46 protein-coding genes and 11 tRNA genes (1 of these 57 running past the window's edge) are annotated in these 57,671 nt (G+C 42.1%); 29 read left to right on the plus strand and 28 right to left on the minus strand.

The features are described 5' to 3' along the window. The 8 genes from rsxC to N475_RS19245 form a co-directional block, all read right to left on the minus strand. Window positions 1-2,046 (minus strand): electron transport complex subunit RsxC (gene rsxC / locus N475_RS19210; RefSeq protein WP_063365808.1); only part of this gene is annotated, 2,046 nt, incomplete at its 3' end. Between the two features lie 9 nt (window positions 2,047-2,055). After that, window positions 2,056-2,610, minus strand: a complete 555-nt coding sequence (rsxB, locus tag N475_RS19215; RefSeq protein WP_063359747.1) for an electron transport complex subunit RsxB — start codon at window positions 2,608-2,610, stop codon at window positions 2,056-2,058. Between the two features lies 1 nt (window position 2,611). Further along, entirely contained in the window at window positions 2,612-3,193 is a 582-nt protein-coding gene (rsxA, locus tag N475_RS19220; protein ID WP_063359746.1) for an electron transport complex subunit RsxA, read from the minus strand. A 184-nt stretch (window positions 3,194-3,377) separates the two neighbouring features. Further along, window positions 3,378-5,321, minus strand: a complete 1,944-nt coding sequence (locus tag N475_RS19225; protein ID WP_063359745.1) for an EAL domain-containing protein — start codon at window positions 5,319-5,321, stop codon at window positions 3,378-3,380. Window positions 5,322-5,570: 249 nt separating this feature from the next. Beyond that, window positions 5,571-5,647: transfer RNA gene (locus N475_RS19230), tRNA-Asn, on the minus strand. Window positions 5,648-5,670: 23 nt separating this feature from the next. Beyond that, window positions 5,671-5,747: transfer RNA gene (locus N475_RS19235), tRNA-Asn, on the minus strand. A gap of 18 nt (window positions 5,748-5,765) precedes the next feature. After that, window positions 5,766-5,842: transfer RNA gene (locus tag N475_RS19240), tRNA-Asn, on the minus strand. Window positions 5,843-5,864: 22 nt separating this feature from the next. Continuing rightward, window positions 5,865-5,941, minus strand: a tRNA-Asn gene (locus tag N475_RS19245). A gap of 1,093 nt (window positions 5,942-7,034) precedes the next feature. Here N475_RS19245 and N475_RS19250 point away from each other — a divergent pair. From N475_RS19250 to N475_RS19260, 3 genes are all read left to right on the plus strand, one after another. Then, a complete protein-coding gene (locus N475_RS19250; protein WP_063365809.1) occupies window positions 7,035-8,414 on the plus strand; it encodes an MATE family efflux transporter in 1,380 nt (459 codons plus the stop codon). After that, window positions 8,411-10,426 (plus strand): excinuclease ABC subunit UvrB, encoded by a 2,016-nt coding sequence (gene uvrB, locus N475_RS19255; RefSeq protein WP_063359743.1) that lies wholly within the window; start codon window positions 8,411-8,413, stop codon window positions 10,424-10,426. The genes N475_RS19250 and uvrB overlap by 4 nt, the downstream gene beginning before the upstream one ends. Window positions 10,427-10,695: 269 nt before the next feature. Continuing rightward, window positions 10,696-12,837, plus strand: coding sequence for an ATP-binding protein (locus N475_RS19260; protein WP_081232469.1), 2,142 nt, complete (start codon window positions 10,696-10,698; stop codon window positions 12,835-12,837). On the opposite strand, the gene N475_RS19265 is transcribed toward N475_RS19260, so the two are convergent. Both N475_RS19265 and N475_RS19270 read right to left on the minus strand, forming a co-directional pair. Continuing rightward, on the minus strand, window positions 12,821-13,417 hold the full coding sequence (locus N475_RS19265; RefSeq protein ID WP_063359741.1) for a porin family protein: 597 nt from the start codon (window positions 13,415-13,417) through the stop codon (window positions 12,821-12,823). The genes N475_RS19260 and N475_RS19265 overlap by 17 nt on opposite strands. Before the next feature lie 113 nt (window positions 13,418-13,530). After that, the gene (locus N475_RS19270) at window positions 13,531-14,382 is read right to left on the minus strand and encodes a LysR family transcriptional regulator (RefSeq protein ID WP_063359740.1); all 852 of its coding nucleotides are present in this window, start codon (window positions 14,380-14,382) and stop codon (window positions 13,531-13,533) included. A 97-nt stretch (window positions 14,383-14,479) separates the two neighbouring features. Here N475_RS19270 and N475_RS19275 point away from each other — a divergent pair, with 97 nt between their 5' ends. Beyond that, a complete protein-coding gene (locus N475_RS19275; protein WP_063359739.1) occupies window positions 14,480-15,133 on the plus strand; it encodes a glutathione S-transferase family protein in 654 nt (217 codons plus the stop codon). 73 nt (window positions 15,134-15,206) lie between these two features. Further along, a complete protein-coding gene (locus N475_RS19280; protein WP_063359738.1) occupies window positions 15,207-15,677 on the plus strand; it encodes a hypothetical protein in 471 nt (156 codons plus the stop codon). Between the two features lie 65 nt (window positions 15,678-15,742). On the opposite strand, the gene N475_RS19285 is transcribed toward N475_RS19280, so the two are convergent. The 4 genes from N475_RS19285 to N475_RS19300 form a co-directional block, all read right to left on the minus strand. After that, the gene (locus N475_RS19285; protein ID WP_063359737.1) at window positions 15,743-16,126 is read right to left on the minus strand and encodes a hypothetical protein; all 384 of its coding nucleotides are present in this window, start codon (window positions 16,124-16,126) and stop codon (window positions 15,743-15,745) included. A gap of 161 nt (window positions 16,127-16,287) precedes the next feature. After that, complete coding sequence (locus N475_RS19290; protein WP_063365811.1) at window positions 16,288-17,055, minus strand: ElyC/SanA/YdcF family protein; 768 nt, start codon at window positions 17,053-17,055, stop codon at window positions 16,288-16,290. 48 nt (window positions 17,056-17,103) lie between these two features. Further along, window positions 17,104-17,991: a LysR substrate-binding domain-containing protein gene (locus N475_RS19295; protein WP_063359753.1), complete on the minus strand. Its 888-nt coding sequence runs from the start codon at window positions 17,989-17,991 to the stop codon at window positions 17,104-17,106. Between the two features lie 769 nt (window positions 17,992-18,760). Next, window positions 18,761-21,127: an EAL domain-containing protein gene (locus tag N475_RS19300; RefSeq protein ID WP_063359752.1), complete on the minus strand. Its 2,367-nt coding sequence runs from the start codon at window positions 21,125-21,127 to the stop codon at window positions 18,761-18,763. Window positions 21,128-21,456: 329 nt separating this feature from the next. Here N475_RS19300 and pyrC point away from each other — a divergent pair, with 329 nt between their 5' ends. The 3 genes from pyrC (at window position 21,457) to radD (ending at window position 25,423) form a co-directional block, all read left to right on the plus strand. After that, entirely contained in the window at window positions 21,457-22,497 is a 1,041-nt protein-coding gene (pyrC, locus tag N475_RS19305; protein ID WP_063359751.1) for a dihydroorotase, read from the plus strand. 508 nt (window positions 22,498-23,005) lie between these two features. After that, on the plus strand, window positions 23,006-23,311 hold the full coding sequence (locus N475_RS19310; RefSeq protein ID WP_063359735.1) for an H-NS histone family protein: 306 nt from the start codon (window positions 23,006-23,008) through the stop codon (window positions 23,309-23,311). A gap of 372 nt (window positions 23,312-23,683) precedes the next feature. After that, the gene (gene radD / locus N475_RS19315) at window positions 23,684-25,423 is read left to right on the plus strand and encodes a DNA repair helicase RadD (protein ID WP_081216134.1); all 1,740 of its coding nucleotides are present in this window, start codon (window positions 23,684-23,686) and stop codon (window positions 25,421-25,423) included. A gap of 51 nt (window positions 25,424-25,474) precedes the next feature. On the opposite strand, the gene N475_RS19320 is transcribed toward radD, so the two are convergent. Continuing rightward, window positions 25,475-25,801, minus strand: a complete 327-nt coding sequence (locus N475_RS19320) for a ribonuclease E inhibitor RraB (RefSeq protein WP_063359733.1) — start codon at window positions 25,799-25,801, stop codon at window positions 25,475-25,477. A gap of 170 nt (window positions 25,802-25,971) precedes the next feature. Here N475_RS19320 and N475_RS19325 point away from each other — a divergent pair, with 170 nt between their 5' ends. Genes N475_RS19325 through N475_RS19340 form a run of 4 tightly spaced genes read left to right on the plus strand, consistent with a single transcriptional unit; the run spans window position 25,972 to window position 33,152 of the window. Beyond that, window positions 25,972-27,693 carry an autotransporter assembly complex protein TamA gene (locus N475_RS19325; protein WP_162269612.1) on the plus strand — a complete coding sequence of 574 codons (1,722 nt, stop codon included), beginning with the start codon at window positions 25,972-25,974 and terminating at the stop codon, window positions 27,691-27,693. Between the two features lie 14 nt (window positions 27,694-27,707). Then, window positions 27,708-31,445 (plus strand): translocation/assembly module TamB domain-containing protein, encoded by a 3,738-nt coding sequence (locus tag N475_RS19330; RefSeq protein WP_155732605.1) that lies wholly within the window; start codon window positions 27,708-27,710, stop codon window positions 31,443-31,445. Beyond that, window positions 31,445-32,284: a transporter substrate-binding domain-containing protein gene (locus N475_RS19335; protein ID WP_063359731.1), complete on the plus strand. Its 840-nt coding sequence runs from the start codon at window positions 31,445-31,447 to the stop codon at window positions 32,282-32,284. Before N475_RS19330 ends, N475_RS19335 begins: the two co-directional genes overlap by 1 nt. Beyond that, on the plus strand, window positions 32,271-33,152 hold the full coding sequence (locus N475_RS19340) for a peptidylprolyl isomerase (protein ID WP_063359730.1): 882 nt from the start codon (window positions 32,271-32,273) through the stop codon (window positions 33,150-33,152). Before N475_RS19335 ends, N475_RS19340 begins: the two co-directional genes overlap by 14 nt. 40 nt (window positions 33,153-33,192) lie before the next feature. Here N475_RS19340 and queF read toward each other — a convergent pair whose 3' ends face one another. Continuing rightward, window positions 33,193-34,038, minus strand: coding sequence for an NADPH-dependent 7-cyano-7-deazaguanine reductase QueF (gene queF / locus N475_RS19345; protein ID WP_063359729.1), 846 nt, complete (start codon window positions 34,036-34,038; stop codon window positions 33,193-33,195). Window positions 34,039-34,099: 61 nt separating this feature from the next. Between queF and syd the strand changes: the two genes are divergently transcribed. Beyond that, a complete protein-coding gene (gene syd / locus N475_RS19350) occupies window positions 34,100-34,642 on the plus strand; it encodes a SecY-interacting protein (protein ID WP_227008446.1) in 543 nt (180 codons plus the stop codon). On the opposite strand, the gene N475_RS19355 is transcribed toward syd, so the two are convergent. The 3 genes from N475_RS19355 to N475_RS19365 form a co-directional block, all read right to left on the minus strand. Then, window positions 34,643-35,416 carry a Zn-ribbon-containing protein gene (locus N475_RS19355; protein ID WP_063359728.1) on the minus strand — a complete coding sequence of 258 codons (774 nt, stop codon included), beginning with the start codon at window positions 35,414-35,416 and terminating at the stop codon, window positions 34,643-34,645. Window position 35,417: 1 nt separating this feature from the next. Continuing rightward, the gene (locus N475_RS19360) at window positions 35,418-35,681 is read right to left on the minus strand and encodes a hypothetical protein (RefSeq protein WP_063359727.1); all 264 of its coding nucleotides are present in this window, start codon (window positions 35,679-35,681) and stop codon (window positions 35,418-35,420) included. Window positions 35,682-35,787: 106 nt separating this feature from the next. Further along, on the minus strand, window positions 35,788-36,015 hold the full coding sequence (locus tag N475_RS19365; RefSeq protein WP_063359726.1) for a DUF2789 domain-containing protein: 228 nt from the start codon (window positions 36,013-36,015) through the stop codon (window positions 35,788-35,790). 138 nt (window positions 36,016-36,153) lie between these two features. Between N475_RS19365 and N475_RS19370 the strand changes: the two genes are divergently transcribed. Continuing rightward, window positions 36,154-36,819 (plus strand): GNAT family N-acetyltransferase, encoded by a 666-nt coding sequence (locus tag N475_RS19370; protein WP_063359725.1) that lies wholly within the window; start codon window positions 36,154-36,156, stop codon window positions 36,817-36,819. Between the two features lie 1,079 nt (window positions 36,820-37,898). On the opposite strand, the gene N475_RS19380 is transcribed toward N475_RS19370, so the two are convergent. Then, window positions 37,899-38,204, minus strand: a complete 306-nt coding sequence (locus N475_RS19380; protein ID WP_063359276.1) for a DUF3301 domain-containing protein — start codon at window positions 38,202-38,204, stop codon at window positions 37,899-37,901. Next, window positions 38,205-39,227 carry a DUF3549 family protein gene (locus N475_RS19385; protein ID WP_063359300.1) on the minus strand — a complete coding sequence of 341 codons (1,023 nt, stop codon included), beginning with the start codon at window positions 39,225-39,227 and terminating at the stop codon, window positions 38,205-38,207. A 153-nt stretch (window positions 39,228-39,380) separates the two neighbouring features. Between N475_RS19385 and N475_RS19390 the strand changes: the two genes are divergently transcribed. Genes N475_RS19390 through N475_RS19400 form a run of 3 tightly spaced genes read left to right on the plus strand, consistent with a single transcriptional unit; the run spans window position 39,381 to window position 40,881 of the window. Further along, window positions 39,381-39,701 (plus strand): YqcC family protein, encoded by a 321-nt coding sequence (locus N475_RS19390; RefSeq protein WP_063359277.1) that lies wholly within the window; start codon window positions 39,381-39,383, stop codon window positions 39,699-39,701. A gap of 2 nt (window positions 39,702-39,703) precedes the next feature. Then, entirely contained in the window at window positions 39,704-40,438 is a 735-nt protein-coding gene (truC, locus tag N475_RS19395; protein ID WP_063359278.1) for a tRNA pseudouridine(65) synthase TruC, read from the plus strand. Continuing rightward, window positions 40,438-40,881 carry a flavodoxin domain-containing protein gene (locus N475_RS19400; RefSeq protein WP_063359279.1) on the plus strand — a complete coding sequence of 148 codons (444 nt, stop codon included), beginning with the start codon at window positions 40,438-40,440 and terminating at the stop codon, window positions 40,879-40,881. The genes truC and N475_RS19400 overlap by 1 nt, the downstream gene beginning before the upstream one ends. Before the next feature lie 68 nt (window positions 40,882-40,949). Here the strand turns inward: N475_RS19400 and N475_RS19405 are convergent, their stop codons facing one another. Next, the gene (locus N475_RS19405) at window positions 40,950-42,515 is read right to left on the minus strand and encodes a lytic transglycosylase (RefSeq protein WP_063359280.1); all 1,566 of its coding nucleotides are present in this window, start codon (window positions 42,513-42,515) and stop codon (window positions 40,950-40,952) included. Between the two features lie 204 nt (window positions 42,516-42,719). Further along, on the minus strand, window positions 42,720-43,487 hold the full coding sequence (gene gloB / locus N475_RS19410) for a hydroxyacylglutathione hydrolase (RefSeq protein ID WP_063365814.1): 768 nt from the start codon (window positions 43,485-43,487) through the stop codon (window positions 42,720-42,722). A 52-nt stretch (window positions 43,488-43,539) separates the two neighbouring features. Between gloB and N475_RS19415 the strand changes: the two genes are divergently transcribed. Next, entirely contained in the window at window positions 43,540-44,286 is a 747-nt protein-coding gene (locus tag N475_RS19415) for a class I SAM-dependent methyltransferase (protein ID WP_063359282.1), read from the plus strand. Between the two features lie 4 nt (window positions 44,287-44,290). Here N475_RS19415 and rnhA read toward each other — a convergent pair whose 3' ends face one another. Then, window positions 44,291-44,761, minus strand: a complete 471-nt coding sequence (gene rnhA, locus N475_RS19420; RefSeq protein WP_063359283.1) for a ribonuclease HI — start codon at window positions 44,759-44,761, stop codon at window positions 44,291-44,293. 149 nt (window positions 44,762-44,910) lie between these two features. After that, window positions 44,911-46,926: a winged helix-turn-helix domain-containing protein gene (locus N475_RS19425; RefSeq protein ID WP_162269613.1), complete on the minus strand. Its 2,016-nt coding sequence runs from the start codon at window positions 46,924-46,926 to the stop codon at window positions 44,911-44,913. Between the two features lie 362 nt (window positions 46,927-47,288). On the opposite strand from N475_RS19425, the gene N475_RS19430 reads away from it, so the two are divergent. Next, the gene (locus N475_RS19430) at window positions 47,289-48,344 is read left to right on the plus strand and encodes a metallophosphoesterase (RefSeq protein ID WP_063365816.1); all 1,056 of its coding nucleotides are present in this window, start codon (window positions 47,289-47,291) and stop codon (window positions 48,342-48,344) included. A 110-nt stretch (window positions 48,345-48,454) separates the two neighbouring features. Here N475_RS19430 and N475_RS19435 read toward each other — a convergent pair whose 3' ends face one another. Beyond that, entirely contained in the window at window positions 48,455-50,980 is a 2,526-nt protein-coding gene (locus N475_RS19435) for a PKD domain-containing protein (RefSeq protein WP_063359286.1), read from the minus strand. 213 nt (window positions 50,981-51,193) lie between these two features. On the opposite strand from N475_RS19435, the gene N475_RS19440 reads away from it, so the two are divergent. The 10 genes from N475_RS19440 to N475_RS19485 all read left to right on the plus strand — a co-directional run bounded on the left by N475_RS19440 (window position 51,194) and on the right by N475_RS19485 (window position 54,965). Further along, window positions 51,194-51,757: a hypothetical protein gene (locus N475_RS19440; RefSeq protein WP_063359287.1), complete on the plus strand. Its 564-nt coding sequence runs from the start codon at window positions 51,194-51,196 to the stop codon at window positions 51,755-51,757. Window positions 51,758-51,909: 152 nt separating this feature from the next. Further along, the gene (gene dnaQ / locus N475_RS19445; RefSeq protein WP_063359288.1) at window positions 51,910-52,620 is read left to right on the plus strand and encodes a DNA polymerase III subunit epsilon; all 711 of its coding nucleotides are present in this window, start codon (window positions 51,910-51,912) and stop codon (window positions 52,618-52,620) included. A 14-nt stretch (window positions 52,621-52,634) separates the two neighbouring features. Next, a complete protein-coding gene (locus tag N475_RS19450; protein WP_063359289.1) occupies window positions 52,635-54,011 on the plus strand; it encodes a TIGR03503 family protein in 1,377 nt (458 codons plus the stop codon). Window positions 54,012-54,238: 227 nt separating this feature from the next. Further along, window positions 54,239-54,315: transfer RNA gene (locus N475_RS19455), tRNA-Asp, on the plus strand. Window positions 54,316-54,341: 26 nt separating this feature from the next. Then, window positions 54,342-54,418, plus strand: a tRNA-Asp gene (locus tag N475_RS19460). Between the two features lie 28 nt (window positions 54,419-54,446). Beyond that, a tRNA-Asp gene (locus tag N475_RS19465) sits at window positions 54,447-54,523 on the plus strand. 29 nt (window positions 54,524-54,552) lie between these two features. Continuing rightward, a tRNA-Asp gene (locus tag N475_RS19470) sits at window positions 54,553-54,629 on the plus strand. A gap of 49 nt (window positions 54,630-54,678) precedes the next feature. Next, window positions 54,679-54,755: transfer RNA gene (locus N475_RS19475), tRNA-Asp, on the plus strand. A 24-nt stretch (window positions 54,756-54,779) separates the two neighbouring features. Further along, window positions 54,780-54,856 (plus strand) — tRNA-Asp (locus tag N475_RS19480). 32 nt (window positions 54,857-54,888) lie between these two features. After that, window positions 54,889-54,965: transfer RNA gene (locus tag N475_RS19485), tRNA-Asp, on the plus strand. 210 nt (window positions 54,966-55,175) lie between these two features. Here N475_RS19485 and N475_RS19490 read toward each other — a convergent pair. Both N475_RS19490 and N475_RS19495 read right to left on the minus strand, forming a co-directional pair. Continuing rightward, window positions 55,176-56,909, minus strand: coding sequence for a HEAT repeat domain-containing protein (locus N475_RS19490; protein WP_063365817.1), 1,734 nt, complete (start codon window positions 56,907-56,909; stop codon window positions 55,176-55,178). A gap of 11 nt (window positions 56,910-56,920) precedes the next feature. Beyond that, window positions 56,921-57,671, minus strand: the final stretch of a protein-coding gene (locus N475_RS19495; RefSeq protein WP_063359291.1) for a hypothetical protein. The gene runs 1,184 nt beyond the window's last position; only the last 751 of its 1,935 coding nucleotides appear in the window; its start codon lies off the right edge, out of view; the stop codon is at window positions 56,921-56,923.

Raw genomic sequence — 57,671 nt, forward strand, 5'->3', positions numbered from 1 at the left:
GGCAGCTTTGCGTGGATCTTCAGGTTCGGCATCCTTATTTTCTACTAACTCATCAGCAGGTGGCTGCATTTCTTCAGCGGCTTTAGCAGCCTTCTTTGCTTTAGCTCGGGCAATGGCGGCGGCTACGGCAGCTTTGCGTGGATCGTCTGGCTTAGCCGAATTGTCGTCAGCCACTTCGTCTATTTGTGGCTGTGTATTTTCAACGTTGTTCGCTTCTTTTTTCGCTTTAGCCCGCGCTATTGCAGCTGCGACTGCAGCTTTTTTGGGGTCCTTGAGCTCAGTTGAGTTATTACTTTCTTCAGCTGCTTTGGCTGCCTTTTTAGCTTTGGCGCGTGCTATCGCCGCAGCGACTGCATCTTTTGGCGCCTCACTTGTCGATTGAGACTTTTCCTCTTTGTATTTTCTTGCCTGTTCTTTACGTTTTGCACGTTCTGCAGCAACGGCACTGTTATCGGGTTCTAGTGCTGACGTATCACCTTCTACTTTTTTAGCTTTTGCTCGTTCTATTGCAGCTTGCACAGCTGACTGCTCTGGGCGTTTTTTCTTAACTCTTTCAAGCGCTTCAGATACTTTTGCTTTGTCTTTTGCTGGCGCGCTGCGAGCTGGTTTTTTATGACGATTTTGTCTTTCTTCTTGTTCACGCTCTAAACGTACTTTGCGTGCTTCAAAGCGCTCTTTTGCACGTTCCGCTTTTACTTTCTCGAGTTTCTGCTCGCGGATCTCAGCTTTGGCGACACGGTAATATTGTACAAGAGGTATTTCGCTCGGGCATACATAAGAGCATGCGCCACACTCTATACAATCGAAAAGGTTGTACTCTTCAAGTTTGTCGTGTTCTTTGCCTTTAGCAAACCACTGAAGTTGCTGTGGTAATAGTGTCTGCGGACAAGCATCGGCACAGGCAGAACAGCGGATACAAGCCTGCTCTTGGCCTGCTACAGCCAACTCCTTGTTATCTGGCGCCAATATGCAATTGGTGGTTTTCACCACTGGGATCCTCACCGTGGGTAGGGTAAAGCCCATCATAGGCCCACCCATGATCACACGTTGATCTTCCACGGGTGAAAATCCTTGGCTATTTAATAAGTGCTTTATTTCTGAGCCTAGTAATGCCCAAACATTCTGCGGCTTATGTATGGTATTTCCAGTGACAGTAACGACGCGCTGTATGAGTGGCTTCCCTTTATATACCGCTTCATTGACAGCGAACAGAGTACCTACATTTTGAACAAGTACACCAACATCTGCAGGGATACCACCGCTAGGTACTTCTTTTGAAGTTAAGACTTTAATCAGCTGCTTTTCGCCACCTGAAGGGTACTTTGTTGGGATCGCGCGAATAAGAATTTTATCATTGTGGCTTGCCGCTGCACGCATTGCTTCAATGGCTTGAGGTTTATTGTCTTCGATGCCAACAAGCGTATATTGAGGAGACAAAATCGTCATCATAACCTCAATACCAGCAATGATCTCAATTGCATGTTCACGCATTAGCATATCGTCGGCAGTGATATATGGTTCACATTCCACACCATTGACAACTAAAAACTCAATTTGCTTGGCACTATCTGCTTTTACATACGTCGGAAAGCCTGCACCACCCATACCTGCAATACCGGCATGGTGAAGAATATCAATAAGCGCTTTGTTATCTAAGTCTGCAATTGAATCTCTTGCTGTGAGTTCACACCAGCGCTCCTCGCCATCAGGAGTCAGTATAATACTCAATTCCGGCATCGCTGAAGGGTGTGCCGATGGCATTGGTTTGATGTCTGTGATTGTGCCAGAAGTTGGGGCATGTATCGGTAGTGACCAATTCGTGCCAGGACGAGTTAAAACTTGTCCTTTTAACACATGTTCACCTTTATTCACCAATAACTGACCATTCGCACCAATATGCTGTTTTAATGGCAGTACCAAGTATTCAGGGAGTGGTAAAACGCCTATTCCAGTTTTATTTGAAACGAACTTTTGCTCAGGTGGATGGATCCCGCCAGGAAATTGCCACAGTTTTCCGTTTTCTATTTGTTCAAGTAATGTTTCCACTTAAACCTCTCAGTCAAGTTGTTTCACTGGAATAGCATTTATTTGCCACTTCCAAGATTGTTTTGTTTCGGCGACTGGGATCATATCTATACAGTCTACAGGGCAGGGCTCAACACACAGGTCACACCCTGTACATTCATCTGCAATAACGGTGTGCATTTGACGCGTTGCACCAACAATGGCGTCCACAGGGCAAGCTTGAATGCATTTTGTACAGCCAATGCACTCATCTTCTCGAATATAAGCAACTTTTTTTACCGGATCCGCTTCTTCTCCACCAGCTAGGGGCTTTGCTTCAACCCCCATTAAATCGGCTAGCTTTTTAACCGTGGCTTCACCACCAGGTGGACACTTATTGACTTCATCACCGTTCGCAATGGCTTCGGCATAGGGGCGGCACCCTGGGTAGCCACATTGTCCACATTGAGTTTGTGGCAATACTGCATCGAGTTGTTCAACAATCGGGTTACTCTCAACCCGATATTTAATCGCGGCATAACCCAAAATAAGCCCAAAAATGAGTGCCAGTGCACCTATAGCTACAAGAGCATAAATAAGCGTCATGTTAAATTTTCACCAATCCTGAAAAGCCCATAAATGCAAGTGACATGAGACCTGCTGTGATCATTGCAATTGAAGCGCCCTTGAATGGTACTGGGACGTCCGCAACAGCAAGCCTTTCTCGTAAGGCTGCAAAAAGCACTAAAACGAGTGAAAAACCAACAGCAGCACCAAAACCATAAACGGCTGAGCTGATAAATGTATGTTCTTTAGTAATGTTTAATAACGCAACACCCAATACAGCGCAGTTAGTGGTAATGAGTGGTAAAAATATGCCTAATAATCGGTACAAGGTGGGACTGGTTTTTCTGACAACCATTTCTGTAAATTGCACTACCACAGCAATGACAAGAATAAAGCTCATCGTCCGTAGAAAGGTTAAATCTAAAGGCATCAGAATATACTGGTTGACTAGGTAGCTGGTTACTGATGCTAAAGTCAGAACAAAGGTAGTTGCTAGCGACATGCCTATGGCGGTTTCTAGTTTGCCAGACACGCCCATAAATGGACATAGCCCCAAAAACTGCACCAATACAAAGTTGTTTACTAGCACAGTGCCAATAAGCAACAACATATACTCTGTCATTTATGCCCCTTAACTTGCAAACTTGCAATCATCGTTTCTCAACGTGTTATAAGACTCGAAATTCTAACAATTTTCATCGCGGAGATCACAACATTTAGCACACTTTATTTTAAATGAAAGGGGATTTTGGTAGGGAATGTTGACAAAAAATGGAGAGAGTTTGACTCTCTCCATTGTGACAGAATTAAATCTCTTTTGGCTTCTCTATATAGTAGCCTTGTACCCCGTCTAAACATAAGGTTTCTACAATGTGTTTTTCTTCTTGGCTTTCAACGCCCTCAGCAAAAACACTAACACCAATTCTGTGTGCCAAATCAACCATAAGTCGCATAAAGTATTGGTTGTTTTTATCTTCTTCTAAGCCCCGAGTATAGCTTGCGTCCATTTTTATGAAGTCTGGTTTTAAGTCTCTGAAAAACTTAAATGAGGTAAGGCCTACGCCAAACCTTTCAACAGTAATTCTAGCGCCAACACGGTGTACCATATCGATAAAACGTTTACTGGCTTTGATGTTTTGCTGTAAACCAAATTCACTTACTTCGAAAATCAGTTTAGACGCCAAGTTTCCGTCTTTAAGTAAGCGTCTTTCCAACCAAATAACAAATTGGTCGCTATGTGCACTTGAGGCAGTAACGTTTATACCAAAAAACTTTTCATTGAAGTTGCGGGTTTTGATGAGCTCTAGAGAGCTATCAATGATCAACTGATCGATTTCTATCGCCATTTCCAACTTTTCAGCCATTGCTAGGAATGAAGCGGTAGGCAGCATTTGGTTATCTTCGGTTTTGAAGCGTGATTGAATTTCTGCGTATGCTTTGACGTTTTTACCTATAGGCATAATGTTCTGCATCATAAGGTTTACGCGCCGACTATCAATCACTTCTCGTATAACTCTGCGCCAGTTCTGGTTTCCAAAACCAGCACCCACGTTGTTAACAATGTCACTTTCTCGTTGTAAGTGCCATGCGTTTGCTTGTTTGCTCTGGGCCATACTCATTGCATTATCAACAACTGATAGTAGCTCACCTAACGGTTTACCAGATTCGTAAGAAACGATACCTGCATTTGCAACAGAGGCAAGTTCCTGATTTTGTTGGTACTGAGTAAACCTAGCTTGCAATGTTTCACCGAATTGCTCAGCTTCTTTTGAAGGTACATTTGGTAAAATGACGGCAAAATCTGAGCTATTAAGTCTAAATACTTGGCTGCCAGTATATGTTCCACTGACATGTTTTACGATGTCTGACACGGCGCGTATGTACTCGTCGCCTTTTTGATAGCCGCGAGTCTGGTTGATCATCTGTAATTCGCTGCAGCGTATCATTGCCAATGTACCGAAGCTTTTATTATTGGCTTGCTCAATTTGATGTTCGTAATATTCTACAAACATGTTGCGATTACCAAGACCTGTGACCACATCTTTATAGGCTTCTTGCTTAATCGAGTGCGCCGCAGATTTAATGTCTTCTTGCTTACTCTTTAAAAAGTGAGCTAGGCGATTAAAAGAAGGGGCTAGCTCAGCCCCAAGTTCAGTGACTTTGCCGGTATTGAAGTCTTCCTCAATACTCTCCGTTACTTGGTTTTGTGTGATGTAAACATCAACAGCATTGGCGACAGTCATACTTACATTGCGATTCAGCTTTTTATAAATGGCCTGCATATAAAAGATAGGGATAAATGCGACTAGCGCTGAAATGACCAACATTAATAGCAATGACTGCTGTAGCAATGATGCTTGGCTTTGTGCATTGATGACAAATTCAATTTTGATGTCTTTTGTTTTATTTACTGCAAACTGTGGGCGGATCGAGTTGAACGAATTTGCAATAATATCCGCTAGAAAGGGGAGCTGTGTGGGCTTTCCAAGCTGGAGAATGTTTTGACCTGAAAAATCTCTTACTATAAAAGTAGAAAAAACATCTCCGTTACTCAATGACAGGCGTATATGTTCAGGAGTCATGTCCGTCATGGTTTTCTCTTGAATATAATTGCTTACCATTTGCTGGGCACTCATTTGTGCTTTACTTACGGCGCTATCAAAGCTTGATGCAACAAAAAAGCTGCCAACCGCAGAAAAAAGTAACCATGAAATAAATTGTAAAAATATGAGTTTTTTAAAGCCTGCCATTATTTATCTTCTACCTGAAAATGGGAGAATTGCCTTCTAGCAATATATAAGTGCTAAGTTACGTGAGTTAATACAGTCACTAAAATGTTGTTAAAGTACCTAATTTGGAACCGCAGAGGAAGGGCATAATGCTGCAAGTATACCTACTGTTGTGCCAAAAAGGGTGCTGACATTATAGTAAAAAATCACCGACAAAGGTGCTTGTAGAGTAGAGCATTGATTGAAAAAAGTCTAATACATTCTGGGAATTGGCTCCCCCTCCCCGACTCGAACGGGGGACCTGCGGATTAACAGTCCGTCGCTCTAACCAACTGAGCTAAGGGGGAACAATATAGAGTAGATGTGTGTTTGGCTCCCCCTCCCCGACTCGAACGGGGGACCTGCGGATTAACAGTCCGTCGCTCTAACCAACTGAGCTAAGGGGGAACAACACATATAACGATTTGGCTCCCCCTCCCCGACTCGAACGGGGGACCTGCGGATTAACAGTCCGTCGCTCTAACCAACTGAGCTAAGGGGGAATCGTTATTACGTTCAGAAACTTGGCTCCCCCTCCCCGACTCGAACGGGGGACCTGCGGATTAACAGTCCGTCGCTCTAACCAACTGAGCTAAGGGGGAAGCATGTCTCTCAACGGGGCGAAATATTAATGACGACATGGCGAAGTGTCAACAATAAAAATCATAAGAGTGCAAAAAAACTGACTGTTCGATGGATTAATCGACAATTGAGCCCTTTTTTAGCCAGCTTTTACCAATAAATATACTCCAAGGAGGTGCCGCTTTCATTTTAATGCGCTTTATTGTGGGATCTTAGATGACACAAATAAGGTTGGAGACTTCAAATTTCACTGTATTTGGTGAGGAGTAAAAGGCGGTTTTTTGGGATATTGGTTATTTTTTGCTGTTTATGTGCTAAAAACAATCGAAAGGGCTGTTTTTTGCACTTTCTTTTAGATCGAAGAAAATTCAGATTCTGATCACACAATCGATCTTCGGAAAGATGCAATGGGTATAATGATTCGCAAAACAATGGTAAATATTTTACTCAAATTTTTAATTATTATTGCATATTTTTACTTTGTAACAATTAAAATTCTTTTTAAATCATTGGTTTGTTGTTTTTGTTTCTATAATGGAATAAGTTGCATAATCATTAATTTGGTCTAGCGAACAAACCTATTGTGACGTATTTCGATTAGATCTGTGATGTAAAATAAATAGATCATTTTACGCTTTTTTTGCTGTCCAGAAGATCCTCGTGTAGGCCTTTATTTTTAAAGGCTCTACAAACTTATCCACGGAATCTGTGGATAACATTGTTTATTAATCTTTAAGAACTCCTCTAAAGCTAAGTAAACCGTGGCATTAGAGGGAAGCAATAGTTTTTTGTTGTTTTTTTAAGTTGTTTTAAAACATGTAGTTACGTGTTTGCCGTGTCAGAGGGATGCACTGTGTATATTTTTAAAGAAATATTTCAATATCGTTCGGTTTATGTGCAAAAAGTGAGCCGTTGATGCATGAAGACTGAAATAAATTTGACATTTTTTACACAGAGCGCCATTAGCAGGATAATAGGGGCGAAAAATCAATTTTTGCTTTGAAAAGCCGTTTTAGCTTCTATTTTTCATTCTCATCCGTATTAAAGAATAGCATAGCATCATCCAGTATGATGATTTAGAATGATGGGCTGTCAAAAGAGGTATAAAAATATATGTCCGCAGTGCGCCAATCAAACTCTAGCAGTGATATTTTAAGCGGTTCAATTCCCGCGACTTTGAAGAGAATGACAGTCCCAATGATATTTGGGATGATCACCCTTATGAGCTTCAACTTAGTTGACACATTTTTTATCAGCTTGCTGGGTACCAAACCATTAGCCGCTGTGAGTTTTACCTTTCCTGTGACATTTACCATTATTAGTCTTGCAATCGGTTTGGGCATTGGTACTTCAGCAGTTATCGCCAAAGCACTGGGAAGTAAAAATTTAGAAGAGGCGAAGTTCGATGCATTTATATCACTACTACTTGCCGCGGGCTTGGTTGCCATACTCGCTGTTATTGGCTACTTACTAACTGATCCAATCTTTACTCTATTAGGTGCAGATAGCACAACACTGCCATATATTCATGACTATATGAATGTATGGTTTATTGGATCAGTCTTTTTGATCACACCTATGATTGGTAATTCTGTTTTGAGGGCATCAGGTGATACAAAAACACCAAGCATGATTATGGGGCTTGGTGGGCTTATTAATGCTGTATTAGACCCATTGCTAATTTTTGGGTATGGCCCTTTCCCTGAACTTGGAGTGAAAGGTGCGGCCGTTGCTTCTGTTGTAGCGTGGGCTGTATGCGTTGTGGTTATTATTTATCTTTTGGCTGTCAAAAAGCGTTTGTTAAGTTGTTCGAGTGGCAATCAAAGCGTGTGGGGTGCGGTCGCAAAAATAATGAAAATAGGCTTGCCAGCAGCGGGGGCAAATATGCTAACGCCAATAGCAATGGCCGTGATGACTGCAATTGTAGCAACATACGGCGCTGAAGCAGTTGCTGCGTTTGGTGTGGGCAGCAGAATAGAGTCAATAGCCTGTCTAGTTATTTTGGCATTATCAATGACTCTGCCACCATTTGTGAGCCAAAATTATGGGGCGGGTAACTATGACCGAGTTAAAGAAGCGTATCGTACGACCCTCAAATTTGTTATGGCTTGGCAGTTTGCCACATATCTACTACTTATTTTAACTGCACATTGGGTTAGTCAGGCATTTGGCAATGAGCCTGAAGTGATAGCGATTATTAAGCTATTTATATATACACTGCCACTTAGTTATGGTTTACAAGGTATCATCATACTCACTAACTCTTCCTTTAATGCGTTACACAAGCCTATGAATGCATTAATTTTGAGTGTAGTTAGGCTGTTTGTGTTCTACATTCCTTGTGCATATATAGGATCTCACTTGGCTGGACTAACGGGCTTATTTATTGGCGCAGCTTTGGGTAACTTGTTTACAGCAATTTCTTCTTATACATGGTTTAGCAAAACATTGGCGCGTATGCAGCAAAGAGACTTAGAGGTGAAGGTGTCATGAGTGAATCTTTTGAACTCGTATCAGAGTTTACTCCCAATGGTGATCAACCAACAGCGATAGAGCAATTATGTGATGGACTCGAAGCCGGTCTTGCACATCAAACTTTGTTAGGGGCGACGGGCACTGGTAAAACATTCACGATGGCAAATATTATCCATCAGCTGAATCGACCAACAATTATCATGGCACACAACAAAACACTTGCTGCGCAACTATATGGAGAAATGAAGGAGTTTTTCCCAAACAACGCTGTTGAGTATTTTGTTTCGTACTACGACTATTATCAGCCAGAGGCATATGTTGTTGCTAGTGATACTTTTATAGAAAAAGATGCGTCAATCAATGAACATATTGAGCAGATGCGTCTATCGGCGACAAAAGCGCTGCTAGAACGCACAGATACCATCATTGTTGCGTCGGTATCTGCGATATATGGTTTGGGTGATCCTGACTCGTATATGAAAATGATGCTGTTGCTTAAAGTGGGTGAGACCATGGAGCAACGAGCCATGTTAAGGCGCTTGGCTGAATTACAGTACACCCGTAATGATATGGATTTTTCAAGGGGTACTTATCGAGTGCGCGGCGAAGTGATCGATATCTTCCCAGCTGAATCAGAAACACAAGCTGTACGTGTAGAACTGTTTGATGATGAAATAGAGCGGATCAGCCTTTTTGATCCCCTAACCGGGGCCATTGATAAGCATTTAGTGCGTGCGACAATTTACCCTAAAACTCATTACGTAACGCCAAGAGAAAAGATTTTAGACGCCATCGAAAAAATCAAAGTAGAGCTAAAAGATCGCAGAGCTTACTTAATGGAAACTAACAAGTTAGTTGAAGAACAGCGGGTGGCTCAGCGTACTCAATATGATATTGAAATGATGCAAGAGCTTGGCTTTTGTTCAGGTATCGAAAACTATAGCCGATATCTCTCTGGAAGAGCGCCTGGCGAGCCACCACCGACGTTACTTGACTACCTACCCGATAATGCTTTGATGATTATTGATGAGTCACACGTTACGGTTTCGCAAGTAGGAGCCATGTATAAAGGAGACAGGAGCCGCAAGGAGAATCTTGTTGAATATGGCTTTAGATTGCCCTCTGCAATGGATAATCGTCCCCTCAAGTTTGAAGAGTTTGAGTCAATAGCGCCGCAAACTATTTATGTATCAGCAACGCCTGGCGACTATGAGTTAGAACGCTCAAGTGGTGAAGTTGCTGAACAGGTGATCAGGCCAACTGGATTGTTAGATCCTGAGCTGGAAGTGCGCCCTGTGACAACTCAAGTAGATGACTTGCTGTCAGAGATTTATAAGCGAGTTGAAGTCAAAGAGCGGGTATTGGTGACGACATTGACCAAGCGGATGGCAGAAGATCTCACTGATTATTTAAATGATCATGACGTGAAAGTACGTTACTTACACTCTGATATTGATACCGTTGAGCGGATGGAGATCATCCGAGATCTGAGAAAAGGAGTCTTTGATGTGTTGGTTGGAATTAACCTTCTAAGGGAAGGTTTAGATATGCCAGAGGTGTCTCTAGTTGCCATACTTGATGCAGACAAAGAAGGCTTTTTAAGATCGACACGATCTTTAATCCAGACCATTGGCCGTGCCGCTAGGCACCTAAATGGTAAGGCTATACTTTATGGAGATAAGATCACTCGTTCAATGAAAGCGGCGATTGACGAAACTGAACGAAGACGCGCGAAGCAGGAAGCTTACAATGAAGAACATGGCATTGTACCTCAGGCACTGAATAAGAAAATTACTGATGTGATGGATCTTGGTGAAGAGGTGCAAGAATCTGAAACAACTTCAAGCAGTGCTGCAAAAGGGGCCCCTAAATCAACGAAAGCTTTGGCTTCTTCAACTTCTGAATTGACTGAGCAGATTAAGCAGTTGGAAGCGCAGATGATGAGCTATGCAAGAGAGCTAGAGTTTGAGAAGGCAGCCAAAGTACGAGATGAAGTTCAGTTGCTCCAGCAACAGTTACTCAAAAGCTAATTAAGGGAGATTGGCTGAAGTAAATAGTCAAGCTTGGCCAGTCTCATGAGATTTAGTTATATGTTTATTGCAAATCTCAGGGTGCACATTTAGAGCAAATAGGTTAATTTAGTCGACCTAATCGTGAGAGTTCAAAATTTTATGTGATTATTAAGAACTCTAGCTACACTTTAGTTGTCCATAGATAAGTTATTATTTGAGAGTCACTTAGAATTGTGTTGTTCGTGCGCCCTATAGTCCTATTTTTATTTCTGTGCATAGCACCGATAGTGCATAGTGATGAAGGGTCACTAAATAAGTCTTTATCCGACTTGTATGTACTTCTAGATCAAGATCCAAAACAGGCGATTGTTAAAGTCTCAGAGTTAAACCAGCTTTTTCTCCACCCACAGCCAAGCTCTCGCTTATGGTATGAGTTAAAAATAATAGAAGCCAGAGCGGAAATAAAAATTGGTCTCTATCAAGAAGCCAAGCAACATTTATATCAATTAGAGTCCTATTTGCCTGTAATGGCGCAATTTAGTGAAGCACCTGCACTAATCAAGTTATTGCTCGCACAAATAGAACAAAACCAAAGTAATATTGAGTCTAGCTTTACATTACTTGAACAGGCTCTGAGCTTAGTACCAAAAGGACTTGTTGCTTTGAGAAGTGACATACTGCATGCGCAGGCGCGAGGTTTGCGATACAAAGCCCGCTATAGAGAAGCTGAAGGCGTGGTAAAAGATGCCATTTCACTTGTTGAGCCAATCAATGATCAGGCCCGTTTAGGGACTTACTATAACCAACTGGGTGTGATCTACGACTACATGGGCAGTCTTCAATTAGCGCTGCGTTTTCATGAGAAGTCACTCAAGATCCAGCGAGGGTTACAAAACCAGCAGGGTATTTCAAACTCACTTTACAATATTGGCGAAATATATCGTGATATGGAGAAACTCAGCAAAGCATTATTGCACTTTAAGCAGGCGCTTGAAGTTGATAAATCACTCGGGGACCCAATTCACATTGCCAACAGTCATGGAAAAATGAGCCAAGTTCACCTGCAGCTCGGAGAGGTTGAACAGGCGTTGACGCATAGTCAAATAGGAATTGAGCTGGCAAGGTCAAGTCGTTCAAATAGCGACTTAGCATGGCAGTTGAGTATTTTAGCGAAAATTTATGTTGCACAAGATGCTCTAACACAAGCTTTGTCAGTGGCTCAAGAGGCATTGTCTTTGGCAATCACTGCGAAAGCTAATCGAACAGAACGTACTGTTAGGCTTGTGATTATTGAAATTGAATTGGTACAGGGTCAATATGCGCAAGCTTTAGCAGAAATAGATCAGGTACTTACTTTACCTGGCGTAGGGAATTCATACCTAGCCAAACTCTACCAATACCGTGCACAAGCTTTAGAAAAGTTAGGCGAATTTGAAAGTGCACTACATAGCTTGCACCAATATATTGAGGTAAAAGCCGCACTGTATCAAGATTTAGATAAGCAGCAAGCACTGACAATGCGGCAAAATGTGGAGTTTATTCGTCAGGAGCAAGCGCTTAAATTGATTCAAAATGAACAAGCACTGCAGCAAGCGTCACTTGAAAACCTCAAATTACAGCGGGGAATGGGCGTTTCACTACTTTTGTGCTTTATGGCGATTGCCATTTATATCTATAAGCGTCAACAGCAGAAGCAAAAGTATGTTGAGTTGGAAGCCGATATGATGGCCGAGTCGCTTTCCCAAAAAAATAGGCTATTGGCAGATGTATCACATGAGTTAAGGACACCACTGGCAGCACTAAAGCTAACGGTAGAAGCGATGCAACACAACATCGAGCCGGATCCTGTTAAAGGTTTTGAGAAGATACAAAAAAAGATTAGCCACTTGGATAATCTAATAAAAGATATATACCAATCCGCGCAATTTGATAATGACGTGTTGACCCTAGACAAGCAGCCGGTTGACGTAAACCTATTGATCACGGAGATTGTGGAAGAATTTCAGCCAATGTATGCCACAAAGTTACAGTCTTTGAGGTTTTCGGCGTGTGCGAACAATTCTCTGTGCTTTGTAGATCCAGCTAGGATCCGTCAAGTTTTATTCAATTTACTAAGAAATAGCCACTTTTACACCAGTAGTGAGGGCGAAACTCAGATCCACTTTGAAAGTCATGAAGGCCATATGGAGTTGATTGTTGAGGATTCATTCCCAGGTGTGGCAGAACAAGAGCTTGAGAAAATCTTTGAACGATTATACCGATGTGAAGGGTCGCGTAGTCGCGATCATGGCGGTTCAGGTTTGGGGCTTGCGATTTGTCAGCAGATAATTCGCGCTCACGGTGGTAATGTGAGCGCCAGCCATAGTGAGATGGGCGGAGTTGCAATCTCACTTTATATTCCTTTTGAGGAAGTTAGAAGCGATAGCTAAGACCAACACCTAAACTAGACACATCAAGGTCGCCCATGTCTAAGTATTGATAACTGACATTCATTGCCATGCCGTTGTTCCAGTCATATTGCCAGCCTAACTCTGCTACGAAGCCTGTACCGTCTTCTTCAACCAGTGTAGTGCTGCCTCTGTTTAATTCATAATCGTAAAAGTTAGCACCCAATTTACCATACAAAGAATTGTTCTTTGTTAATTGGTACTGGCCTTTGGCAGCAACGATTAAATTCCCATAATCTAAATCATTCGCCCCTAGCCCAAACAGCGTTTTATTTAGCTGAGTACAGGTGAATTTTCTATTGTTGGTATCAGTACATTCCCAATCATCCGAATCTGTGCCGCCATTTAAGCCAACTTCTAATGCCCACATCTTGTCAAACTGATAGTTGTAGTAGACGTATAATTGCCCGACACCGTCACCGTCTTGGCTAGAGCTTTTATAAGATGCTGAACCTCCGTAGGCTTGTATGCCCACACGGTGTTTGTCATCTTCAATTGATGCCATGCTTGAAAAAGAAGTAACGGCTGCCACGGCTAGTGAGAGTAGAGATAAAGTTTTCATTACGCATATTCCATTTGGTTAACTTGGGACTCAGTTTAGAGTTCATCCGTGTGAGAGTCTGTTTGCTCGTTGTCAGAAAATGTAAGGGACAGTGAAATTATACGAGAAGACATTTACGGATATTTAAACTCGCTCTGAAAGCGCTGTGTAATGAAATGCAGTCGCTCGTCAGATATTGCACAAGCTTTTGCATTACTCTTAACCACAACAATTTCTACATTCGGTAAAAATGGGAGTTGTGGGTTTTCAATTATAGGCAGATCATTTCGACTCAGATTAGCCATTGCACCTATGGCTAACTCCGCTTTAATGAGCCCTCTAAGCGCACTTGCACTGGAACTATTCGCGATAACCTTAAAGGCTCTTTGCTGTTTTATAAGCCCTTCTATTGCCGCTTGATGGTAGCGGCAATCACGCTTAAATACTGCGATTGGCAAAGTGTGTAATGACAAGAGCTTTGTATCCTGAGTTCCAACCCAAACACCTTTATCATGGCATAGTAGGTAGCCTTCTTCCGTTTGAGGTGTTCGTGTTACAACCGCTAAGTCTAAAAGCCCTTGATCGAGTAATTGCTGAAGTTCTGGGCTGGATGCACACGTAATATTGAGTTCTAAGCGCTCTATATGTTGATGAAGCAGTTGTACAAGGGTGGGTAAAATGGACTCGGCATAGTCATCAGGGCAGCCTAAATGCAATAGTACTAAAGGCGCTGTAGTGGAAAGATTTGCGATGGCATGTTCTTGCAAGTGAATAATTTGTCTTGCATAACCCGCGAGAATGACCCCTTCTGCTGTTAAGGTGAGTTGCCGCCCTTGTTTGACAAACAGTGTCTGCCCAACATCTTGTTGGAGCTTTTTCATTTGCATGCTGATAGCGGATTGTGTGCGGTGCATTTGCATCGCTGCACGTGTAAAGCTGCCAGTTTCAACAAAAGCAAGAAAGCTTCTTAGTGCATCTAGGTCCATATATCAATACTTCTTATGTTTTGTATTTAAATTATACGTTAGTTTTCAGTCATGAGAAGGTCTACGATAAGTGCGTTAATCAAATAAGGAACATATTATGGAATTGTACATAGGTAACAAAAACTACTCTTCATGGTCACTTCGCCCTTGGTTATTGACTGATAAATATGGATTAAAGCTAAAAGAAGTAAGGCTGGATCTCGGTTCAGAGGCTTTTTCAAAACAGGTGAGTGTCGTGAGCCCAACTTGCAAAGTACCGACACTAGTAGATGGAGAGCTCGTTGTTTGGGAGTCCCTATCAATATGTGAATATATCAATGAAGCTTATTTATCAGGAGCAGCATGGCCAAAATCAACTGGGTTGCGCGCTCAAGCAAGAGCGCTTAGCGCAGAAATGCACAGTGGCTTTAATGCGTTGAGAGCCGCAATGCCAATGAATGTTAAAGCAAAGCGACATATTGTTATTTCTGAGACCGTAGAAAAAGACATTAGAAGAATTGAGCAGATCTTTGCTGAACAATATAGAAAGCACTGTAAGTCAGGAGGTTGGTTGTTTGGCGAATGGTCTATTGCTGATGCGATGTTTGCACCGGTGCTACTTAGATTTCAAACATACAATGTCAATTTAAATGAAGAAGCCAGTGAATATGTCAATCATGGGCTTAGTTGTCCTTCGCTGCAAAAGTGGTGTGCTATGGCTGAGCTTGAACAAGAAATAGTGACTGGCAATGAGGTCGGCAAGCCAGCTTGATATGGTGACTTCATAATTAAATCGTATTTGAACAATAATATAGAGTAATTGAGTTTATTTGGGACAAAGTTGCGTGAAAATAGTTGAAGTCACTGACAATAATCGAATGGTCTATAACAACCTCGCCCAAGCTTATGAGGCTGAATTTTCTGCTTTGACAGAAAAGTCACCTTTAGCTAATGGTGTATTTGAGTTGGATACTGATCTCAATGATCCCTTAGTCACTGGGTATATTTGTTATGTTGCAGATATCCCGACTGGTATTGCTGCAATTTATAATAGCTCACCGAGTGAGAATGAAGTCGCAGAGTTTTATATAGTGCCATTTTATAGGAAAGCGAAATTGGGCACCCAATTTGCGCACACACTTTGGAGACTAAGAGTAGGTCATTGGACGATCAAGCAAATTGAAGGCGCGCAGTACGCGACGAAATTTTGGTTGAGCGCAATTGCTGATTTCCCAGGGAGAAACTTAATTGAAGACGATTATGAAGATGAATATTGGGGGCGTGTTACAAGACAGCAGTTTATTATTGAAGGGTAATATCGTTAGACTACTGAAAGGGAGAAGTGTCGTTACAGTTAAACGACACTCTTACTTTGTGATGTTTACACAACACCACGAGGAAGACGACAGTCGTGGTCTTTCTCTGCAAGCTCTACAATCCAAGCTTCTTCAGCTTTGTAGCCATCTTCATTTGCTTTCACAATATTAAAGGCTGCAACTTTGCTGCTTTTTGCTGCTGGTGCCGCTTTTTTAGCAGGGGCTTTCTTTGCAGGTGCTTTTTCTGCTGGTTTTTCTTCAGCTTTGGCGCCAGCGTTACCTGAAGTTAGTTCTTCGGTTAATGCTGCAACATCAGCTAAACGCATGTTTTTGCCACCGTCTATGCTGTACCAGCCTGGTTTAATTGTAATTTCAGGCTTCTTGCCATTTACCGCTTCATAAGCTGCTTCAAATGCGCTTAGAACTTCAGTCTTATCAAGTTTACTCATCGTAGATCCCAGTCGTTTTGTACGTGGATACGCAGGTTAAGGATAAACGACATTTATACCTATTTTTGAGCAATTTTTCAATTTTTTGCGATTTTAAGCACAGTTCCTTGGTTTGTTAGATGTAACTTTGTGCAATTGAAGCACTTTTTTTGTACAAATTGTTACACTGAGCCACTGTCTAGTGCACGTCTTAATTTTATCCACTGATTACCAACCCACTCATGGGTGTACCGAGTGATGGACAACAGCACGGCGCTTGACGCTGTAAAACGCTTATAGATAGGCGTAGTGTCATAATTATAAAACTCCACGGGTGATGCGATTGTATCTATACCTTGTGCCGAGAATAGATCCTGAGCGCGTCTCATATGGCTTGCAGATGTAACAAGTATGACAGTGCTATCTACCAATGTTGGAGCGAGGTCTCTAGCCTCTGATTCTGTGTCACGCGCTTTTGAGTTTAGTTGAATTCGGTTGGCTGAAATTCCCAGAGATTGTGCTGTTTGTGACATTAAGTGGCTGGTGGTCATAGCGGGTGTATAGCCAGCGCCTGACATAATCAATTTTGCATTTGGATAAATATTGGCTAAGCGGGCACCCTCAATAAGCCGAACTAAGCTGGAATTGGAAAGTTGCAAATTAGCCTGAAGATTGGAATTAGGTGATAAACCACCTCCAAGTACGACAATATAGTCCACTTGCTTGTGTTGTGTGTGCACAAAGTGTTTTAACGCACGCTCTTTTGGTGTGATCCAGTAATCAGCAAAGTGTGGAGTGCTAATTACCCATAAAAATACAACGCTTAGCATGCATAAAGAGTAGCTTTTTACTTTTGTTTTACTGACAAAGAGTAACAGAAGAAAAATGACAATCAGTGCAACTGGGAGTGGCATGAGTAAGCCACCAATGACTTTTTTCAGTTCAAACATAAATAGCTCTAACTTTTGTAATTAGAGCTATTTTAACTGGTATAACGTCTATCTGCTAATGGATTGCTTGCAGGTATTTAAAAAGTGGCGATAAACAGGGTTGTCTTTCATGCTCTTTTTCATTGCCAAGTACATTGGTCGACTTAAACCCAAAGCGCCAAGTGGAATTGACTTAATCAATCCTTGGCTTTCGTATGGTGTAACAAGCCAATCAGGCAACGCTGCTACGCCCATTCCCGCGCTCACTAATTGGAATATCAATAACCCTTGGTCAACGGATTTCAATGTGCCATCAAATCGAGCATTTTGTATAAAATGCTTAAAAATATCCTGCCTTTCTTTCGGTATTGGGTAAGAAATAATGGTTTCATCTTTTAAGTCGAGCGCAGTGACATAGGCTTTTTTAGCTAGTTCATGATCTGGTGCAACAATAAGCTTTAATTTAAAGTCAAAAACGTGTGCATACTCTAAATGTTCTGGTTCACGGATATCAGAGGTAAGCACAATATCAAGTTCATCATTTAACAGTTCAGGTATTGCGTCGTAACTAAAGCCTTGCTCGTAGTCTACTTTTATGTCAGGCCAGAAGTTGTTGAACTCTTTGATTGTTGGCAGTAGCCAGTGGAAGCATGCATGGCATTCTACACTGAGCTTTAGTTGTGAGATTGGCTGATTTAAACTTTCTTTCAAACGGCACTTAGTGGCTTCAACTTTTGGTAATACTTCACTGGCCAATTCCAATAGAAGCATGCCTTGTGGTGTAAAGCGAACAGGTTGTGTTTTACGTTCAAATAATTGGCAATCTAATTTGTTCTCTAGATCTTTAATTTGATGAGACAAAGCAGACTGAGTTAAAAATAACTCACGTGCGGTGTTCACCAGTGATCCAGTATCTTTCAGGGTAGCAATGGTTTTTAAGTGCTTTATGTCTATCATCATTAATAAATCTCATTTTTAATGTGAGTAAAACTCAGATTACGTCCATATTACGCTGTACGGAGAGTCTATTCAACGTCTAGACGTCTACAAATCCATCAGCGATTGCTCAAAATTTCACTAAATCACTATAACACTATTTTTGACAGCGTTGTCATTATTTATTTAACTTTTTTTAAAAAAAATACAATTTAATTTTGCTCAAGTTGAGTTTGAGAATCGTTCAGTTGAGAAATTTCTACTCAAAGTCTGTTTTTTGGTGTGTCTAGATGTCTACTTTGGGAGGGGGAAGAAAATCATCATGGCAACTATTCACGGTTTAGGTATCCACGTATAGGTTGAGAAAGAGAACTAAAGTTTGCTTTTTAAAGGCGACGGACATGGAAAAATGACGCAATATACTTTACTTGAGAAAGGACGAGAGACTAGGGCTCATAATTGAGAGTTTCAGGCTGAACCCTAAGTTGAACTACTTCAGGTAGGTGACTTTACTTGTTGGAGCAATCCTCGAGCGTTACCGTGAAGGTAAGGCAGATTTGGATACATTATTCCACATCGAGCGCGTTATTACACCGACAGGGCGCATGCTCCGCCAGTGAATTGGCCAAGTGGTTATTCCTATATTGGGCCACCTATGTATTTCCGAGTATTTGTTTGTCAGGTTAAAGATGAAACTACTGCACTGAGTTAACCATAGAGTTGGCACTTTGATAGGTTTGTAAAAGCCTGCCTAGGCGAGCTTTTACAAACTAGCGCTTTAGGTCTGAAATTAAGGTTTAGTGTTCTGCGCAACTAAAAAAGACATAGCTTGTTGGCTTGGCATTGGTTTGGAAACTAAATAACCTTGACCTAGCTGGCATCCTTTGCGTTTCAACAGTGCCCATTGCTTTGGCGTTTCTATGCCTTCGGCGACAACTTCCAGTTGCAGTGATTTTGCCAAAGATAAAATGGCATCTATCAGAGGTGTCTCTTTGGTTGTTAGTTGGTCGACAAAACTCTTATCTATTTTTAATACGTGAATCGGGAGCTGGTGAAGATACCCTAAAGCTGAATATCCCGTACCAAAATCGTCTAAATATAGTTGCACCCCTAAAGGCGTGATCCCTTCGATGATCTTGGTTGCCAATCCCAAGTTTTCAATCAACCCAGACTCTGTAATCTCAAGGCATAAACTGCCTTTATTCAAATCATACTTGTCATACAAAGTACGGATGTGATCAATGAACTCTAGGCTGGCAAAATGTCTTGATGAGACATTCACGGTGACTTTTACACTAGGCAGCGATTGCTTTTGCCACTGTGCGAGTTGTTTGGCAGCCAATTCGAGAATATGCAAATCCAGCTCGATGATTTGGCCGGTATTTTCTGCGATAGGAATGAACTGGTCGGGAGGAACTAAGCCATTTCTTGGGTGGTGCCAACGAACTAAAGACTCAAAGCTAACGACTTTGGGTGCATTGAGTGTAAAAATAGGTTGAAAAAATAGCTCGAACTCTTGATTCTTAATACCATGCTGTAAATCATTCTCTATATCTGCTTGATGCTTTAACTTGCTGCGCATGGCGTTGTTAAAATACCGGATCTGACTTCTTCCAGCTGACTTAGCTTCGTACATTGCTGCATCAGCTTGTTGTAGCAATGTGATGGCATTATCAGAGTCTCGCTCTGTAAATGCGACACCAATACTGCTGGAAGCTTGGAGAATATGAGAGTCAATGATAAAGGGCTTAGCGATGGCATTTGTGATTCGTGTAAGGGCTTGTGTTACCTCTAGTTCACTATTGATATTCTCCATAAAAATGGCGAATTCGTCTCCCCCAAGCCGAGAGAAAGTATCGGTTTTTCGTATACAAGTTTGAATTGCTTCTACAATAGCAATGAGAAACTTATCACCGACCTCATGGCCGAGGGAGTCATTAATACTTTTGAACCTATCTAGATCCAGATAGATAAGGCAGTGCAACTTGGTGGCTTGGCTTCTACCAAGTGACAAAATGGCGTGCTTCATTCGCTCAATCAATAAATATCGATTTGCAAGTCCAGTGAGCTCATCGTGCAAAGCTCGGTGCTCTAAAGCTTGTTTTGCTAGCCTACGGTCGATTGCCATACTGATTTGGCGGCTAATATAAGTCAATATAGAGTAATGTTGACTGCTAAAAGTGTCCTCTTCCTCATAGCTTTGTAAAACAATCACACCTTGATATTGATCATTTACGACAAATGGTACTCCGAGCCAGGCTAGCGGAGTGCGGCCAACCATTTTAAATTCACCCTTATCAACAAAGCTTTGGAATTGCTGCCGATCACACATTAAAGCCGATTGCGAACGTATTACATAATAGGATGCGGTCTGTTTTAATTGCGACTTTGAAACTTTTTGCTGGGCAGGGCATTTGATTCCACCTTCGATTAAGTATTCGATTTCCAGCATATCTTGCTTGGTATCATAGATGCCAATAAAGAAGTTTTCAGCAGGTAACAGGGTGTAGATAATCTGATATAGCTCATCATAGAATGTATCTAGTTCTCTTGAGTGATAAGTGATATTGGCTATTTTGAGGATACACTTTTCAAGTAATTGAGCTTCGTTGAGCTGTGATACGGTTGCCGTCAGATGATCCACAGTTCTCACCTGATGGATCTTTGCACTGAGCAAGTGAGCAACGGTAGAGAGTATTTGTAGGTGGTTGGCACTAAAATAGTTTTGGTCTGGGTGTTCGCAATCAATTACACCAATAAGGTGTTCTTTATATACCAATGGCACACATAACTCGGAAAGGGCAGGTCGAGAGTCTGCGATATACATGGGCTCTTGTGAAACATCACCAGAAATAAATGGCTGTTTTGTTCTCGCAACGTGGCCAGTAATTCCTGTTTCAATTGATATTTTTCGTTGTAACACCTCATAGCGTTCACTCTCGTGAGCAACGCCCATACAGGCAACTGCTTCTAAGAATTGCTGGTTTGTATCCGTTAGATATATCACACAGTCGACAAACCCCAAGCGCTTCACCACCTGCGATGTGACATAGTCAAACAGTTCGTCAAGGTGGGTTATTTGCAACAAAGAAGATGAAAACTGATTAATAATGCTCAACTGTTCGGTTTTTGATTCTAGTTTTTTTTCAGACAGCATAGGCATGACTCGATTGCACAATAGGCACACGTTATCCTAGATATAGTGATAATCTCAAATTATGTCGAAAATTAACTTTCATGAAACTGTAAAAAAAAAAGCACAAGTACTTAACTAGTTTTGTAACTGCTTAACTTTACGGGTTTTTAGCTAAGCTTGTAATTTTTCAAAGAAGTCCAAATTGATTAATTGTTTCTGCCTTAATTAAAACAGGGGCAATCATAACAAAACATCAATGGTTTAGGTTGGCACTATAAAATGAACTGAACTACTTTACTATCGGCCTTGCAGCGCCTATGATCGGGCAAATTCAGCAGTGGAAAACAGCAATGACAAGTAATCAGACCCTTACTATTACTCGCCCAGATGACTGGCATGTTCATTTGAGAGATGGTGACGTTCTTAAAGATACCGTTCGTGATATTAGTCGTTACATGGGGCGCGCAATCATTATGCCTAACCTTGTACCGCCAGCTACTTGTACGGAAACTGCGCTTTCATACCGAGATCGCATTATGGCAGCAGGACCAAAGGCAGGTTTTGAGCCATTAATGGTGCTATACCTTACAGACAACACGACGCCTGAAGAAATTAGAAAAGCGAAAGCGAGCGGCCATGTATTCGCTGCTAAACTTTATCCTGCAGGTGCGACGACAAATTCTGATTCTGGTGTAACAGATATTGAAAATGTTTACCCAGCATTAGAAGCGATGCAGGAAGTGGGGATGCTATTATTGATCCATGGTGAGGTAACGGACTCTTCAATTGATATTTTTGATCGAGAGAAAGTATTTATTGAAACTAAGCTGGCTAAAATTGTAGATACATTCCCTTCACTGAAAATTGTTCTTGAGCACATTACCACGAAAGATGCAGTAGAATTTGTTCAATCTGCACCAGACAATGTTGCTGCAACAATTACTGCTCACCATTTGCTTTACAACCGCAATCATATGCTAGCTGGTGGTATTAGACCTCACTACTATTGCTTACCTATATTGAAACGCAACATTCATCAGCAGGCGTTGATTGACGCAGCAACTAGTGGCAGCAAAAAGTTCTTTTTAGGTACTGACTCAGCGCCTCATGCCAAAGACAAGAAAGAAGCTGCTTGTGGCTGTGCAGGTGCTTACACTGCGCATGCAGCAATTGAATTGTATGCTGAAGCATTCGAAGATGCAGGTGCACTCGATAAGCTTGAGGGCTTTGCTAGTTTCTTTGGTCCTGATTTTTATGGCTTACCACGCAACCAAGACACGATTACTTTGCAAAAGAGTGCTTGGCAAGTGCCAGAGTCTTACCCTTTAGGCGATACAAATGTAGTGCCTATCAAAGCTGGCTCAACAATCGATTGGCAAGTTGTAGAATAATACCTAGCACTGATTATTTGGGCCCGTTTTCTTGGGCCCTTTCACAATATTGATGCGCTTATGTCGCTGTGCACTTCAAACTGTTAGAACACAATGAAACTAGCACTTAAAACGTCATGAATACCTTATTTTTCGGTTTTCCTGCCTATTGAGCCTTCGGTTCTTTACTCAAAATCATATCTTTCAAATCCCATAAATAGTCATAAATTCAAAGTAAGTTACTGCCTAAATATCAAGATTTAAATTGTCATGGTGATGAAGTATGGCATCATATTCTTAACATAAACCCTTTATAAACATGAGCTTATTAAATCTTGGAGAGAGCTGCTTTTAAATGGATTAATACAAAATAAGTAAATAGTTAATTTGTACCTATTTTAAATAATATTAAAAGTCCTCAAAATAATAGCTATTAATTTGAAATTATATAAATATAATATACTCTCAGTATTAGAGCTTTTTAATACTTCAATGAAAATTGTAATCAACATTTTGTGAGAGAAATCTAATGCGTGAAATAAAATCTTTTATTAAAACTGCTAGCTTCAATGAACTAACTAAAGCTCATGAGCTACTACAAGAAGCAATTGCTCAGCAACAAGAGCAAGAGCAAGCGCGAGTAGAAGTGCTAGCTTTGATTAAAGAAAAGGGATTAACGCTAGATGACTTAGTTGGTTCTGGTGCTACGGACAAGCGCAGCAAAGTCAGTCCAAAATATCGAATTGAGATCGATGGTAAAGTACATGAGTGGACAGGTCGAGGTAAAACACCAAAGGCGTTCGCGAATGTAAATTTAGATGATTATAAGATATAAATATAAAATATTTTTAAATCATAATCTAAAACGAAAGGAACTATTCGGTTGACATGGCGAGGCAGTAAAATGCCTCGCCTGTTTTTAAAATCAATACAAATGAACGCTATTCTCTAATTTTTTCCCTCTTATTAACTAGGCTTCTCAGTTGTTTAATTAAAGCTTAATGTTTGTTTTTGACTAGTTACTGATTATCGTTAAATTAGAAAAAATTCAATTGATTCTCTCTTCTGCAACATCCTGTTTGAAATTGTTACATCTACCTTATTTGAATTACCAAAAATAACTTACGTTACACTTGGTAGTATGTCGTACATTGAAAGTGGTATACTCTAGACTTGAACCGAATGAGTTTCTATTAAGAGGTTTGTTATATACACGCTCAGGCCCTATCAGCAAGAGGCTGTTACTAGTACGGTCGCACACTTCAAAAAAACATCTAACCCAGCGGTCATTGTCTTGCCTACAGGTGCGGGTAAAAGCTTAGTTATCGCTGAATTGGCGAGAATTGCACGGCGCAAAATCCTAGTGCTTACTCATGTAAAAGAACTGGTCGAGCAAAATGCTCAAAAATATGAAAGCTATGGCTTAACTGCCAGCGTCTTTTCTGCAGGGTTGAATAAAAAGGAACTGGATCAACAGGTGACTTTCGCGTCTGTACAATCATTAGCGCGCAACCTAGATAAAATAAATTCGTTTTATTCATTAGTTATTATTGATGAGTGTCACCGTGTGAGTACGGCGGAAGATAGTCAATATATGCAAGTGATTAGCTGCCTCAAACAGTTTAATCCAAAGCTTATGTTGTTAGGTTTGACGGCAACTCCTTATAGGCTTGGTCATGGGTGGATCTATCGTGAACATTATCACGGCTTTATTCGTGGTGAAGAAAATAGTCCATTTGCGAAGTGTATTTATGAGCTTCCACTGCGCTATATGATTAGTCACCAGTATTTAACACCTCCTCACAAAGTAGATCCTGCAATAGAGCATTATGATTTCTCTTCATTAACGTCGGACAGTTTAGGCCGTTACAGCGAAAATGATATGAATAATCTTTTGAATAGCCATACTCGTGCAACCAAAAGCATTATAGATCATATTTTGATAAAAGCTGAATCAAGGCTGGGAGTAATGATATTTGCGGCAACTGTAATGCATGCAAAAGAAATTGTCAGTTATTTACCTGAAAGCGAAACCGAATTGGTGATTGGTGATACCGAAAATAAGCAGCGCGACAGTATTATCGCGCGATTCAAAAATAAAGAGATTAAATACCTCGTTAATGTGTCGGTATTAACGACTGGGTTTGATGCACCCCATGTGGATTTTATCGCAATTTTGAGGCCTACAGAATCGGTAAGCTTGTATCAACAAATTGTGGGAAGGGGGTTACGTCTAGATGAAGGGAAAGAAGATTGTCTCGTAATTGATTATGCTGGCAATGACTTTGATTTATTTCATCCTGAAGTAGGCACTAAGAAGCCGAACCCAGATAGTGAGCCTGTTCAGGTTTTATGCCCTGGTTGTGGGTTTGCGAATACCTTTTGGGGTAAGTTGGACGAACAAGGCAAAGTAATTGAGCATTACGGCAGGCGTTGCCAAGGTGTGCTGGAAAATGAAGATGACAACGAATCGATACAATGTGACTTTCGATTTAAATTTAAAGAATGTGGTCATTGTGGTGCTGAGAATGACATCGCTGCGCGCCAGTGTTTGAGCTGTGGCGAGGTAATGGCAGATCCTGATGATAAACTTAGGGATGCGCTCAATTTAAAAAGTGCATTGGTATTACGATGCTGCGGTATGACTGCCGAAGTGATTAAACCACAAATATTAAAAGTCACCTATTTCGATGAAGATGGGGCCGATGTCAGCGAGGTTTATGACTTCACCAAGAAGGGGAGTCGCTACTATTTCCATCGCAACTTTGCAAAGCGCCTTAAAAATGGCAGTGGGATAGGGAAATGGAACAATGCCAATGACGTTGATATAACACAGTTGTCGCCACCAGATTTTGTTATAGCAAAACAGCATAAGAAATACGGCTGGCAAATTAATGAAAAGATTTTTGATTACGAAGGAAACTATCGAATCGCGGACAAAAGTTAGTTTATGGCGTATGCAGGCCTAGTAGGTCTGCATACGCAGTATAGGTTTAGGCTATTCTGCCATCAACCCCCATCCATCACCATAGCCTTCATGGGCGTTAGCAATAGATTCAATGTACTGCTCAGTTTGGCCAAGTAGTTCATGAGTTGGGACCATAGTTACAGTTGTCAATACTTCCCATACACCCGTATCAGGACACTTACCGAGTTTAGTTTGTGGTGCTAATTCATCTTTGCCAATTGCTTCTACAAAGCGTTCAGCATTGTCTTTTTGTTCGAATAGAATGTAGAAATCAATCTTTTGCATTTGCGTAAGATCGACACCTTCAGCGGCGATTTCAGATAACAGCTGACCATTGTCATCGTTTGGAAATTGCATATCATTACTCAATTAGTAGAATTGCCTATATTGTCCGTTATCCAAGATGAAATAAAAAGCATCACTGTAAAATTTTTGTCGTTAATTGCGCGTTCTATGTGTTAATTTGACCCGTGTACAGAGTAATTTGCTGCACAAATAACAACAACGCTGAATCAAAGAGTCCCTTAGTGCCACAAATCATTTATTTCCTTGTCGTTTTATGCCTGTGTATACAGCCTTCTGTGGCTAGCTCACAGCAATTAATTGATGAAATCAATGTTGAATCAAAAGCGCAAGCCGCTTCAGATAATGTCGCCCAATACCTCACCAAGTATCAAGGTGTGGTGTTTACACATAGCCGTAAAACAGCCATCGAAAAAGACATAAACTCAGCGTTACAAGCTCTAGGCTATTATGAGTATAACAGTGTCATTCAGTACGAAGTGGATAGCCAGACTTTACAAGTAATCCTGTCACTACAAGAGCCGGTTCATTGGCAAAATGTTGACGTGCGGATTGTGGGAGAGGGATTGAATGATTCTGAGCTCCAAGCGGTTATTCAATCCATTGCACTTAAAAAAGGCACTGTTGTACGTCACGATGTTTACAGTGCAGTTAAAGCACAATTAGAAAGTGCGCTATTGGAACGCGGGTACTTTGACTATATTTGGCAGCAACGTAAATTGGAAGTCAGCTTAAAACAGAGAATAGCGCAGGCTGCACTAGTTATTGACTCTGGTACGCGTTATCGATTTGGCGAGCTACAACTTGCAGGGAACTCAAAAGCACACAAATTTATCACGCAGCTGGTTCCATTTAACCAAAATACCCCGTATCAAGCTAAACTATTGAGCGACTATAGCCTTGCATTAAGTGGTACTCCGTACTTTGCCAATGTGAAGGTTTACCCACTTTTAAAATCAAGAAAACCTCATGCAGTACCTATCCGAGTTGAGGTGACTGATAAACCCGAGAATAGCTTTGAAGTAGGAGGGGGCTATAGCACAGATCTGGGAGCCAAGTTTAGAGGTAAATGGAGCAAACCCTGGGTTAGTGAAGGCGGACATTCTTTTGTCTCAGATCTTAATTTGTCGCAGCGCCAGCAGGATGTGACAGCAGCTTATACAATCCCTGTAAATGACCCAAATACTGATGTATATCGTGTACTTGGAGGCTATCAGTTACAGGATGAATTGACCGAGGGCGTTAAAAGCAAGTCGTGGAATATTCAATTACAGAGGCAGTGGCTTTTGCAAAGTAATTGGGTTCGAACTGCATTTCTAAAACGTGAACACGAAAAAAGTGAGCAGCAGGGGTTGAATCTTGATACGGAAATGTTGATACCCGGAATTAGCTTTGCGAAGAAGCAAAGCAAAGGGGGCATGACGCCTTATTGGGGTAGTGAGCAACTAATTACATTTGAAGCTGCGCACGACAGCATTATTTCATCGACCTCTTTGATTAAAATTCACTGGAAACAAGCTTGGCTGAGGCAGTACAAGGAGCGGCATATGCTATTGCTCCGCGGAGAACTTGGAGCAATGGTGGTTAGTGAGTTTGATAAAACTCCCCTTAATTTGCGCTTTTTTGCAGGCGGCGACCAAAGTGTCCGCGGCTTTGCATTTCAATCTATTTCCCCGCGGGGAGAGCAAGGGCAATTAACCGGGGGAAAATATTTGGTGACGGTCAGTACAGAATATAACTATCAATTTTTGCCGAATTGGCGTGCAGCACTATTTGTTGATGTAGGAACAGCAACCAATGACTTTAGCGAAAAATGGTCTGTGGGTGCTGGATTTGGGTTTAGATATGTAACGCCTGTTGGACCAATTAGGGTAGATCATGCTTGGGGGCTCAGTAAGCCAAGCCGAAGTACACGTTTAAGTATTGTGATTGGCCCAGAGATATAGAGGTGGGAGTGATTGTGGATCGTGATGTAAAGAAGCGCTTGGTTATCGGAGTAAGTGCATTATTTCTTACCGTTGTGTTTCTTATTTCGACGCCTTTTGGCAACAAGCTACTGGTGAGCTTTGTTAACTACTTTGTAGCACAAGTACGTATTGAGCTTCGTGAAGGTAAGCTCTTGTCTGGTGGGCAATTCTCAATTGATTTTCAAACAGCTTCAACACATCTGCACGCTGATAAGGTCAGTTTGAATTTGAATTGGTTTGATTGCGCTACACTTTGTATCGCTCTTGAAGTCGATGAATTGAAAGTTACAGCTTCAGATGTAGCCACAGAAGGGGGCCAAGCGCAGGTAGCCTATGAAACCGAATCAGAGCTCAGTGAAGAGCTGATTTCATTCCCTTTATCCATAGGTGTGTCATCCTTGAAAGTCGACTCGTTGATTGTGGATGCGGGTGGGCATAAGGCTATTCTTGATAAATTACAGCTGGTGGCGAGTGCACGTGAATCGCTAGTCAGTGTTGAAAAGCTCCATAGTCAACACGTATATATAGAGCAATATCAAGCAAAGCAAACGCAAACTAATGGGTTGCCTGAGAGTCTTGAGCCATTGCAATTACCCAGTTTTCATTTGCCAATAGAGGTTGATTTGGCAAACTTTCAAATAGCTAAATTGGCTTATCAACCGTTTGAACAGGCACCTCAGCATGTCAAAAATCTAGCACTGATAATGTCAGTTAAGTCTCAGGTTTTACGTGTTGATACCGTTTCATTTCGGTATGAGTTAATGAGTGCATTTGCGAGTGCAGATTATGACTTGAACTCAAATTCAGTGCGAGGAGGTGTAAGTTTAGCCCACCCTTCGGGGGCTATAACGGCTAACTTGCATGGCGATCTACAACAGCTCAATATTTTGGCAAAGGTATCGGGTGACGTGTCTGCAGACGGCCATTTATCTGTCTCTCCTGCGATGAGAAACTGGCCTTTTGACCTCGATATACAACTGAATAAAGCGTCGATTGAGGACACCGTAGCGCTGTCTGAGTTTAAACTTAAGGGGAAAGGAAATGCTGACAATTATTCCTTTTCCATGGCCGGGAATGTTGACTTAAATGCGTTATATGAGCAGGCGGCCAACGCCCATATTCAGGCTTCAATAGTGGGAAGCTTGTCGAGCTTAGAAGTCGACAAGAGCAGAATTGAGATTGGACAGGCATATACCGAGCTTGTTGCTCAACTCGATTGGCAGCAAGGTCTAAAGCTGGACCTTGTAGGAAAGTTGAAAGAATTGCCAATTCCAAAGCTGAGTGAGGGGCCTAATCTTAGGTTTTCTAAAACAGATTTAGGCGTGTTGTCAGGCAATTATGCGTTAAATTTCAAGCAACAAGACTCTTCTTGGTCCGCTCAGGTTGATGAGTTGAAACTATACGGCAGTGTTGCAGAACTACCGGTATCATTGGCATTAAAAGGCGAACTCAATGACCAACTGAGTGGACAGCTGAATCAAGCCGAGTTTTCATATGGCAGCAGTAAGATAAACGTGACGGGAGAAGTGGGCAATGAGCTGGACCTAAAAGCAAGTTTTAATATTGCTCATATGGCTAATGAGATACTGCCATTAGATATTGCAATGCATGGCCAAACGACAGCGAAGGGGCTTGCTAAAACACCTAAAATCAATCTGCATGCACAGATAGCTGAGGCTGTGTACCAAGAGTTTGCTTTGAAAGGAGCTGAGTTGTCTACTGAGGTAGATTTAAGTTCGGACTTTGCTGGGCAACTTTCATTGACTGTGGCACACGCAAATGCGCCGGGTATTGAAGATGGCAAATTTTCGCTTAGCGCTCAGGGAGATCGTAGAGTTCACCAAGCAAATATTGCGCTTGTTAGCAAAAAGGCGTCAGCTGAGCTGGCGTTGACTGGTCAGTATGCGGATGCTAAATGGATGGGCCAAATAAATAGCAGTAAGCTCTCACTTGAATCACTCCTGCTGAAACTGAATAACTCGATAGCACTCGAAGTGTCAGAGGAAGGCGTTGCTATTTCACAACACTGTTGGCAAGTTGCAGCTGGGCAAGCATGCTTGGCAGCTAACCAACAAGGTCAATCTGGTGACGCGAGTGTATCTCTGAGCAATGTACCGTTGCAGTCGGCATCAGCATGGGTACCTGATGGCATCAGTGCAGAAGGTAGTGTTACTGGTGAAAGTAAAATTCAGTGGGCTGACAATCAACTCAATACGCTCATCGGGAGGTTAGAATTAACGGGTGGCAAGGTTGTATTATCTCAACCAGAACAAGGATCAAATCCTGAGCGTTCAGAATTACAGCAAACGACCTTAACCGTTGACTCTTTTGATATTTTGCTCCGGGGGGATGAAAACAGTGCGCATGTTGATTGGCAAATTCAGTTGGCTAAACTCGGCAACTTCAACGGTAAAATACACCTTCCAGATGTACAAAATAGCGATAACATTAAAGGTTTTGTCGATATAAATGCAATTCAGCTCAACGAATTCACACCTTATTTAAGAGCGCTTGCATGGCCCGACATAGATTTGGCGGGGAAAATTGGTGGTCGCATTGAATTTGCGTCAGACACAGGACAACCGATGGTGTATGGTCGTATGCGTGCTGAGCAAATCTCTGTATTGTCGAGTTATTTGCCCATGCAAGTTTCCGATCTGAATTTAGACATCGATTTACGAGATGATCTCATTGAGTTAAATGGACAATTAAAGACACCTGAAGACGGGTTTGCGGCTATCAACGGCAAGGTTTTGCTGCAACCTAATTTGGGTTTAGATGTAAAATTTAATGGGCAACGTTTATTTTTTACACCCATGGCGGGTGCCCAGATAGCAGTTTCTCCTGATCTGCATATTAAATTTTCAGGCGAACATCTTAACGTTGTCGGTGATGTTACCGTACCATTCGCGCGATTTACATTGAATGAGCTACCAGAAGGAGCCATTTTAGTCAGTGAAGATCAAGTGATCCTAGATGACGTTGACGAGGCGCAAAAGCCGGGGTTGTTTGATTATCAAGCTGATATAGATATTCGACTATTAGATGATGTACGTATTGTAGCATTGGGTCTGGACGCTTATTTGTATGGTGAACTATCTTTAGAAAAGCAGCTCGATACGGCGATACTTGCTGCAGGTGAAGTGTCTTTGCGTGAAGGTAAGTACACCGCATTTGGTCAGGATCTATTTATTCAAACTGGGCAATTAGGTTTTAATGGTCCACTGGACAAGCCGTATTTGAACGTTAGAGCAATTAGAAACCCAGATAACACTGCAAATGGTGTAATTGCGGGTGTATCTGTACAAGGCAGTATTGCGGAGCCCGAGCTAACGATTTTTTCAGAACCAGCGATGGATCAAGCAAAGGCGCTTGCATATTTGCTCAATGGTGAAGCTTTAGGCGCTGGTGAAAGTTCTAACAATACCATGTTAGCGCAGTTTTTACTCTCGAAGAGCATTGATAAGAGTAAAGGATTATTTACAAAAGCGGGAAAAAAACTTGGGTTAAAGGACGTTAATTTGGCTGCAAAAGGAAGCGGTGACGATACACAAGTGGAGCTTTCGGGGTACATTACACCTAGCGTACAAGTGAGCTACCGAGTTGGAGTATTTGCTTCTCTCAGTGAAATAGCTGTACGTTATCGAATATTTTCAAAGCTTTATATTGAAGCTACGAGTGGTCTCTACGATAGTATAGACTTGTTGTATAAATTTGATTGGGGTGGTTGATGCGCTATTTGAGCTTATTGCTCGTCGTGATATTTTGTCATACTGCTGTAGCAAAAGAAGCTAAAGTTGTAAGAGTTACACAGGGCGCACACCCTTATGTTGTAGATTTGATCAAGTTGGCGTTGTCTTACCAGAAAGACGTATATAAGCTCCGTTACGTCGACAATATACCTACCCAAAGCCGTGCTATAAGACTATTAGGTAAAGAAAATGGCATAGATATTTTCTGGTCGGTTACGAACTCTCGTCGAGAAAATATGGCTCGAGCGGTACGGGTTCCGATTGTGAAAGGCTTGTTGGGTTACCGTATTCTAGTGATCAACAAAGACAATCAAGCTAAGTTTAGTAATTTGAACCATATATCTCAGCTTCAAAAGTTTCATTTCGGATTACGCTATGATTGGCCTGATCATAATATATTTGTTGATAATCAATTGTCTGTAAACGAATTTAAAACTTTTACAGGTGCGTTAAATATGCTCAAATCAAATCGCTTTGATGCGATTCCAATTAGCATATTGGAATTACCTGATCTGGTAAGTCGATATCAAACATATGCGGAACAAAACCTACTATTATACTATCCATCGGCAGTGTACTTGTTTGTTGAAAAATCAGATCAAGCGCTCTTTCACGCACTTTCAAATGGTATGAATCAAGCATTGCAGGACGGCCAATTTGAAAAACTGTTTAATCAATACTTCAATGGCTTGATAAAGGAGTTGGAGCTAGAGAAACGCACACTGATCGAGCTGTCAAATCGTAGCTTACCGCCTAGCGCACCACTAGCAGAACAACACCTCTGGTATAGAAAAGAAACAAAAAATGAAAAAAACTAATGTATTTTTAGCATCTGCAATATTGATGCTTGGTGGCTGCATGCAACAACAAGAAAAGCCGCAAGAAATCGTTCGCGCCCCAAGCGAAATTATCAACTCGGCGCCAGAGAAAGCATGGCGTGAAGTAGATAGTAACAATGTTCTACGTATTACGTTGGAAACAGGGCATGTTTATGTGGAGCTAAATGAGCGGCTCGCGCCAAACCATACAAACAATATCAAGTTATTGGCCAGAGAACAGTTTTATAACGGATTGAGTGTGTATCGTTTTGTTGAAGGCTTTGTAGCGCAAGGAGGAGACCATACTGATACCAAAGTCCCTAAAGAAGGCAAAAAGCGCCTAGATGCGGAGTTATCGCTCAAAACGAACAAAGCTTTGCCTATCACTGCGCTTGATGGTTCAGATGGCTATGCAATTAGAACTGGATTTTTAGATGGGTTTGCAGTGGGTCAAAATAGCCCTGCAACAAAAACTTGGATGACTCATTGCGCTGGCACTTTTGCGATGGCCCGAGGTAACGGCATTAACAGCGGTGGAACAGAGTTTTATATCACGCTTTCACCACAACGCTACTTAGATCGCAATATCACAGTTTTTGGACGAGTGCTTGAGGGCATGGAGCATGTACTGCAATTACAAAGAACGCCTACCGAGGGGCGTGTGTTCAATCCAATTGCAAGTGTAGATGTATTGATAGATATTGCACAGGAAGACAACACTCAATTTGAAGTGTTTGATACTGATACTGCTCTTTTCGAGGAGTTGATCGCTGCTCGCACAAACCGCCCTGAGCCGTGGTTTAAATTTACGCCCAATTATGCTGACGTGTGCTCAATTTCAGTGCCAACAAGAAGAAAAAGCCTGTAGAGAAGTGCCGTGTTATACGGCACTTTTCAAAAACATGCGCTTATTGGCGATTGACTCTTATATCGAAGCTTGTAGTGTCTTGCTCACTAGAGCGGAATGGGTTGATGTCTAGCCCGCCGCGACGAGTATACCGAGCGTAAACTTCCAACTTGGTTGGGTTAAGTGCACGCTGAATGTCGCAAAAAATACGCTCTACACATTGCTCGTGGAACTCGTTGTGATCTCGAAATGAGATTAAGTACCTCAACAATGACTCCCGGCATATTGTTTTCCCTTCATAGCGGATCACAATACTTGCCCAATCCGGCTGAGATGTAATAAGGCAATTGGACTTTAACAGGTGACTGTATAGAGTCTCCTCTACATTGTCATTATTCTCGTTGCTTAATATGCCGTCTGTTGGGCTATAGGTGTCTACATCGATGTCTAATCCATCAATACATTCACCTGGTAGTGCTGTAAATGGCAAACAGTTGTACTCATCAGGGCCATATAGTTTTACCTCTACTTGGCACTGCGCAGCAGCACTTAAATCGTCAGTAAGGTGTTGCAGTACTGTTTGCTGGGATTCAAAACGCGTTTGGTTAAAGCTATTTAGATAGAGCTTAAAAGATTTTGACTCGATAATGTGTGAGCTTTGACATGGAAACGTGAATGTTGCCACCGCGACTTGAGGTTTTCCTTTGCTGTTTAGCCATGACAACTCGTAGCCTGTCCAAGTATCCTCACCAAAAAATGGTAATTGCTGTTCATTGACTGCGATTTGATCTCGGTTTAACTTTCTTGCGATGGGGTGTAACAGAGACGCATCGTATTGAGATGCATATTCAGTTGTTTTGCCTAATACTGAGGCTTTTAGCTCAGGCGCATTGTTGTAATCTGTCATGTTTCACCAATAGTGGTTACAATGTTGCGAATTATAGCGAATAAAAAATGAGATTGGCAGTATGGCTTCTTTTACAAATATGATGGAATCGCTACATCAGCGTTTTGCATCAGCAACTGAACAAAATCAAGGACATTTACCTCTTATCCAGCATGACTCTGATTATCCGAGTCCATGTGAGAAAGGACAACCAAATACACATGGACAAATTCAGTGGCAAGCAACACCTAGAAAGCCACTTGAGGATCTTACTGACTTGGCAAAAGCGCTAGAAGTGGAATTTCCAGAGCCATTACATGCCTATTATGGTGCTGTATATGGTGGAAATATTCTTGCGAAATTCGAAGGGCATGAAGTTGAGCTTTTACAAGTTTGGAACGAGGATGACTTTGTTAACTTACAGCAAAACATTACTGGTCACGTACTCATGAAGCGCCGCTTAAAGCAAGATGACACCATTTTCATTGGTCTTACAGAGAAAGAGGACTTACTCATCACAGTAAAATTAAATACTGGTGAAGTGTGTCTTGAGTATGTAGGAAAGCCGCCACACCACGTATTGGCGGCCAACCTAGAAGTATTTCTTGAACAGCTAAGCTTTTAGTTATTGAAAATCCCACGAAATATTTGATACCAGCTGACAATTGTCACATTTGAAATCAAAAATACCGAACCAAGGTTCTTCTAATGCCCAGTTGCCATCGCAGCTAGGGCATTTTCTCTGCTGCTCAGCTTCGAGGCTTTCTCCACCTACACGATACAAGTAGTAATAGACTGGCTTTTTTGTTAGGTAGCGAATGCGTTTGCTTAAATCCAACCCTCTGCGGGTTAAGTCACTAGAAAGGCTGGTTAACTCTTCCAGCGCAGCAAATTCACAGCGCGTAGCACCATTAATTTGAATTTGATCACATGCTTGCCAATCTTCTTGCCATTTTATAAGTGCCTTATAATCGCCGTTTGCAATAGCTGGGATTTTATATAGTGGTACTGGTAAAAAGTCATCCCCGCAGTAGAGTGGACTACAAGTGTGCACATAGGTTGTATAAAGAATATAGCTTGAGGGAGACTGGCATTGATCTGCACCATTGGCATGAATATCTTGCCCAATAACTTTAACTTTTGGTGCGAGCAACCCAGCTTGTTGCAATTGTTCAATGGCATGTTTTACAAAAGGGCTATGGTGCAACGGGTGCAAAGAGTCTTCCTGCGGACACATAACACGGGTGATAAAGTAGCCATCTTTTAACACTGTGGGAAACTCATCACCGATAATTTGGCCATTGAAACGCAGTGCATTAACCAAACGATTTATCGCCTGTTCAGCCATGTCTAAAGTAGTGTCTTGATAGCAATCAAAAGTGAGATCGACTACAAACATCCTAAGCTCGCTCTTCTAGTAAAGCGAGTAGTTTGTCGAGCTTAGCTTCAATTCTATCAAGTTGAGTCTGTTTATTTACCTCGACGGATTCCTCACTAGACTCAATGGATTCAATTGCCTCAGGATTATTTTTATAAGCGGATAATGCTGCAATTAATACAGGCATTGGTACCGGTGCAGTCAATTTTGATTTAACTGTCGCAACTGTTGGCGTTTTGCCTTCCGAAACCAAAGATCGGATGGCGCTTTGAACTGCTGGATGCATAAAAACTACCAAAAAAATAAAATCCAGTTTACCACTTTTAAAGCAATTACCAAAAGGCTTGCGCTTTTTGCAATCGGTTTATTACAAAAGCGATAAACGAAATGATCTAACGTAGTAATGCGTCGAGCTCATCAATTACTTCGCTCCAGTCTGCGTCTTCTTTTAGAGACTCTTCTATAAAGTGCTTTTGTCCTTCATTCCAAAATGGCGCATCTTTTAAAAGTATGTGATTTTGTAACTTGTTGTGGTCAATAAAACGAGAGATGTGTTCATCGCTGTTTTCTAATCCCAATTGTGCAAATAAAGACTTTAAAGAGTGATAGCTAGTATCCATACGCACCTCGTTGAACGAAAATTATACTAATACTATAGTAGATGAAGCTGGGGTTTATAGCATTGAATCAAACGCCTTAGGTTTATTTACACAACCTAATGCAATGACCTACATATATTGGCAAGCAGGGATAAAATTATGACAACAACCGAAGAACAAGCACCCAATACCGAAATTAGCGTTAAGTTCTTGGCTCCTGAAGACATACACGTTGCGGCGAGTTTGCTATATCAAGCGTATCATGAAGATCCGTTACTTATTAACATTTTAAATGAGTCTAATGAGAGTAAGTATGAATCTAAACTACGAGCACTTATCCGCGAAGAGTTGTCTAGCTTTGGTAAAGCTGGGCAGCCAATCGTTGGCGTATATGTAAACGATAACCTTGTTGCTGTTGCTTGTGCTTTTGCATCACAGTCTGAAATTGATGCAGCTAGAGGTTGGAATTGGCGTCTACGTTTAATGATGGCGACAGGTAGGTTACAGACGCAACAGTTATTGGAAAAAGAGCGTACCATTCAAGCGCAGCTGAGTGAATATCAAGGATATTACTTTTTGTCCTTTATTGCAGTGGATCCACACTATCAGGGTTTAGGGTATGGGCATTATTTACTGTCTGCGCTAGATACCTTAGTGGTTGAGAACCAAGGCGTTGCGGGTTTGGCTGTATTTGTAACAAAGAGCAATCAGGTTAACTTTTTTGAGTCACACGGCTACCAATTAATTAAGCAATTAGTGTTTAAATCAGCATCTGGTGATTTGCTATTTAAACCTCGAACTGACAAAACGGAAAAAGCACTGTGAGACTTTTCCTACATGGATGTGAGTATTATTGGGAAGTATCACCGCGCTAAAGCTCTATTTTTCATTCAAGGTTTTGATTTTTATTTGTTTTTTGTTTTGTTGCAGTGATTTTTAAGAATTTTTATTGAGAATATCTCCTATTTATTACCGCTGATTCGCATAAACTTATTCGTGTTAAAGGATAAAAGGACTCAGCAGAAAGCTAACGCTAGGATAGCGGGTAGGATACAAAGATATACACGGGAAGTTCGGAGCGCCGAAGGATAAGGTGAAGAGGAGCCAAGCGGCAAAGGACACAGCACAGGATGTGCAGACATAGGAAATGTCATCAGGATTAGGAGCGCCGAAGGAAAAGGTGAAGAGGAGTCGGGAAGACAAAGGACACAGCACAGGATGTGCAGACATAGGAAATGTCATCAGGATTGGGAGCGCCGAAGGAAAAGGTGAAGGGGAGTCGGGAAGACAAAGGATACAGCACAGGATGTGCAGACATAGGAAATGTCATCAGGATTAGGAGCGTCGAAGGAAAAGGTGAAGGGGAGTCGGGAAGACAAAGGATACAGCACAGGATGTGCAGACATAGGAAATGTCATCAGGATTAGGAGCGCCGAAGGAAAAGGTGAAGAGGAGTCGGGGAGACAAAGGATACAGCACAGGATGTGCAGACATAGGAAATGTCATTAGGATTAGGAGCGCCGAAGGAAAAGGTGAAGGGGAGTCGGGAAGACAAAGGATACAGCACAGGATGTGCAGACATAGGAAATGTCATTAAGGATCGGCTTGCCGTAATACAATGGATGTACGAGCATAGGAAATGCTTGTAAAAGGAAGCACACAACAGGATTTGTGAAGTGGATATAAGTGCTGGATGCACACAGGATGAAGACAGGGAGGAAGATCGGGTGTGTTGGATATATACCCGTTCAGGGGAAGATGAAAATTGGCGGCTTGCTTGTTAGTTGTAAGCAGAGGTAGCGGATACCTCCAAGGGAATTCGTCGGATTGGGGCGTGACAAAAAGGGTTACGCCTTAGTTTTTTTGTGCCTGCGAAGCACTCAAATTTTTAAAATCTTTTCAAATCAATCGACAATTCTGTGTGGTGGCACATCCACTTTAATCAACATTTGATTTTCTAGATACAACACGCCTTTATAAGCGGTGTCTCTATCTGAGCTAAATTCGAATTGGAATTGACTTTTTATACCTAACTTACCATTTTTAAGCACACCAATGCGCCTTTTTTGGCAAGCAACGCTGAGCAACTGCACATTGAGTTTCTCAGTTTGTTGAGCTGCATGTTCACGAGCAGCCTCGGCTATTTCTCTGCTATACCAGAAAAAGCCACAAGTCGTTAGAATAAGTATAAAAAGCCAAAGTGTTGTCATTTATGAAAATAGCCTACCAATTGCCCTAGAGAGTGTTTCGCTGCGATTTTGCGCTCTCAATAATCCTAATACATGTGGACGCAACATCGGAATTGCAACTAAATCGGCAAAAATACTTTCAAAAAGCCCTTCAATTTGAGTGCAGTGCGCTGCTTTATCCATAAATGTATATAAACGCTGTGGATCTGTGAGTGTTTCCCAGCCTCTTCCCGCAACTGTAAGCAATACGTCGGGTTGCTCTGCAAGTTCTGAATCTAATAGGTAGTCGACAGATTGAGCGATGAGACCTAAACCATGACTACCAGACATCGATCTCAAGCAGTTTATACTGCCAGTTAAATGTTCTGGCGTTTGTTTTTCTAACTGGGCTTGCAGGAATTCGGTCAATTCAGTAGAAATAGCGACGTGCTCGAGCATTGCCGCGAGTGGGCTTTGTACTTGCTCAGGCAAAGAGGTCCAACGCGACATTAAGTTTGCTTGATTATTGCCGTGTTCTAGGCGCATTGCAAAATCAGCCAAGCCTTGCAGAGCCAAATTCTGCCAGTCTTGCAGTTCAGGGTTGGCAAAATAGTGCTCTACAGTTTCGTAATACTGTGATGCCGGTCGCTTTAATTCACACTTCATCAACGCGTTAAAAGCAGCAAGTTTATTTGCATTCGGCGTATACACGTATGGGTTGTTATCAAGTTTTCCTTGAGCCTCTTCGCCAGTTAATTGTGTGCCTAAAGCTTCAAGTACCATGGAGGCGAAATGATCGCGGCTGGCGACAATTAATTTACTCTGCTCATCCAGTGGAAACTTTAAAAACCACACATACGGGTCAAGTGTTGCTTGATTATCCCAAAATTGAATTGCGATAAATGCATGATTTCCCAGTGGATACGGGTATGGAACATGGGTATTTTCAATTTGAGCAAACTGCTTTTTATCAATTTTGGTTATTCGACGACCAATATCATAGACACGCCACTGAGTGCCTGCAGAAGTTAATAGCTCACCTAAAGTTGAAATTTGCGCCGTCATTTTATACTCACTTGAAATTGCGTTGTGCGCGATTATAACGGTAATTGAGTCCTGTAGTAAGACTTGGTTGGTCTGCACAACTCAAGTTAAATGCTCTAGGGGCCACTCAATGGTATAATTCACGCTTGGAAGTAAAGAGTAAGAGGAACTCCCGTGAGCCAACAAGTTTTACAGCACCTGACTGAGTTAGCGTATCAATTACAACAAGCTAAGCTATGGCAATCAGAACCGATTGATGCAGAAGCTTTAGCTTCAACACAACCGTTTTGCTGTGACACGCTTCGTTTTGAGCAGTGGTTGCAATTTGTATTTATCCCCAAAATCCAACAAATGATAAATGAAAACCAGCCGCTACCTACGAGTATAGCAATCGCGCCAATGGCAGAAATCGCTTTCGCAGGCCATGCTCAACAACAGGCTCTTCTCTCAACTTTAAATCAGATAGACACTGTAATTTCTCAAGGTGGAGTGTAACCGTGCTAGAAATTATTTACCAAGATGAAAATTACGTCGCCATCAATAAACCCTCTGGGCTATTGGTTCACCGCTCTTTTTTAGACAAGCGAGAAACCCAATTTGCTATGCAAATGCTGCGGGATCAGCTCGGACAGCATGTTTTTCCAGTTCATCGTTTAGATCGGCCAACAAGTGGCGTATTGTTATTTGCCTTGAGCTCCGAGGCTGCAAGAGACATTAATCAATTGTTTATTGATGGGACAGTTGAAAAGCGTTACTTGGCACTTGTGAGAGGGTATGGGCAAGATGAAGTTTTTGTTGATAAACCATTGAAAGAGCAACTAGATAAAATCGCCGATAAGTTTGCTGATCAAGACAAAGCACCTCAAGAAGCACAAACAATGGTGCGTTGTTTACATCGTGCAAGCCTTGATATCCCGTTTGGTAAGTACCCTAGCATTCGCTACTCGTTGGTAGAGTGTTTTCCAAAAACAGGGCGAAAGCATCAGATCCGCCGTCACTTAAACCACTTGTCTACGCCCATTATTGGCGATGTGAATCATGGTGATAACAAACATAACCACTTTTTCCGTGATCATTTTCAGTTACAGCGCCTCATGTTATTTGCAACTGAGCTAAAGTTTATACATCCTTATACAAAACAACCTATTTTAATACGCGCTAATTTAGGTGATGACATGCTGGATATTTGCCGTCAGCTAGGTTGGCCATCAACAGAGAAGGATTATCAATAATGGCGTCAATTACGCTATTTGTAGGCAGTGTCTACGGCAATGCTGAAAACTTAGCTGAGCAAATAGAATCTCATATTAAAACGGTGGGTCATCAAGCAAACATTGCCCAGTCGCCGACAATCGACAGCCTTAAAGCTGCGGAGCACGTGTTATTCGTTTCTTCAACGACTGGGCAAGGGGACATTCCCGATGGCCTTTTTCCGTTGTTTTTGCAAATGCAAGCGCAGCTACCTATGTTGACAGACAAGCAGGTGGGCGTTGTGGCGTTAGGGGACAGTAGCTATGGGGATACTTACTGTGGTGCTGGTCGGCAAATTGATGCTTTGGTTCAAGAACTTAATGCTAAAACTCCGCAGCCGAGGTTGGATGTAGACGCTGGGGAATATTTTGAACCTTGGGAGCCGGTTGAGCCTTGGCTCAAAAGTTGGCTAGCCAGTTTATAGATTTAGACAAGTACATTAAAAAGGCCACGCAGGTTTCTAATACGTGGCCTTTTTCTGTTAATGGGCAATTAGGTTGTTTGCACATTAACCTTTAATTTTAGTTTTTGACCAGGTTGCAAGTACTTTTGCCCAGCCAGTGAATTCCACTTCACAATATCTTTTATCGAGACATTAAACTTATTAGCGATTCTTGCCAGTGAATCGCCCTTTCGTACTTTATAAGTAATTGTTCGCTCTTTGCTTTGCAAGCCAGCAGTTTTGTTTTGCTGTTGTGTTTTGTAGATCGTAAGTTTTTGTCCCAGCTTTAATACAGAGCTCGGTTTTAATTTGTTCCATGCAGCGAGCTGCTTAATAGTAACATCATACTCCCGGCTTATATCCCATAGTGTATCGCCACTTTTCACTGTATGTAGCTTTTTACTGCGTTGGGTTTTGTTTGCGACTTTTCTAACCGCTGTTGGCAAATGCTCGCTCTTAAGTTCACCTTCGCTCAGAGGCACCAAAAGCTGCTGCCCAACTCGAATGATATTGCTATCCAGCTTATTTAGCGTTCTAATTGCACCGATATTAGTATCAAATTTTGTGGCGATAACAGACAAGCTATCACCTTTGTTAACGGTGTAATATTGCCAACGCAGTCGCTCTTGCATTGGTGTGTTGGCCAGTGTGGTTTTGAATTGCTCAATTTTATCTACTGGCAGTAAAAGCGAGTGAGGGCCTTTAGGGTCGGTTGCCCATCGGTTGAAGCCAGGGTTAAGACGGTAGAGTTCAGTTAATGTTATTCCTGCCATTTCAGCTGCCAACGCCAAGTCGATTTGAGTGCCAACTTCAACCGTATCGACAACTTGAGCGTTGATTATTTTATTCCATTTAACTTTAAACTCATCTTGGCGCATAAGTAAATCAGACAGTGCTAATAGCTTGGGGACATAAGCTGTCGTTTCTCTTGGCAAATCCAATGACCAAAAATCAGTGGGTAGATGTTTTTTACGGTTTTTACGGATCGCCCTCATAACTCTGCCTTCACCAGAGTTGTAGGCAGCAATCGCATTTAACCAATCTCCATCCAGTGTTTTATGCAGATATGTAAGATAATCTAAAGCGGCACGTGTGGACTGCACAATATCTCTACGACCGTCGTACCACCAGTTTTGTTTGAGGTCAAAACGTTCACCCGTTTGTGGCATAAACTGCCAAATACCAGAAGCACTGCGGTGAGAATAACCAAATGGATCAAAGGCACTTTCTACAATAGGTAGTAGGGCAATTTCAATTGGTATTTCACGTTTTTCAACTTCTTCAACGATGAAATAAAGGTAAGGCTCCGCACGTTTAGAGATGCGATCTAAATATGCTTGATGACGCTGATAGTAATTTCTCTCAGCAACAACTGGGCGGTTTTGTGGTACCGGGATCGACAACTGATAGCGGATACGCTCCCAGACATCATCAAAAACGGGAGGTGGCTCGTCGGCCTCAATCGGTTCTTGAATAGCATGGGATAAGGCCTCACTTATTTGCGCCGGACTGGCATGATCTAAGAGGTCGGCTTGTTGAGGCTCCGTTTGTTCAAAAGTTGTTTGGCAACCTGAGAGCAAACTTACAATCGCAATTATCAGAAGTGGCTTTTTCATAAATCTCTTTTTGTCGGGCAAAAACCCGGCAATGTTACCTTTATCTGCTGCACTTTTAAAGCCGAACGCTACAATGGCGTGTTGAATAAATCTGGTTTTACACGGCTATATAGAGACAACGTAATCTATTTTAGACATAGTACCTAGCTGAGCACTAGGTACTTTTAATATCCTATAGATATTATTGAATGCGTTTGAGTGAAGCTAAAACTTATCTTTCCATAGCCTTAGTTTTGCAAACACCTGCCACTGCGTCTCGGTCGGTGCGATGAGAGACTCCGGCAATCTGCGTAATATATTTCTGGAGTTGGTTCTGAGGAATGGGTTTATGGCTCTTTCGTTACCTATGGTCGAAGGTAAGGTTGGTAATTCTTGCTCGCGCCTTTGTTTGGCCCATGTTGTATAGGTTCTAAGTTCCGAGTTGTCTGGTTCGACGGCATGTGCGAACTCTAAATTAGCGAGTGTATATTCATGAGTGCAATAGACTTCACAAGCATCTGGTAGCTCAGACAAGGCGCTCAAAGAAGACCACATTTGTTCAGCAGTCCCCTCGAACAGCCTGCCGCAGCCACCACTAAATAAAGTATCACCGGTAAATGCGCGTATGTCATTGACATAGCAGATGTGATCTAGAGTATGACCTGGTGTTTGAATTATAGTGTACTGTTCGCCTGCTATAGTGACCGAGTCTCCCTGCGATAATGTGTGAGTAATACCTTTAAAAGGGGAGTCTTTGGGTCCATATACCGGTATGTCAGGAAAGTTTAACAACAACTCGGCTATCCCATCGGTATGATCCCAATGGTGGTGAGTCACTAGTATGCCAGTAAGTTGTCGTTTTTGTTCAGTCAGAAACTGTAAAACCGGCTGACTTTGCCCCGGGTCAACCACCCAAGTAGCGTGGTTTTTTGGCTCACATATGGCCCAAATGTAATTATCATTAAATGCATTGATCGGATGAACTTGCGCCATAACTCATTGCTCTATAAAGTGAAGGTGTAAACTAGTATAACGAGCGTACGCTATGAAACCAGCATTAAGTTTTCAGCAAGGTCCTATACCGCAATCTTGGCGAGATTTTCCACATGGTGAATATGTGCGAGCGGGAATCGAGCGTCGGATGGCACGGTGGCTTCCTCGCATGTTTGGATACCATATGCTCAAACTTGGTTGCTTAAGTGGGCAGTTGGACACGTCTGACAGTCCAATAGATCATCAAGTTTGTATTTCACCGAGTGCACCTCATGCTGGAGTGATAGCCGAAATTGATGAGTTACCGTTTTATGAGCACAGCGTTGATGCATGCATTTTGTCGCATTGCTTAGAGTATCATTCTGATCCCCACCACATTTTACGTGAAGCCCACCGAACATTAATTCCTGGGGGATATATTGTGGTCACCGGGTTTAACCCGTTTAGCCTGTGTGGTTTGGCACACATGCTTCCTTTTAGCGGGGAAAAACTGCCGTGGTCAGGGCGGTTTTTTACTCCTTCACGCGTAAAAGATTGGCTAAACTTATTGGGTTTTGAAATTATCACTGATGAGCGCTTTATTCACGCATCTCTCGCTCGTGGTTCTAGGCTATCGAGGTTTGCGCCATGGCGACGATTTTGCCGTCACTATTTGAAACCAATGGGCAGCGTCTATTTGTTGGTAGCAAGAAAGCGAGTGGCGCCACTAACGCCAATAAAGCCCAAGTGGCACGCAAGACCTAAATGGACGCCTGCTGTAAAGGGCGCACGGCTAAAACATAGTCGCACGCGTGATTAACGAATTACTGTTGTGCAAGGTAACCACTGTCTTCTAGCAGATCACTTTGTGAGGCGGCATCTCGTGCCAAATCATCCACTAACTCGTTGTATTTATTCCCTGCATGCCCCTTGACCCAACGCCATTCAACTTGGTGTCTTTGACATGCGGTGTCAAGGCGTTGCCACAGATCTACATTTTTAACAGGTTGCTTTGCTGCTGTTTTCCAATTGCGCTTCTTCCAGTTGGCAAGCCAAGATTCAATTCCCTGTTTGACGTATTGACTATCGGTATAAAGCACCACTTGGCAAGGGCGTGTTAGTGTCTCCAATGCAACGATTGCAGCCAACATCTCCATACGGTTGTTAGTGGTTAACTGGTAACCTTGTTGTAGTTCCTTCTCATGACCTTGATAACTTAAATAGATCCCATAGCCTCCCGGGCCTGGGTTGCCAAGACATGAACCATCTGTATAAATTTCTACGGTTTTTTGCACGAATTCGCCTGTTTTATATGGAGTGGGCAGATAGAGGCTAACCATAGCAAAGATAGGCAGTCAACGGTATGCAAAAAAAGAAAAAACCATACCATAAGAGTACGGGCTGTTTAGTTTATGATGCCAATCTTGATGACGCTTTAGGGAGTTTATTGAGGCGATTTAGTTGCTTGCAAGCTGGACAACCAAAAATCATTGTAGGTTATTACTTTATGTGTTCCTACAAGCCCGTACAAACGAGCCTGTGGCCTATGTTTTGAAGAAAAAGCGTTTTTTATTGTCAAGGATCGCTGTATCACACCACTTTGGACATTGAAGTGGTTCAAGGTGCCCTTAGCAGAAACATAATAAATCCCATGTGGTGCAGCATCCCAGTTTCTATTCAGGTTAACATTTTGGGGGAGAACCGCTTTTTTAGGGGCTGAATTGAAATCCCATGTCCACAAAGCTTGGTGGGTGGCGTCGATGTATATGAGGTTCTCTTTGTTCAAAGTGAACCTCGCCTGATATGCATTAATAGCTGGGTATTCGGTCGTTGTTCGTTGGATCGGGTTATATTGCGCTAACGTCCAATCTTGTCCGGTTAACTTTGCGTGCCATATTTGATTGTGTTTATCCCAACCAATCACATGTAATGGTATTTTGTCTTGCCAGTGAACATCGAACTGATCGGTGACGAAATTAAAGAGCAGAAGCCCATATTGCGCATTGTGCTTAACGACAGCAGCTAATTGTTCGCTGTTATCGGACCATGCAAGATCATAAATATCGTCGAAGCGGGTATTATTAATGCTTCTTAAGTGGTTGTTGTGTCTGAACCACAGGGTTTTGTAGCCTTCTCGCGTTGAAGCAAACGCCATCTTCGCTGCATTTGGACTTATAGCAAATTCGCTATCTAGCCCATTAGATAGCGTTAACGCATGTGTTTGTCGTTTTGTTGTAAAATCAACAGCTTTTCCAATTGAGCTGGCATGTTGCAGAGTAAGCAATAGCTGATTGGTTTTATAGGCCAGTTGAATCGATGTGACTTGTTGATCTGGGGACGGAGTGAACAGGCGAGATATCTTCCCTTCGTATGTTAACAAAAAGACCCCATGCTCATTCGAAAATACAATACGGTTGTTATCTAGCCAATCAAATGCGGTGATCTGATTTTGAAACTGAGTTAGCTGTTGCTCTTTTCCATCTAAAGTAACTGAGTAAACTGCCAGTTCATTTGAAGATTTGGAGCGCAAAAACGCGATTTTTTTTCCAGAAGGAGAAAAGATAGGCTGTGTATCTGATTGCCCTGTTGGTGGTGAAGAGAGCGTTTTGGTTGTACTCAACAGTGGGTCGTATAAAGTTACTTTATGTGCAACAAAAGGTGCGGCCCTTTGCGTAAATACTAAGGACTTACTTTGGGGATGATAACTTAATCCTGTACTTTCACTTTTGAGTGTAAATATTGGCCTTGTTCTACTGTTCTCAAAATCCGTCAAAGAAATAGCGTAGCTGATAGGCGAACGTAAGTTTTTCGTGATAGAAAATACACCACTTGAGGCGGGGGAAATGATGGGAAATGAAAATTCAAGATGGGCATCGTGATAGTAAACTTTTTTATCATCTGATACAGACATCAGCACCAAGGTATTACCTGTTTTTTTGTCTAACTCGAGGTACGTTAAATGTTTTGCATCTTCGCTCAAGTGAGGCATATGTTTGGTCTTGGTGCTATATGTCAGTCGGTGAAGTTCACCAGTTAATTTAAGCTTGAGTGGCAGCCCATTTGCGGTGGGCTTTATTGAAGAAAATATAAATAAAGCACCCGCAAGAAAAACCAATAGGCTTGAAAAAGCCAGCACCTTTGAACTGATTTTTGGCGAGGGGGGGACTTTTACTTCGGCGACGAGCCGATATCCACTTTTTCGTATGGTGGCTATGTACTGCGGCTCGGTGGAGCTGTCGTTAAGCGTCTTTCTCAATGTGAAAATAACTCTGTTTAAGGCGTCTTCAGTGACGACTTGATTTGGCCAGAAAACCTGAAATAACTCTTCTCTGCTTATTACTTCACCAGGTCGAGAGGCTAAATACTGTAAAATAAGTGCTGCCTTTGGCTCTAGTCGCGCTTGCAGTTGCGCGCGCGTTGCAGTGAACCTTTTACAATCTATAACCCAATCATTAACCATAAAATGATCAAGAATTACATGCTTATGGTGAATCATAACAAGTTGAAAATGTGATATTTATTGAGCATGGACCCTACCATAGCCAGTGAGTAATGTACTTTTCAGAGCGTCAATATGCGCACTGACACAACACAGTGATAGGCTCAAGATTACCTAACTTAGGCGCGATTTTTCCATGATATTACATGATAAAACATAATTGTTTTTTAAGGTTCTGTTTTTATTACTTTTATTGTTTCTGGATAATGGCTGTGTTGCTAGTGGCTTAATGATATTGCTGATAGCGTATAAAGGCTTTTACAAGCACCTATTATTGCTCATGGCAAAATCAACTTATTCACACTATCTACAATGAGGCCAAAATGTATAGAAAAAGCAAAGGAATTTTAGGGCTGATAAGTTTATTGCTTTCACTAGAGTGTATGGCAGGGTTTAACGACGGCCCTTATGTCTTTATACACCAAGACGGCTACAAAGCTGCTCAGATTTGTGATGGGGAAAAGCGGGAATTCATGATTGTTGAGGGAAAAGACTTTGACTATTGTGGTCAGCAAATCAAGCTAAATTTAACACCAATTGAACCCAACGATACTCACTATAAAGGTGATTTTCCGGTTGTGGCCCTAAGTGATATACACGGCCAGCATACAATTATGATGCAGTTATTGAAGGCAAACCAAGTTGTTGATCAAAATGGCCGCTGGATATTTAATAAAGGCCACTTAGTTATCACGGGCGATATTTTTGATCGTGGCAGCCAAGTAACAGAAACCCTTTGGTACATTAAGTGGCTCGAAGCGGAGGCATTGAAAGCTGGTGGGAGAGTCCACTTTCTACTAGGTAATCATGAAGCGATGGTGCTTAATGGGGATCTTCGTTATTTACATATAAAGTATCGTCAAACCGCGATGGTTTTGGCCCAGCCATTTGAACAACTCTTCTCAAAAAATAGTGTGCTGGGACGGTGGCTAAGGCAGAAAAATACAGTCGTTGAGATAAATGGCAATCTGTTTTTACATGGTGGTTTGCATCCTGAGACGCTAAAGCTTAATTTATCGTTAAAAGAGATGAACAGAATATTCCGAAAAGAGCTGGTGGTAAAAGAGCAAGGTTCACAAGGGCGCAGCGATCTGGGGCGATTTTTATACGGTACTGATGGCCCATTATGGTATCGAGGTTTTTTTTCAGAGACACCTAGTGCGAATTTTGCTCAGTTACAGGCGCACTTTTCTGTTGAGCGTTTCATTGTTGGTCACACCTCACATAAGGAAGTCGTTAGTCGTTATAACGGTCGGATAATAGGAATAGATAGCAGTATCAAATTAGGCCACAAAGGCGAACTACTATTGATTGACAAAGGGCGATATTGGCGGGCAGATATGCAAGGTAATCGCACACAGTTAAACTTTGAAAAATAGTCACTTAAAATAGAATGAGCCGCTACTTTATGGTTTTTTGAGGTAATTGGCGATTAAACCTAACGTGAATGAAGAGGCAAGTAACAAACTTGCCTCCTAAAGTAATGTGCTTATTTGATTGACACGCTTAACGACACATTATGGAAGCTCTGTGTTGTGTGAATATGAATGTAGTGCCAGCCTTTTTGAATTGTTTTGACTGTTAACTTTTCGTTGTTACCTAGCTCGATGTTACGGGCATCCCAGTGAGTTTGAGACGGGCGCTGGGCGTAGCGATAGTAAATGTCTGCGTTGCCATTGCCGTGTCCTGTTTCTATCAATAGCTCTTGTCCAATATGTTGTTCATCAATATAAACTTGATACTGTAATTGGCCTGAACTGTTCAAATTGGTAAGGCAATATGTTGTGTTCACTGTAAGTCTACCTTGTTGATGTGGTTCTGCGCCTTGCGCACAGCTATCTACTAAGTTATTTTCCTCTGCAATATTAACGGTGGCAGTGTCGGAATCACTGAGTCCATCTTCTGTCGAAACTGTGAGCGTTGCAGTGTATGAACCTACTTCATGATAAGTATGGGTTGGTGACGGTTGTGTGCTTGTGTTGCCATCACCAAACTGCCAGTAATAACTAAACGATCCTTGGTTGGGGTTTAAGCTACCTGAACTGTTAAACTGAATAGGCATGCCTACAGTATTCTGATACGGACCGTTTGCATCGGCGCTGGGGCGTAACTGGGTAGGTTGGTCTTGTTTAACTAATAAAGTAACGTCAGAAAATGATTTGTGGCCGTACACCATAATTAAATAGCGCCCTGTGCGTGTTTCAGAGAACTCACATGTCTCTGAATTGCCGTTTTTATACGGGCGACAATCGAACGTTGTTTGAGTAGGTCGCTCACTGCGCCTAACATACAGATCTGCATCTCCTTGACCACCAGTTATGGATACGGTCAAAGGTTTTGACGTATCCGAAACCTCATAGGAAAAATACAACGCGTCTTTTGCGCTGCCAGATACTGTTGTCGGTACATTGTGTTGCAGCGGTGTATCTTTAGAAGTTGTAACGGAAATACGGCTATTGATACTGGCACTGGCACCTTGATTATCTGTCACTGTTAAGCTGACGGCAAAATTTCCGGCTTCAGTATAGTGATGTGTGGTGTTGGCCAATGAGCTACTATTGCCATCGCCAAATTGCCAAAGGTATTTAACAATATTACCGTCTTTATCGACAGAGCCTTCGCTATTAAACCGTCCCGACTCCAGTAAAGCTAGTTGTGTTGGTATGTGCATTTTTACTTCAGGGGGAATGTTACTAGGCTCACCGTTGCTATGATGCAGTGTAAAATAATCTACGATGTCTCCTTGCGGGCCAATCACACTTGCATTGAGCGTGGTATCTTCAATATCAAGCACGATTGAACCTCTGCCACCATATATGTAGTCACTGGGGTGCCGCTTATCGCTGGCAATTTCATCTGCCCTCACCAGTCGAGCATATCCTCGTCCACTGCCAGCACTGGCACCATGGGTAATAAAAACCGCACCTTTGTGACCTTGTTGCTTGTGATAGGCGCCGTCTTTATCAGGTTGCCCTGCGCCATGTTGAACGATGTGCTTTGTAGGGTTGTAGGTATTTGACATGCCATAGTGCTCAGCCATTAGCACTGAGCGGGTATAGAAGTGATTATGGCCTGCCATCACGAGATCCACACCGTACTGTTCTAGTATGGGTAAAAAGCGTTCTCGCATATAAATCATATTCTCCGCCTCATCGGAGTCGTGACCACTTTTGCCATAAACTGGGTGATGGAAGGTTGCGATAAGCCATTCACTGGAATTGGCAGCTAAATCCTGCTTCAGCCACTCCAACATAGCACTTGATTCTTTGTAGTGTTCTTTGTCGGACGAGTTCAATACCACAACATGCACATTACCATAATCAAATGAGTAGTAAGCTTCGTGCGAAGAAGGGACGCCTCCGGCCTGTCCATTGGTAGGAAGTGTAAAAAGGTCGTAAAACCCACCTGTTTGAGTATTAACATCTGCAGAGCGGTTATCATGATTGCCCATGATCGGCCAAAGGGGTGACTGCTTCAATAAATTTGGATACTGATTAAAAACAGCATTGTCGTACTCGATGATAGTACCGTCGTCATAGGCGTTATCCCCTAACATCATCCAAAAATCAGGAGCCTGATTTGCTGCAAACTTTAAATAGCCATCACGGACAATTTTTTGCGCATTCGTATCTGGATCTGTGCCCGCTCGGCCGGGATCGCCGAGAACCCAAATTCTAATTTTTTCTTTAGAACCCTTTACAGGCGCAGTTTTAAAGAAAGTATTTTGATCTTTGCCGCTCAAAAGTTGTTGCTCATCATAGATGGCGTAAAAGTACTTTTCATTGGGATCTAGATTGTCTATGGTGACTTCGTGCTTCGTCGTAGGTAAGTGTTCGACTTCAAAAGTTTGTAGTTGATCTAATGATTTTCCATAACGCAGGCTGGTAGGGGTGTTTTCATCTGTATTCCAGCGAATTGTTACTTGGCTTTCGCTGGTCATTTGCAAATAAGGGCCGCGGGTTAAATTTGCAGTCATCCCAACTGTGGGGACGCAAATTAAACCAGTCGCAAACATGATATTCCTTAGTGTTGTTTTCATCGTTCTTGAACCTGTTTTGTTGTTAGTTATGTGGTGAGCAAATTGGTTTACTCACTTTCACTTTGTCCCAAAAGGTGAAATATTGCTGGTGATATAGATTGATATAACATGATATAAACTGATTGGCTTTTTTACTTATAAATATCAAATAGGTATGGTTTAGGTTCGGTGTTAAATAATATTGGAAGAATGAGAAATTTAATTAAAGCTATGGGCTTTATATGGCTAAGTGTCGGTTGGTCAGTTTGCTATGCCACCTCGGTTTTGATTCCCGTCAATGCGTCATGGAAATATTATGACTTGCCGCAGCCGCCAAATGAAGAATGGGTAAAAATGGACTTTGATGATTCGGGTTGGTCCTCTGGAAAAGGGCAGCTGGGATATGGTGAGGGAGATGAACAGACCATTTTAGCCAAAGAACATGAGGGACAACCTGTTTTAGCACACTATTTTCGCCACAAGTTTAGCTTTGTCCAAAATCTTAAAATCAATGAGCTTAAGCTTCGGCTAGTAGTGGATGATGGTGTGCGCATTTACCTTAACGGTGTGGAGGTGCATCGGCGTTTGCTTGCTGAGTCAGCGAAACAAGGAGGCAACTTTGCGCTTGGCTCACTGATTGAACATAGTTGGTATGAGGTAGTGTTGGATAGTTCGATTACCTTAAAACGAGATAATATTGTTGCCGTTGAAGTGAGACAAGTTTCGTCAAATAGTAGTGATTTAAGCTTCAATCTAGAGTTGATAGCTGAATAGTTAGTTTCTCGCAGTAGGAGACTTACAAGGAGGAATATAGTTGTTCCAAACCCTGAGATTGAAAAGGGAAGGAGATTAGGCAATGTCACGAAGGCGAAAGTAAGTTAAAATAAAAACGTAAAGAGACAAATGCAGTTTAGAGATTATTAACCATGGCAAAGCGTCAGATAATTCTGGATACAGAAACCACCGGCATCGATCCCAAAGCCGGACATAGAATCATCGAAATAGGGTGTGTTGAACTGGTGAACAGACGGCTCACAGGCAACAACTTCCATGTTTATATTAATCCTCAGCGAGACATCGAAGAAGAAGCTATCGATGTTCACGGTATTACCAATGAATTTCTGCGTGGCAAACCATTCTTCCATCAAGTGGCGCAAGAATTTCTTGATTATATCGAAGGCGCAGAACTGGTGATCCACAATGCGCCGTTCGACGTCGGCTTTATGGACCACGAATTCGCAATGCTAAACCAAGGGTTCCCAGCGACAGATGATGTGTGTGACGTGTTAGATACGCTTGTTATGGCGCGTAACTTGCATCCTGGTCAGAAGAATAGCTTAGATGCGTTGTGTCGACGTTATGACATAGATAATTCAAAACGAACACTACACGGCGCATTACTGGATTCAGAGATTTTGTCAGATGTTTATTTGGCAATGACGGGTGGACAGAAGAAGTTAAATTTAGCGCAACAAGCAGGTGGGACCCAGCAAACTGGTACTGGCGGTATTCGAAGGCTGGCGGCAGATAGACCAGCATTGCGTGTACTTCATGCCAGCGAAGAAGAAGAAATGGCGCACTCAGAGCGAATGGAAATTGTCAATAAAGCATGTGGACAAAGCTTATGGCAGCAATAAAGAGGTAATTATCAATGCGAATTTGGATAGCGGTTTTTAGCATTTTTGTTAGTTTAAGCGCTCTAGCTGAAACCCCAGATATTACTATGCTAGAACGCGATGGAGTATCCAATGAGATCCCTCTATTAGACAACCGCTTTCGTATTGATCACAATGTAGACAAAATTACTCTGTTGTTCTTTAGAGCCACAGGTGCTCCTGCCGTCGTGTTAGTTCGTCCCGATGGCAGTAAAATCTATTCTATTCATGCCGTCAAAGATGAATCATTAGAGTGGTTTGACGAAATCAGCTACGATTTAATTATCATTGATAAGCCTATGCCAGGGCCCTGGCAAGTACTCGGCCAAATTAAAAATGATAGCCGAATTATGGTACTTGGGGATATCGAACTCGTTGTTGACCCATTGCCTCCTTTGTTATTCCGCGGTGAGATGCTTAAAGTCAATGGCAAGGTTACCAATGATGGCCAACCAATCGATGTCGGTTATTTTCGAGATGTTGTTACATTGTTTGTTGAGTTTGTCAGCACGAATAATGAGGCGTATGCAAATTTCGGCGCTGGTACACAAAGTGTCACTGACTTTAAAGATGATGGTAGAGACTTTGACGAAAGGCCATTGGATGGCGTATTTACCGGAGAATTTAAGTTAACTTTCCCTGCTGGAGAGTGGCAGCCTGAGTTTTTTATAGAAACCCCCATACTCAAACGCCGTGTAGTGAAGGAACCCATTGTCATTGCCGAGCCCCCCTTTACTTTTGAACTGCAGCTTGCTGATGATGAAGAGTTTGAACATGAACTGGTGATTAAACTAAATAGGGAAATTATCAAACCAGAAACGGTGATATTGCAAGGCAAGATACTCTACCCAAATGGGGAAGAGCAGGTTTATACCCTAAATGAAGAAGAGCGTTTTTATCGCCAGCTGCAAATTAAAAACTATGATTGGGGGCGCTATAGCGTTCAGTTAGCTGCATTTGGTGAAAATATCAATGGCCGCGAATTTATGGCTTCTATCCCCGATTATAATTTTGAGATAGAACGGCCAATTGAGAAAGTACCAGAATTAACAAAACCCATCACGCCTGAAGAACTGATGCGTCCAGAAGAACCTGAAGAGCCGGAAGTTAATACTGCTTTAATCGTTTCTATTGTGGTTGCTGGGAATTTATTGGTGTTGCTTTTAGGTTGGCTTGTGATCAGGGTTTTTGTACAAAACAAGCCTCTGAAATTTTCAATTCCATTGCCTACCTCCATTCCATTTTTGAAGAAGAAGCAAAAAATGGATTTAGATGAATTAGAGCCAGGTGGAGAGGGTACGGAAAAAGAAAACACAGACGGCTCCGATTCTGGAGATGTACTGAGCTTATCAATGTCAGATGACAAAAGTTGATAATAGTAAAATCGTTGCTCAGATCCTGATATTAGTTGTTTTTGCGCATCGCTACTTCAAACTTGCTTGTAGAATAGGCAAGCTGCTGCAATTTTCAGCGAGTAATGTCAATAAACGCTAAAAATGCAGTTTTTTTCAAAAAAATAGTTGACTCTGAAAGGGGTCATTCGTATTATTCACGCCGCTGTCAGGGAGCACACCTTGTCAGTGAAATACAAAATTGTCGCGGAGTGGTAGTTCAGTTGGTTAGAATACCGGCCTGTCACGCCGGGGGTCGCGGGTTCGAGTCCCGTCCACTCCGCCATTTAATTTTGTATTGCGATGTAAGCTGGAGTGGTAGTTCAGTTGGTTAGAATACCGGCCTGTCACGCCGGGGGTCGCGGGTTCGAGTCCCGTCCACTCCGCCAACCGCTTACATATGTGCATTACTTCTTTGGAGTGGTAGTTCAGTTGGTTAGAATACCGGCCTGTCACGCCGGGGGTCGCGGGTTCGAGTCCCGTCCACTCCGCCATCTATCAAAAGAAGTAAGCTAAATCACTTGGAGTGGTAGTTCAGTTGGTTAGAATACCGGCCTGTCACGCCGGGGGTCGCGGGTTCGAGTCCCGTCCACTCCGCCATTTGGCTTTTTAGTGTTTTAGCAAAAAAATATGACAATACGCTTACTGCGGAGTGGTAGTTCAGTTGGTTAGAATACCGGCCTGTCACGCCGGGGGTCGCGGGTTCGAGTCCCGTCCACTCCGCCATTTAGCGTAAAAAGATATCTCTGCGGAGTGGTAGTTCAGTTGGTTAGAATACCGGCCTGTCACGCCGGGGGTCGCGGGTTCGAGTCCCGTCCACTCCGCCATTTGATATCTTAAAGAACATATATACCACTGCGGAGTGGTAGTTCAGTTGGTTAGAATACCGGCCTGTCACGCCGGGGGTCGCGGGTTCGAGTCCCGTCCACTCCGCCATTTCATGAAAGCTTCAAATTCTCTATTCATTTTATTAAAAATTTCTCTCAAATAAATTTCTCTTTTTAGTTATCTTTGATGCTTTAGCGAGTTCGTTTTCTGTTCTGTTTTAGCTAGGTGTGCTGTTTGTTTGATGTGGTCGCTATTATTGCTTGTCTATAACGCTGTAAAGGCGATGGGGAAATAGGGACCTTATAGCCCCTTTAAAGATTACTTATTCCCGTGTATGGCTTGCATGAGAGCTCTCAGGACTTGTTGATCACGCTCTTGTTTCAATAGTGGTTTAAGTTGTTCTATCACATCCTTTTTATGATTGCTTTGTTTGGCTACGGCGTTGATAGCAGCAACGCGCACTTCATTTCCTTGATGCTTTTGTGCAAACTTTAAGACATCCTCTACTTGGGCTTCACTGAGCTGATTATTGCCCATGGCAGATAGTAACGCCTGCTTGGCTTTGCTGTTTGATTCTGTCTTCAATGACTTTTCAATATAGCTAAGGCTAACATCATTGGGCATTTTTCCGAGTGCTTGGGCGGCTGTAGCACGTAGCGTAGCATTGTTGTTGTCTAAAAATTTAGAAATGCTTTCTTGGTGTGTTGAATCTGCACTATTACCTAGTGCGTTTAACAGCGTTGCCTGTTTATACGTATCACGGGTGGTCACAAGCCTATCTGCCAGTGAGGCAGTTAATTGCTCTGCAAAATTACTATTAGCTTGATTCTTGGCAATAATGCCCATCACCATTAAAGCTGTTCGTGCCAACTTTGTATCAGTTTGAGTGAGTTCATCGCTGTCAATGTGGTCAAATAACTTGTCGATTAATGTCTCAGGCAGTGGCTGTTGTGCATATTTCAATGCCATTAAGCTTCGAAAGCGCTGGTTCTTATCTAATTCAGAGTCGAGGTATAGCGTGCCGAGTAACTCTTGAGCATAGACAGAATCACTTTTACCGATCATTAACAGTAACCGGCTAAGCTGTTTATCCTCAAAGGCTTGCTGTTTAATTAAAGCATGCAATGAGGCAAGATAAATTTGATTGTCGTATAGCAGTTGGAGTAACTCGTCGCTGGATAATGCTCGTAAATCTTGATTAAGTAGTAAAGCGCTAAAGGCTTTTTCGCTGCTTAGTGGTACGGGCAAAGGTTTCGGGTAAACACTTTCCACTGAGAGTTGTGGCCATTTATGAGGATCCATAGGCAGAGACATCAATGCAATATTTGTGGCAATGGGCTCAAGTTTAGAGACGTACTTTATGGTTTGGGTGACATCAATTCGGATGTCACCTTTATCACTTTCTACCCGTGTATTGTTGAGCCCGTTGAACCTTTCAATCCAGCACTCTGACGTGGTAAATGTAAAAGTGTCTTGTTTTATTTCAGGCTTTTTAAACGCGAATAATTGTGAGCCTTGCGTTGTCATAGTGTATTGCAGCTTATGCTTTTCAATTGCACCATTTTCAAGCCTTTGATATCGAACTGTATAACGTCCTAAATTATCACTTTCTTCAATAATTTTGGGGCTTTGTAAATTATAATTTTTTAGGTGCTCGATATGAAATTGCTGATAAATCGCTATCAGCTTTTGCTCATCTTCAGGCTTTAGTTTGGCGGCAAAGTGATAGCCTAAAATATCACCGGAGTGTAATGCAATTTTAATTGCAAATGGGACGCTGTAATAGCGGGCCTGAATATCAGTATCGTCCAAGATGAGTTTTGCTGAAGAAAGTTGCAGCCCAAGCCAATAAAACTTATCGCTCATCAGCAGAGGGCGATAAACCAGCTGCCCTGTTACGGATAAGCGGTTTTGGCTTGGGGTGTTCAGTGTTGTCATTTTGGTATTTGCATGCGTTGAAAAATCGCCCCAGCGCGCACAGTCTTGGCTGGCACTGACACTGCCAAAAGGCAGCATCAGTGTGCAAAGTAATGGTGGAATAACCCGATTCATACTTTACTCAATTAAAATTTGAAGCTATCGCTATAATCTAGCATTTGCCATGTCTTATTATACAGGGCACCCGTATCATAAAGAGTCTTCGTTGCTGTTTTGGTTGGAAATGAACAGCAGAACTCATAACCTGGATATTTAACCCAAAGGTATAGCTCACCTTCTATGGCTTTCATGTGGTTACTAATATCGATGCCATAGCTGATCTCAGAATCACTGATCGCTTTACTTATATCGGTGTACGCTGTCGCCGACAAGGTTTCAGAAATAATGAGGAAATCAATACCAATGCCACCACTGGCAATTAGCAAATCGATACCTGCTGTAGCATATGCATCTAAGCTTGCTGTGAGCACGTCACCACCAATGCTAAAGCGTTGCTCTTCATATTTTAGTTCTGTGCCAACACCCACTTCACCTTTAACGCCTGCTGATACGCTGACAGGCACAATCGCAATGGTAAATGTGGCAGAAAATAGCTTCTGTTCTTCACTCCAGTCATGTGTGTAGCTTTCATCAAGTGCAGTTACCGAGTCTGAATCAGCAATCAGTGAGTTGCCGAGAAATGATACTCCCATTGCATAGCTGAGTGTGCCGTTAGCACCATCTGCAATACCACTGGCTCCTGCAGAGAAAAGGTCGACACTGTCATCAAACATGTATAGATCAAACCCACCACCTGTGGATGCCCATGCATAGCCGCCATCGGTCGCTTTTAGGATTATCAGTGATAAAAAGCTAGGCACAACGGCTACTTTTGAC

The organism is Pseudoalteromonas luteoviolacea DSM 6061 (assembly GCF_001625655.1).
Lineage (GTDB): Bacteria > Pseudomonadota > Gammaproteobacteria > Enterobacterales > Alteromonadaceae > Pseudoalteromonas > Pseudoalteromonas luteoviolacea.

Excerpts from the sequence above, each read along its gene's own strand:
- N475_RS19250 (WP_063365809.1), top strand. The coding sequence starts at position 7,035 with ATGTCCGCAGTGCGCCAATCAAACTCTAGCAGTGATATTTTAAGCGGT.
- N475_RS19295 (WP_063359753.1), bottom strand. The coding sequence starts at position 17,991 with ATGATAGACATAAAGCACTTAAAAACCATTGCTACCCTGAAAGATACT.
- N475_RS19365 (WP_063359726.1), bottom strand. The coding sequence starts at position 36,015 with ATGGATACTAGCTATCACTCTTTAAAGTCTTTATTTGCACAATTGGGA.
- N475_RS19360 (WP_063359727.1), bottom strand. The coding sequence starts at position 35,681 with ATGCATCCAGCAGTTCAAAGCGCCATCCGATCTTTGGTTTCGGAAGGC.
- N475_RS19385 (WP_063359300.1), bottom strand. The coding sequence starts at position 39,227 with ATGACGGCGCAAATTTCAACTTTAGGTGAGCTATTAACTTCTGCAGGC.
- N475_RS19275 (WP_063359739.1), top strand. The coding sequence starts at position 14,480 with ATGGAATTGTACATAGGTAACAAAAACTACTCTTCATGGTCACTTCGC.
- N475_RS19290 (WP_063365811.1), bottom strand. The coding sequence starts at position 17,055 with ATGTTTGAACTGAAAAAAGTCATTGGTGGCTTACTCATGCCACTCCCA.
- gloB (WP_063365814.1), bottom strand. The coding sequence starts at position 43,487 with ATGGCGCAAGTTCATCCGATCAATGCATTTAATGATAATTACATTTGG.
- dnaQ (WP_063359288.1), top strand. The coding sequence starts at position 51,910 with ATGGCAAAGCGTCAGATAATTCTGGATACAGAAACCACCGGCATCGAT.
- pyrC (WP_063359751.1), top strand. The coding sequence starts at position 21,457 with ATGACAAGTAATCAGACCCTTACTATTACTCGCCCAGATGACTGGCAT.
- N475_RS19405 (WP_063359280.1), bottom strand. The coding sequence starts at position 42,515 with ATGAAAAAGCCACTTCTGATAATTGCGATTGTAAGTTTGCTCTCAGGT.
- rsxB (WP_063359747.1), bottom strand. The coding sequence starts at position 2,610 with ATGACGCTTATTTATGCTCTTGTAGCTATAGGTGCACTGGCACTCATT.
- N475_RS19320 (WP_063359733.1), bottom strand. The coding sequence starts at position 25,801 with ATGCAATTTCCAAACGATGACAATGGTCAGCTGTTATCTGAAATCGCC.
- uvrB (WP_063359743.1), top strand. The coding sequence starts at position 8,411 with ATGAGTGAATCTTTTGAACTCGTATCAGAGTTTACTCCCAATGGTGAT.
- N475_RS19430 (WP_063365816.1), top strand. The coding sequence starts at position 47,289 with ATGTATAGAAAAAGCAAAGGAATTTTAGGGCTGATAAGTTTATTGCTT.
- N475_RS19450 (WP_063359289.1), top strand. The coding sequence starts at position 52,635 with ATGCGAATTTGGATAGCGGTTTTTAGCATTTTTGTTAGTTTAAGCGCT.
- N475_RS19425 (WP_162269613.1), bottom strand. The coding sequence starts at position 46,926 with ATGGTTAATGATTGGGTTATAGATTGTAAAAGGTTCACTGCAACGCGC.
- N475_RS19300 (WP_063359752.1), bottom strand. The coding sequence starts at position 21,127 with ATGCTGTCTGAAAAAAAACTAGAATCAAAAACCGAACAGTTGAGCATT.
- N475_RS19355 (WP_063359728.1), bottom strand. The coding sequence starts at position 35,416 with ATGTTTGTAGTCGATCTCACTTTTGATTGCTATCAAGACACTACTTTA.
- N475_RS19335 (WP_063359731.1), top strand. The coding sequence starts at position 31,445 with ATGCGCTATTTGAGCTTATTGCTCGTCGTGATATTTTGTCATACTGCT.
- N475_RS19270 (WP_063359740.1), bottom strand. The coding sequence starts at position 14,382 with ATGGACCTAGATGCACTAAGAAGCTTTCTTGCTTTTGTTGAAACTGGC.
- N475_RS19285 (WP_063359737.1), bottom strand. The coding sequence starts at position 16,126 with ATGAGTAAACTTGATAAGACTGAAGTTCTAAGCGCATTTGAAGCAGCT.
- N475_RS19400 (WP_063359279.1), top strand. The coding sequence starts at position 40,438 with ATGGCGTCAATTACGCTATTTGTAGGCAGTGTCTACGGCAATGCTGAA.
- N475_RS19440 (WP_063359287.1), top strand. The coding sequence starts at position 51,194 with ATGAGAAATTTAATTAAAGCTATGGGCTTTATATGGCTAAGTGTCGGT.
- N475_RS19380 (WP_063359276.1), bottom strand. The coding sequence starts at position 38,204 with ATGACAACACTTTGGCTTTTTATACTTATTCTAACGACTTGTGGCTTT.
- N475_RS19370 (WP_063359725.1), top strand. The coding sequence starts at position 36,154 with ATGACAACAACCGAAGAACAAGCACCCAATACCGAAATTAGCGTTAAG.
- N475_RS19265 (WP_063359741.1), bottom strand. The coding sequence starts at position 13,417 with ATGAAAACTTTATCTCTACTCTCACTAGCCGTGGCAGCCGTTACTTCT.
- N475_RS19225 (WP_063359745.1), bottom strand. The coding sequence starts at position 5,321 with ATGGCAGGCTTTAAAAAACTCATATTTTTACAATTTATTTCATGGTTA.
- syd (WP_227008446.1), top strand. The coding sequence starts at position 34,100 with ATGGCTTCTTTTACAAATATGATGGAATCGCTACATCAGCGTTTTGCA.
- N475_RS19415 (WP_063359282.1), top strand. The coding sequence starts at position 43,540 with ATGAAACCAGCATTAAGTTTTCAGCAAGGTCCTATACCGCAATCTTGG.
- N475_RS19310 (WP_063359735.1), top strand. The coding sequence starts at position 23,006 with ATGCGTGAAATAAAATCTTTTATTAAAACTGCTAGCTTCAATGAACTA.
- queF (WP_063359729.1), bottom strand. The coding sequence starts at position 34,038 with ATGACAGATTACAACAATGCGCCTGAGCTAAAAGCCTCAGTATTAGGC.
- N475_RS19490 (WP_063365817.1), bottom strand. The coding sequence starts at position 56,909 with ATGAATCGGGTTATTCCACCATTACTTTGCACACTGATGCTGCCTTTT.
- N475_RS19435 (WP_063359286.1), bottom strand. The coding sequence starts at position 50,980 with ATGTTTGCGACTGGTTTAATTTGCGTCCCCACAGTTGGGATGACTGCA.
- rsxA (WP_063359746.1), bottom strand. The coding sequence starts at position 3,193 with ATGACAGAGTATATGTTGTTGCTTATTGGCACTGTGCTAGTAAACAAC.
- N475_RS19340 (WP_063359730.1), top strand. The coding sequence starts at position 32,271 with ATGAAAAAAACTAATGTATTTTTAGCATCTGCAATATTGATGCTTGGT.